Annotated in this window: 48 protein-coding genes, 1 tRNA gene and 1 riboswitch (2 of these 50 cut by a window edge); of the genes, 29 read left to right on the top strand and 20 right to left on the bottom strand. The window is 34.2% G+C overall.

Annotated elements, in window-relative coordinates; all coding sequences use genetic code 11:
• Both BZARG_RS08110 and galE read left to right on the top strand, forming a co-directional pair.
• Positions 1-411 carry the end of a DegT/DnrJ/EryC1/StrS family aminotransferase gene (locus BZARG_RS08110; RefSeq protein ID WP_040288223.1) on the top strand. 747 nt of this gene lie to the left of the window's left edge, so 411 of the gene's 1,158 nt are visible here — the last part of the coding sequence; the start codon falls outside the window, past its left edge; its stop codon occupies positions 409-411.
• On the top strand, positions 404-1,426 hold the full coding sequence (galE, locus tag BZARG_RS08105) for a UDP-glucose 4-epimerase GalE (protein WP_008637170.1): 1,023 nt from the start codon (positions 404-406) through the stop codon (positions 1,424-1,426). Before BZARG_RS08110 ends, galE begins: the two co-directional genes overlap by 8 nt.
• 486 nt (positions 1,427-1,912) lie before the next feature.
• Here the strand turns inward: galE and lspA are convergent, their stop codons facing one another.
• The 14 genes from lspA to BZARG_RS08030 form a co-directional block, all read right to left on the bottom strand.
• On the bottom strand, positions 1,913-2,413 hold the full coding sequence (gene lspA / locus BZARG_RS08095; RefSeq protein WP_008637211.1) for a signal peptidase II: 501 nt from the start codon (positions 2,411-2,413) through the stop codon (positions 1,913-1,915).
• Positions 2,413-3,306: an ACP S-malonyltransferase gene (gene fabD / locus BZARG_RS08090; RefSeq protein ID WP_008637130.1), complete on the bottom strand. Its 894-nt coding sequence runs from the start codon at positions 3,304-3,306 to the stop codon at positions 2,413-2,415. The genes lspA and fabD overlap by 1 nt, the downstream gene beginning before the upstream one ends.
• A 401-nt stretch (positions 3,307-3,707) precedes the next feature.
• Positions 3,708-5,264, bottom strand: a complete 1,557-nt coding sequence (locus tag BZARG_RS08085) for an NAD(P)/FAD-dependent oxidoreductase (RefSeq protein ID WP_008637114.1) — start codon at positions 5,262-5,264, stop codon at positions 3,708-3,710.
• Between the two features lie 154 nt (positions 5,265-5,418).
• Positions 5,419-6,471, bottom strand: a complete 1,053-nt coding sequence (locus BZARG_RS08080; protein ID WP_008637083.1) for a DUF6340 family protein — start codon at positions 6,469-6,471, stop codon at positions 5,419-5,421.
• 127 nt (positions 6,472-6,598) lie between these two features.
• A complete protein-coding gene (locus tag BZARG_RS08075) occupies positions 6,599-7,897 on the bottom strand; it encodes a chloride channel protein (RefSeq protein WP_008637109.1) in 1,299 nt (432 codons plus the stop codon).
• 7 nt (positions 7,898-7,904) lie between these two features.
• Positions 7,905-8,807 (bottom strand): dihydrofolate reductase, encoded by a 903-nt coding sequence (locus BZARG_RS15240; protein WP_008637204.1) that lies wholly within the window; start codon positions 8,805-8,807, stop codon positions 7,905-7,907.
• 51 nt (positions 8,808-8,858) lie between these two features.
• Positions 8,859-9,683 (bottom strand): thymidylate synthase, encoded by an 825-nt coding sequence (locus tag BZARG_RS08065; protein ID WP_008637168.1) that lies wholly within the window; start codon positions 9,681-9,683, stop codon positions 8,859-8,861.
• Positions 9,684-10,208: 525 nt separating this feature from the next.
• On the bottom strand, positions 10,209-11,930 hold the full coding sequence (locus BZARG_RS08060; protein ID WP_008637097.1) for a NupC/NupG family nucleoside CNT transporter: 1,722 nt from the start codon (positions 11,928-11,930) through the stop codon (positions 10,209-10,211).
• 15 nt (positions 11,931-11,945) lie between these two features.
• Positions 11,946-12,566 (bottom strand): bifunctional nuclease family protein, encoded by a 621-nt coding sequence (locus BZARG_RS08055; protein ID WP_008637096.1) that lies wholly within the window; start codon positions 12,564-12,566, stop codon positions 11,946-11,948.
• 120 nt (positions 12,567-12,686) lie between these two features.
• A complete protein-coding gene (locus BZARG_RS08050) occupies positions 12,687-13,646 on the bottom strand; it encodes an electron transfer flavoprotein subunit alpha/FixB family protein (RefSeq protein WP_008637024.1) in 960 nt (319 codons plus the stop codon).
• A 107-nt stretch (positions 13,647-13,753) separates the two neighbouring features.
• Positions 13,754-14,500, bottom strand: coding sequence for an electron transfer flavoprotein subunit beta/FixA family protein (locus BZARG_RS08045; RefSeq protein WP_008637077.1), 747 nt, complete (start codon positions 14,498-14,500; stop codon positions 13,754-13,756).
• 106 nt (positions 14,501-14,606) lie between these two features.
• Positions 14,607-17,255: a carboxypeptidase-like regulatory domain-containing protein gene (locus BZARG_RS08040; protein ID WP_008637106.1), complete on the bottom strand. Its 2,649-nt coding sequence runs from the start codon at positions 17,253-17,255 to the stop codon at positions 14,607-14,609.
• Positions 17,255-17,962, bottom strand: coding sequence for a GLPGLI family protein (locus BZARG_RS08035; protein ID WP_157998027.1), 708 nt, complete (start codon positions 17,960-17,962; stop codon positions 17,255-17,257). Before BZARG_RS08035 ends, BZARG_RS08040 begins: the two co-directional genes overlap by 1 nt.
• Positions 17,963-18,024: 62 nt before the next feature.
• A complete protein-coding gene (locus tag BZARG_RS08030; RefSeq protein ID WP_008637131.1) occupies positions 18,025-18,267 on the bottom strand; it encodes a hypothetical protein in 243 nt (80 codons plus the stop codon).
• 338 nt (positions 18,268-18,605) lie between these two features.
• Here BZARG_RS08030 and BZARG_RS08025 point away from each other — a divergent pair, with 338 nt between their 5' ends.
• The 4 genes from BZARG_RS08025 to BZARG_RS08010 all read left to right on the top strand — a co-directional run bounded on the left by BZARG_RS08025 (position 18,606) and on the right by BZARG_RS08010 (position 25,411).
• Entirely contained in the window at positions 18,606-19,583 is a 978-nt protein-coding gene (locus BZARG_RS08025) for a pyruvate dehydrogenase complex E1 component subunit beta (RefSeq protein ID WP_040288220.1), read from the top strand.
• Positions 19,584-19,649: 66 nt separating this feature from the next.
• Entirely contained in the window at positions 19,650-22,151 is a 2,502-nt protein-coding gene (locus BZARG_RS08020) for a DUF5686 and carboxypeptidase-like regulatory domain-containing protein (RefSeq protein ID WP_008637037.1), read from the top strand.
• Between the two features lie 164 nt (positions 22,152-22,315).
• Positions 22,316-22,843, top strand: coding sequence for an inorganic diphosphatase (locus BZARG_RS08015; RefSeq protein WP_008637167.1), 528 nt, complete (start codon positions 22,316-22,318; stop codon positions 22,841-22,843).
• 123 nt (positions 22,844-22,966) lie between these two features.
• Positions 22,967-25,411: a sodium-translocating pyrophosphatase gene (locus BZARG_RS08010; protein WP_008637176.1), complete on the top strand. Its 2,445-nt coding sequence runs from the start codon at positions 22,967-22,969 to the stop codon at positions 25,409-25,411.
• A 139-nt stretch (positions 25,412-25,550) separates the two neighbouring features.
• Here BZARG_RS08010 and BZARG_RS08005 read toward each other — a convergent pair whose 3' ends face one another.
• Both BZARG_RS08005 and BZARG_RS08000 read right to left on the bottom strand, forming a co-directional pair.
• Positions 25,551-26,168 (bottom strand): deoxynucleoside kinase, encoded by a 618-nt coding sequence (locus tag BZARG_RS08005; RefSeq protein WP_008637103.1) that lies wholly within the window; start codon positions 26,166-26,168, stop codon positions 25,551-25,553.
• Between the two features lie 5 nt (positions 26,169-26,173).
• Complete coding sequence (locus BZARG_RS08000; RefSeq protein WP_008637150.1) at positions 26,174-26,950, bottom strand: hypothetical protein; 777 nt, start codon at positions 26,948-26,950, stop codon at positions 26,174-26,176.
• 657 nt (positions 26,951-27,607) lie between these two features.
• Between BZARG_RS08000 and BZARG_RS07995 the strand changes: the two genes are divergently transcribed.
• Together BZARG_RS07995 and BZARG_RS07990 are read left to right on the top strand one after the other, a co-directional pair.
• Positions 27,608-29,167, top strand: a complete 1,560-nt coding sequence (locus BZARG_RS07995; RefSeq protein WP_008637173.1) for a M20/M25/M40 family metallo-hydrolase — start codon at positions 27,608-27,610, stop codon at positions 29,165-29,167.
• Positions 29,168-29,464: 297 nt separating this feature from the next.
• Positions 29,465-29,546: transfer RNA gene (locus BZARG_RS07990), tRNA-Tyr, on the top strand.
• Between the two features lie 343 nt (positions 29,547-29,889).
• Here BZARG_RS07990 and metK read toward each other — a convergent pair.
• Positions 29,890-31,179 carry a methionine adenosyltransferase gene (gene metK, locus BZARG_RS07985; protein ID WP_008637071.1) on the bottom strand — a complete coding sequence of 430 codons (1,290 nt, stop codon included), beginning with the start codon at positions 31,177-31,179 and terminating at the stop codon, positions 29,890-29,892.
• A 347-nt stretch (positions 31,180-31,526) separates the two neighbouring features.
• Positions 31,527-31,651: riboswitch (SAM riboswitch) on the top strand.
• Between the two features lie 285 nt (positions 31,652-31,936).
• Here metK and BZARG_RS07980 point away from each other — a divergent pair.
• From BZARG_RS07980 to BZARG_RS07955, 6 genes are all read left to right on the top strand, one after another.
• Entirely contained in the window at positions 31,937-33,244 is a 1,308-nt protein-coding gene (locus tag BZARG_RS07980; protein WP_008637089.1) for an O-acetylhomoserine aminocarboxypropyltransferase/cysteine synthase family protein, read from the top strand.
• Between the two features lie 11 nt (positions 33,245-33,255).
• Entirely contained in the window at positions 33,256-33,708 is a 453-nt protein-coding gene (locus BZARG_RS07975; RefSeq protein WP_008637105.1) for an OsmC family protein, read from the top strand.
• On the top strand, positions 33,709-37,107 hold the full coding sequence (gene thrA, locus BZARG_RS07970; RefSeq protein WP_040288218.1) for a bifunctional aspartate kinase/homoserine dehydrogenase I: 3,399 nt from the start codon (positions 33,709-33,711) through the stop codon (positions 37,105-37,107). It begins immediately after the preceding gene.
• Between the two features lie 151 nt (positions 37,108-37,258).
• Positions 37,259-38,518 carry a pyridoxal phosphate-dependent aminotransferase gene (locus BZARG_RS07965; RefSeq protein WP_008637054.1) on the top strand — a complete coding sequence of 420 codons (1,260 nt, stop codon included), beginning with the start codon at positions 37,259-37,261 and terminating at the stop codon, positions 38,516-38,518.
• Positions 38,519-38,562: 44 nt separating this feature from the next.
• A complete protein-coding gene (locus BZARG_RS07960) occupies positions 38,563-39,654 on the top strand; it encodes an acyloxyacyl hydrolase (RefSeq protein WP_008637177.1) in 1,092 nt (363 codons plus the stop codon).
• Positions 39,655-39,657: 3 nt separating this feature from the next.
• The gene (locus BZARG_RS07955) at positions 39,658-40,407 is read left to right on the top strand and encodes a head GIN domain-containing protein (protein WP_008637154.1); all 750 of its coding nucleotides are present in this window, start codon (positions 39,658-39,660) and stop codon (positions 40,405-40,407) included.
• Here BZARG_RS07955 and gldA read toward each other — a convergent pair.
• Positions 40,394-41,308: a gliding motility-associated ABC transporter ATP-binding subunit GldA gene (gene gldA / locus BZARG_RS07950; RefSeq protein ID WP_008637179.1), complete on the bottom strand. Its 915-nt coding sequence runs from the start codon at positions 41,306-41,308 to the stop codon at positions 40,394-40,396. The genes BZARG_RS07955 and gldA overlap by 14 nt on opposite strands.
• Positions 41,309-41,632: 324 nt before the next feature.
• On the opposite strand from gldA, the gene BZARG_RS07945 reads away from it, so the two are divergent.
• From BZARG_RS07945 to BZARG_RS07880, 14 genes are all read left to right on the top strand, one after another.
• Complete coding sequence (locus BZARG_RS07945) at positions 41,633-42,457, top strand: prephenate dehydratase (RefSeq protein WP_008637027.1); 825 nt, start codon at positions 41,633-41,635, stop codon at positions 42,455-42,457.
• Complete coding sequence (locus BZARG_RS07940) at positions 42,457-43,602, top strand: pyridoxal phosphate-dependent aminotransferase (RefSeq protein WP_008637080.1); 1,146 nt, start codon at positions 42,457-42,459, stop codon at positions 43,600-43,602. The genes BZARG_RS07945 and BZARG_RS07940 overlap by 1 nt, the downstream gene beginning before the upstream one ends.
• 52 nt (positions 43,603-43,654) lie before the next feature.
• Complete coding sequence (locus BZARG_RS07935; RefSeq protein WP_008637128.1) at positions 43,655-44,506, top strand: prephenate dehydrogenase; 852 nt, start codon at positions 43,655-43,657, stop codon at positions 44,504-44,506.
• A 90-nt stretch (positions 44,507-44,596) separates the two neighbouring features.
• The gene (locus tag BZARG_RS07930; RefSeq protein ID WP_008637108.1) at positions 44,597-45,679 is read left to right on the top strand and encodes a bifunctional 3-deoxy-7-phosphoheptulonate synthase/chorismate mutase type II; all 1,083 of its coding nucleotides are present in this window, start codon (positions 44,597-44,599) and stop codon (positions 45,677-45,679) included.
• 61 nt (positions 45,680-45,740) lie between these two features.
• Positions 45,741-46,691, top strand: coding sequence for a ribosome small subunit-dependent GTPase A (rsgA, locus tag BZARG_RS07925; RefSeq protein ID WP_008637052.1), 951 nt, complete (start codon positions 45,741-45,743; stop codon positions 46,689-46,691).
• A 52-nt stretch (positions 46,692-46,743) separates the two neighbouring features.
• Entirely contained in the window at positions 46,744-47,196 is a 453-nt protein-coding gene (gene dtd / locus BZARG_RS07920) for a D-aminoacyl-tRNA deacylase (RefSeq protein WP_008637159.1), read from the top strand.
• Complete coding sequence (locus BZARG_RS07915; protein WP_008637115.1) at positions 47,196-47,522, top strand: nucleotide pyrophosphohydrolase; 327 nt, start codon at positions 47,196-47,198, stop codon at positions 47,520-47,522. The genes dtd and BZARG_RS07915 overlap by 1 nt, the downstream gene beginning before the upstream one ends.
• A gap of 49 nt (positions 47,523-47,571) precedes the next feature.
• The gene (locus BZARG_RS07910) at positions 47,572-48,801 is read left to right on the top strand and encodes a 3-phosphoshikimate 1-carboxyvinyltransferase (RefSeq protein WP_008637069.1); all 1,230 of its coding nucleotides are present in this window, start codon (positions 47,572-47,574) and stop codon (positions 48,799-48,801) included.
• Between the two features lie 101 nt (positions 48,802-48,902).
• Positions 48,903-49,952, top strand: coding sequence for a tRNA preQ1(34) S-adenosylmethionine ribosyltransferase-isomerase QueA (queA, locus tag BZARG_RS07905; RefSeq protein ID WP_008637086.1), 1,050 nt, complete (start codon positions 48,903-48,905; stop codon positions 49,950-49,952).
• Between the two features lie 70 nt (positions 49,953-50,022).
• Entirely contained in the window at positions 50,023-51,060 is a 1,038-nt protein-coding gene (gene rlmN / locus BZARG_RS07900; protein ID WP_008637188.1) for a 23S rRNA (adenine(2503)-C(2))-methyltransferase RlmN, read from the top strand.
• Between the two features lie 130 nt (positions 51,061-51,190).
• Positions 51,191-52,168 (top strand): polyprenyl synthetase family protein, encoded by a 978-nt coding sequence (locus tag BZARG_RS07895; RefSeq protein ID WP_008637021.1) that lies wholly within the window; start codon positions 51,191-51,193, stop codon positions 52,166-52,168.
• A 64-nt stretch (positions 52,169-52,232) separates the two neighbouring features.
• Positions 52,233-52,805, top strand: coding sequence for an RNA polymerase sigma factor (locus BZARG_RS07890; RefSeq protein WP_192807234.1), 573 nt, complete (start codon positions 52,233-52,235; stop codon positions 52,803-52,805).
• Entirely contained in the window at positions 52,792-53,559 is a 768-nt protein-coding gene (locus tag BZARG_RS07885; RefSeq protein ID WP_008637174.1) for a hypothetical protein, read from the top strand. The genes BZARG_RS07890 and BZARG_RS07885 overlap by 14 nt, the downstream gene beginning before the upstream one ends.
• Before the next feature lie 28 nt (positions 53,560-53,587).
• Positions 53,588-54,667 carry a hypothetical protein gene (locus BZARG_RS07880; protein WP_008637067.1) on the top strand — a complete coding sequence of 360 codons (1,080 nt, stop codon included), beginning with the start codon at positions 53,588-53,590 and terminating at the stop codon, positions 54,665-54,667.
• Between the two features lie 212 nt (positions 54,668-54,879).
• Here the strand turns inward: BZARG_RS07880 and BZARG_RS07875 are convergent, their stop codons facing one another.
• Positions 54,880-56,712, bottom strand: coding sequence for a Xaa-Pro dipeptidyl-peptidase (locus tag BZARG_RS07875; RefSeq protein WP_008637092.1), 1,833 nt, complete (start codon positions 56,710-56,712; stop codon positions 54,880-54,882).
• Between the two features lie 70 nt (positions 56,713-56,782).
• Positions 56,783-56,944, bottom strand: coding sequence for a hypothetical protein (locus BZARG_RS15775; protein WP_008637161.1), 162 nt, complete (start codon positions 56,942-56,944; stop codon positions 56,783-56,785).
• 404 nt (positions 56,945-57,348) lie between these two features.
• Between BZARG_RS15775 and dnaG the strand changes: the two genes are divergently transcribed.
• Positions 57,349-57,671 carry the 5' end (the start) of a DNA primase gene (gene dnaG / locus BZARG_RS07870; protein WP_008637118.1) on the top strand. It continues 1,639 nt past the right edge of the window, so 323 of the gene's 1,962 nt are visible here — the first part of the coding sequence; the start codon lies at positions 57,349-57,351; the stop codon falls past the right edge of the window.

The following is a 57,671-nucleotide window of genomic DNA, read 5'->3' as shown; positions in this document are numbered from 1 at the left end:
CCGCATTTAGATGCTTATAATAAAGCGAGACAAGCAGCTGCTATGAAATATGATGCCGCTTTTAAAAATCATGAAAACATAGAAATTCCTTTTAGAAAGAGTAACGATTGTGAAGGTAATTGTGCGACTTGTGATTGTCATGTCTTTCATCAATATACATTAAAGTTAAATAATGTGGATCGTGATGGATTGGTGAAATTCTTAAACGCACATGATATTCCATGTGGTGTTTATTATCCAATTCCGTTGCATAATCAAAAAGCATATGCCGATGAACGTTATAATGAAGCTGATTTTCCCGTAACCAATGATTTAGTTAAAACAGTTATATCATTGCCAATGCATACCGAATTGGACGATGAGCAAATTGAATTTATTACATCAAAAGTTTTAGAATATATTAATGGATAAAATATTAGTTACAGGCGGTTTAGGCTTTATAGGCTCTCATACCGTTGTCGAATTACAAAACGAAGGCTTTGAAGTTGTAATAATTGATAATTTATCTAATTCATCTATTGATGTTTTGGAAGGAATTACAGCTATTTCAGTGAAATCGCCAATTTTCGAGAAATTGGATTTAAAGAATAAGCAGTCCGTTCAGAATTTCTTTTCGACCTATAAAGATATTAAAGGTGTTATACATTTTGCTGCTAGTAAAGCGGTTGGCGAAAGTGTTCAAGAACCTTTAATGTATTATGAAAACAATTTAAACACGCTTATTTATTTGTTGCAGGAACTGACAGTTAAATCTAATTCAAATTTTATATTTAGTTCGTCTTGTACGGTTTATGGTCAGGCAGATGAAATGCCCATTACGGAAAATGCACCAATAAAACCTGCGGAATCACCTTACGGAAACACCAAGCAAATTGGTGAAGAAATTATAAAAGATACGTGTAAAGTCCAACCGAATTTAAATGCAATTGCTTTACGATACTTTAATCCTATTGGCGCACATCCTACTGCGAAAATAGGTGAGTTGCCAATTGGCGTGCCTCAAAATTTAGTACCATTCATTACCCAAACTGGAGCGGGATTACGTGATGAATTATCCGTTTTTGGTGATGATTACCCAACGCCAGATGGCACGTGTATTCGGGATTATATTCATGTAGTAGATTTGGCAAAAGCACATGTTGTAGCTTTAAAACGTTTATTAAATAAGAAAAATAAAATTAATTTTGAAACCTTCAATATTGGAACTGGTGTTGGTAGTTCGGTTTTAGAAGTTATCAATTCTTTCAAACGTGTTTCAAATAAAAGTTTGAATTATCAAATTGCAGATAGGCGAGAAGGCGATGTTGTTTCAGCTTATGCAGATACTACAAAAGCAAACACAGAATTAGGATGGAAAGCACAATCTACTTTAGACGAAGCCATGCTATCGGCATGGAAATGGGAACAGCAAATTCGTGATTTGTAGTCGGTTTTGGCGTTTTCAGCATTTGAGATGTGATAATTATACCATTGTTTAATTATGGATATGGCAATGAAATAGCGTTTAAATTATTATATCCATATTAATATTCTGATTTCCAGTATTCTAATAGGCTAATTTTGTATATTATCCCTGTTATTCGTTTCTTTGTACTATATGATACGAGATAAAATGAGATTGATTCGGGTAAAACGAGAGACGAAAATCGAAAAAAGATTCACACCAAAAATGGGTGAATTATTAACGAAGGTGACTTATATTAGGAAACATGTTTTTAGTATTCCTATTAAAACAATCCACAAATACCGTGAGACTTATTACGGGAAAATTAAAGATTGTAAATCTTGCGAATTAGCAAAATAATTTAGCTATAAAAAAATTATTAAGATAATTTTTTAGATTTAAAACTTGTCGGAAACATTTAAATAAAATGAATTCGACAAGTTTTTTATGTTTTAATGTGATCGCTTTTTAAGCGATTTCTTTTTTAGTTTTGTTTCCCTTAAAGCTAGCATATAATAAAAGTCCCATTCCAAACATTACAGACATATCTGCAATATTAAAAATCCCTGTTCTAAATACGCCACCTAAATCAATGTGAAAGAAATCTGTTACAGATCCGTAAACAATTCTATCGTAAACATTGGCAGCGCCACCACCAACAATACAGCAAAATCCTATTAAAGAAAAACGGTCTAACGATTTATTTTTTATAATATAATAAACAACATATCCTAAAACGACGGTTGGCAGTATTAAGAGTAAAATGAGTCTTAAGGTTGGATGGAAGTCACTACCCATTCCTAGAAAAGCTCCAGCATTTTCAACATTATGTAAGGTGAATAAATCGCCAATAATAGGTGTCTGACTGCCAGGAACGACTTCAGCTCTAACAATAAATTTGGTGATCTGATCAATAGCTATATTAAAAACTATTAATAGAATAATCCATGTAGTACGAGGAAGTTTCATTAAGATTCCGATTCAATGGTTGCAGAAGCGGTTTGAGCTTCTCTGTTTATTTTCTTAACTAAACCTTGCAAAACTTTTCCTGGCCCAACTTCAGTAAATAAAGTAGCACCATCGGCAATCATTTGCTGTACAGACTGCGTCCATTTTACAGGAGCTGTTAATTGCGAAATCAAGTTTGCTTTTATAATAGCTTCGTCCATAACAGCGCTGGCTGTTACATTTTGATAAATTGGACAGTTTGGTTTTACAAAATTCGTAGCTTCAATGGCTGCAGCTAATTCTTCGCGTGCAGGTTCCATTAAAGGTGAATGAAAAGCACCACCAACAGGTAATACCAACGCACGTTTAGCACCTTCAGCTTTCAGTGTTTCGCAGGCTCTGTTAATAGCATCAATGTCGCCTGATATTACTAATTGCCCTGGACAATTGTAGTTTGCAGCAACGACAATACCTTCCGTTTCTGCACATATTTTTTCTACAATAGCATCTTCCAACCCTAAAACAGCAGCCATAGTACTTGGTTGCATTTCGCAAGCTTTTTGCATAGCGATAGCACGCTTTGAAACTAATTTCACACCATCTTCAAAAGATATAGCACCAGCGGCAACCAAAGCAGAAAACTCACCTAAAGAATGACCAGCAACCATGTCTGGTTTAAAGCTGTCTCCTAAAACTTTCGCTAAAATTACTGAATGTAAAAAAATAGCTGGTTGGGTAACTTTAGTTTGTTTTAAGTCTTCGGCAGAACCTTCAAACATAATATCGGTAATATTAAAACCGAGTATATTGTTGGCTATTTCGAATAACTCTTGTGCTATAGGCGATTTTTCATACAGGTCTAATCCCATACCTGGAAATTGGGCACCTTGGCCAGGAAATATATATGCGTTCATGAATTTGAATTTTTTATAATTGCTGCAAAAATAGGAAATTTATTTTTAGAGAATAGATCGCTTGGCTTTTAGATTGTAGAGCATATAATTCCGCCATTTTAATTAAGATTTTCAAATGTCACTTTAACATGTAAAGGATTTGATTAATTAGGGTTGTTTTTTCCGAAATCAAGATCAATAGGAAATAAAGGCTTTTTTAGATCGAAATTCAAGCTCAATACTTTAAGGTGTCGTCGTCAGTTTCTTTTTCTAAAAATTTAAGAAAGAATATTTGTTTCAGTTTTATCAAAAAAATCTTTCAATGCTTTATAAATTTAGTCTAATATCTTGTTTCTAACAGCAAAGTGATCGAGACTCTAATTTGAAAAATCATGAGATTTAAGAATCAATATTTAATACGGTTAACTCAATTCGCAAGCAGCTTCTGCACAACGCTCGCCATCCATAGCTGCTGAAACAATTCCGCCAGCAAAACCACCACCTTCACCACAGGGAAATAATCCTTTTATCTGCACGTGTTCTAATTTTTCAGTCCTAGGAATATGAATAGGGGATGACGTTCTAGACTCTACACCCACAATATTTGCTTCTTCCGTATAATAACCATGCATTTTTTTACCAAAAGATTTAAATCCTTGACGTAAACGACTCCCAATTAATTTTGGCAACAAGGAATGCAAAGGTGCAGAATTTAAACCCGGTTGGTAGGAAGTTGGGTTTAAACTTGATGATAATTTGCCGTCTACAAAGTCTGTTAAACGTTGTGCTGGCGCTGCTTGGCTTCTTCCGCCAGCAGTAAATGCTAATCGTTCTAAATCTTTTTGGTATTCCAAAGCCTTTAAAACACCAAAGTGTTCGTACTTCTGTAAGTCTTTTTCTACGTCAATCTCCACAACAATACCTGAATTGGCAAATAAGTTATTTCGTTTGGATGGCGACATGCCATTAACAACTACTTCGCCATTGGCTGTTGCCGCTGGTACTATAAAACCGCCGGGACACATACAGAACGAGTACACACCGCGATCGTTTACTTGTTGCACCAAACCGTATGAGGCTGCTGGTAATAAGTCGCTACGTTTTCCGCTGCAATGATATTGAATACTATCTATTATTGCTTGAGGATGTTCTACACGAACGCCCATGGCATAAGATTTTGCTTCTAGTGCCATTTCTTTCTTGTGCATTAAATAATAAATATCTCTTGCAGAATGTCCGGTTGCTAAAATTACTTTATTGGCAATCATTTCATCGCCATTTAGTAATTGAATGGCTGTAATAGCGCTGTTTTTTATAGTGAAATCTGTGACACGTGTTTCAAAATGAACTTCGCCACCATATTTTAAAATCGTTTCGCGAACATTTTGGACTACTTTCGGTAATTTATTAGTGCCAATATGAGGATGCGCATCCACTAAAATCTGATCCGTTGCTCCGTGATAAACCAAGTTTTCAAAAATACGTCGAACATCACCACGTTTTAAACTTCTTGTATAAAGTTTACCATCGCTATAAGTTCCGGCACCACCTTCGCCGAAGCAATAATTAGAATCTTCATTAACAAAATGATCACGATTGATAGCTTTTAAATCACGACGACGGTCTTGAACATTTTTACCGCGTTCTAAAACAATAGGTTTAAAACCGAGTTCAATACAGCGCAAAGCTGCATACATTCCAGCAGGGCCAAATCCAATAATATGAATGGGCTTCCCTTTAGAAACATCTTTATAGTCGAAATTATATTCTGATGTATCTGGAACTGGTTCACTAATATAAACCGCCACTTTATAATTGAAAATTATTTTAGGTTTTCGCGCATCAATAGATTTCCGAAGTACTTTAATACCAGAGATTTTATCTCTGGACATATCGAGTTTTTCGGCAGATTTTATTAAAAGAATATTAGGAATTTCTTCCTCTTTTAAACTGATGCGTAGCTGAAGATCTTTTATCATGTGGCAAAATTACAGAAAAATAGGAGATGAGTGTAAGATTGCCGATTTTAGTTTTGATTAAACACACTTAAGCAGCAAGCTTTTATACGTATCGTTGACGAAAATATAATTAATTGCTAATTACAAGATGTATTAACGGCTTTAAAAGGCTATGTTATTGGGCTTGTTTTTGTAGCTGTATGTTTCGATTTTTTCTCTTTTTTAGAATATTAAGATATCGCAGGGCGTTTTTATCTTCGTAATCGGTATAGGCTTTGGATGCCCAGGTCATTGCTGAATCTAAATCGCCATTAATTTCATTAATAATGGCCATATTATAACAGGCGTAACCGGCAATTTTGGCTTTAGGATTGTTTAGTTCTTGTTCCCATAATTGAGCCGCACCGTCCCAATCTCCGGTTTGTGCACGGCGTTTTCCGATTTCAAATTTTTTGGAACCTTTAACATAGTACTGTCTCGTTACTCGGATTTTAAAAGGATAGGTTCTGTAAGCATAATCCTGCCCCATTTTAGTACTCATTTGTAATAAGGCTTCTTTTCTTCCAATAATGGCTTCAATAGCTTTTAATGGGTTAATGCCCTTACCAACAGCCGTTATCCATCGGTCTGTTACAATTTCATCTCTTATAACTTTGTTTACGTTATCATAAACGCGGAAACCAGCTTTTATATAGGTGGAAATTGTAGCTTCGTGCTCAATCATGGGAATTGTAATACCGAAAGCATTCAGTTTTTCTACGGTTCTGGTTTTGTATGCTACTTGCGTATCTGTATCGTAAAAGGAAAGGGTAATTATGGCATTTAGATCGTTTTCCTGACACAAATTATTAATAGTTCCCCAGGGTAATGCACTTGGAAAAATGCCCATTCCTGGGTTTTCAATTTTATCGGAAGACATCATTTTTATGCTTTTATATTGCATGTCTTTTTCCAAGACATCTTTAATGCCTTGAAGGGTGTAATTGGCGCCATCGCTATCGAGATTCTTACCTTCAATGGAAAGAATTTTGTCAATATCATCTAAAGGTTTGTTTTTGGTTGAGGCTAGACTTCGGTTTAAAAGCCCAATATTTTCAATTGTAGAAGGTATATAAACAGGCGCAGGCTCTGTAACGCTCATGGTTAAATTATTCATGGATTGGCAGGAAACCATCATGATTGCTAAAAGTATAACAATGAATTTCATATTTACATAAAGCGTTTTCATAAGATGCAGGTTTGGGGATTCTGATTTGACCAATGTAATGAATTACGATGAAAAACTATTAAGAATTCTATTTCAAGCTAGAAAATGGCACTTGTTTTAATGAAGGCGCTTATTCCTTGAGTGAAGCTTATTGTTTTTTCGCTACAATATTAGAAGCTTCTGTTTTTTGCATTTGCGACGAAATAAACGGAATTCGAGGTGCTAGAAAGTAGCCAGTTAAACTCGCGAATAAAATAGGAATAAAATAGGTGAATCCGGTTAATGTAGCCAGTAGAATGGTGGTGCTCATGGGTGTTCTAGTAACACAAGCATTAATAGCAGCCATGCAACTTACAATAGCAAGTGACAAACTGATTGATGGTATAAATTGATGAATAATTAAACCTAATGTAGCACCGGTAAAAAAGAGCGGTATTATAAACCCGCCGCGCCAGCCCGAAGTTACCGTTATAGCAATAGCTACAATTTTAAAGCACAGAATTAGAACAAGCATGGTCAATGAAAAATCACTTATAATAAGTGTATTAATTTCATGGTGTCCGAAATATCTGGTTATGGGCAAAAAGTATGCAATAAGGCCCAATGCCACACCACCAATTAGTGTATGTATATAAATGGGCGTGCTTATTTTTCCAAATATATTTTTGAAAAACTTTGTACAATAAATAAATAACCATCCAAAAACAGTAGCAATAATAGCAAAGAATATAGCATAAGCAAAATCGAATTTACTTAACATATGATAAGCTGGTAAATCCCAAGTGGGGCCAATTCCTAAATGAATAATCAGAGCAAAAACCATATAGCTAAAACTACTGGCTACAAAGGCAGGAATGATAGCTTTGTAATATTCCACGGCATGTTCGTGATGTAGAATTTCTAGTGAAAACAAACTTCCGCCTAGAGGTGCGCCAAATAAGGCCGTAAATCCGGATGCCATTCCAGCAATACTCATGGAACGTAAATCTTCACCTTTTAATCGGAATAATTTTCCAAGCCAGGTTCCGGTAGACCCCGTTACTTGTACCAAAGGTGCTTCTGGACCTAAACTACCGCCTGAAGCAATACAAAATAAGGACGATAACACCATGGATGGATTATTCTTGGGGTCTAGCTTGCCTTTATTGAAACGGATGTTGTTTACAATTAAGTGAATTTCTCCAGGGTCGCCAATAAAGTGAATAACTAAACCGGCTAGAAGTCCACAAATAGCCATGGTTGGTATAACTAACCAGTCATCAAAAAAGGCTAATTGATGTGTGAAAAATTCTAGAATAATCCAATAGACACTTGCAATTAATCCGCCAAATAGACCTAAAACAGCCCAAAGAATAAACTTGCGACTAAATACAAAAGGATTAAATTGAATAGGTTGGTCAAGTATATTAAGATACGTTATGAGTTTTCGTTTCTTTTTTAGCTTCACAATAAAATTAATGTCTAATGTAGGTTATAAATGAAAAATCGTAAGCATGGTTTTCATCTTTTTGATGTTGTGTTTTGGTAACTTCTTTCCAATTAGCCATATCTATTTCTGGAAAAAAAGTATCGGCTTCAAATTCGGCATGAACACGTGTAATTTCTAATTTATCAGCAAAATCCATGGCTTGTTTATAAATTTCGCCACCACCAATAATAAACGGTTGTTTGTCGGTTCTAGAAGCATCCAAAGCATCTGCCAAATTATTAACTACAATAACACCCTCAGGTACTTGATAGTTGTCTTGACGCGTTATAACAACATGTTTGCGATTTGGTAATGGTTTTTTAAAAGTCTCAAAAGTTTTACGCCCCATAATAATATGGTGGCCGTTGGTTAAGTTTTTGAAACGTTTTAAGTCATCGCTTAAATGCCAAATAAGTTGATTGTCTTTTCCAATGGAATTGTTCTCGCCAGCAGCAACTATAATCGTAATATCAGATTTTCTAGAAGGCGCTCTCAAGCTCTTTCTTTCTGGTAATGGAATGTCTTGTTCTACTTGATCTTTTAGTTCGGCAATACGTTTCTTTTGTTTAGCGACTATTTGATTTAATTGTTTTTCTTCCCATTTTTTACTTAATAGTTTAGAGGTGATAAAAACGCTAAATAAATGATAAATAAATATGAACAACCAAATGGCAATAGCGAATACAAACCAATCAATATCAAAAGGTCTGAAAGTTTGACCTATGCCTAAAACCGTATTTGCTAGTATTAAAAACACAGCTCCAATAAGGAATATTACGAAATGAGCATATAGCCGTTTCTTTTGTTTGATTCGTTTTTGAGCCGTTTTTATAAGTTCTAATTGCTCTTTATCAATTTCTGTTGTACTTTCTTTTTTCTTTCCGAACATAATTATGAGTGCTTCTTATAAAGATACAGTTTTATTTTAATTAATGAGATTTTAAATAGCCACAACGCCTTTGATATGCGGATGTGGATTATAATCTTCCAGCGTGAAATCTTCAAATTTGAAATCGAAAATATTTGTTATTTCTGGATTAATAATCATTTTTGGTAGTGGTCTGATATCACGTGATAACTGAAGTTCCAATTGTTCAACATGGTTATTGTAAATATGTGCATCTCCAAAGGTGTGGATAAATTCACCTGCTTCATAGCCACAAACTTGGGCCATCATCATAGTAAATAAAGCATAGGATCCTATATTGAATGGTACGCCCAAGAAAATATCTGCGCTACGTTGGTACAATTGACAAGATAACTTCCCGTTGGATACATAAAATTGAAAAAATGCGTGACACGGAGGAAGAGCCGCTTTACCATTGGCAACATTTTCATCAAACGATTTAGATGTATCTGGCAAAACCGATGGATTCCAAGCAGAAACTAACATGCGTCGGCTATTAGGGTTCGATTTTAAAGTCTCTACAATATCCTTAATCTGATCTATTTCATCACTGTTCCAATTTCGCCATTGATGACCATAAACTGGACCTAAATTGCCATTAGCATCCGCCCATTCATTCCAGATACGAACACCATTATCTGTGAGATACTTTATGTTAGTATCTCCTTTAATAAACCATAAAAGTTCGTGAATAATGGATTTTAAATGTACTTTTTTGGTCGTAACCATGGGGAAACCTTCACTTAAATCAAAACGCATTTGGTAGCCAAATACACTTTTTGTTCCAGTTCCTGTGCGGTCTCCTTTTTCGTTGCCGTTTTCTAATACGTGTTTTACTAGGTCGTGATATTGTTTCATAATTCTATTCCTGCGCAGGCAGGAATCTCTTTTTAATTACACCAAATATTATAAACTATATGCAATATTAAATCGCGTATAATAGAAAGCAAAAGTAAAAAAAAAGAATGCAATGGAATAGGTTTAAATCTGAAATGATATTAAAAGTGGATAACGGTGTTTATATGGTTAAATATAAAAATGCCTGAAACACTTGTTTGTTAAAGGCTTTTTTAATTCTATGGTGTATCCTTATTTATAATTAGATTCCTGCCTGCGCAGGAATTGGGTTAACCAATAATCATTTCTTATATCTACGCCAGCAGGACTCTCTTTTTAATTACACATATTATAATGGAAGTATAATAGAAAAATAAAAAAAGAGTTCAATGGAATAGATTAAACTCTATATTGATATTAAAAGTTGTTAACGGGATTTAAATGGTTGAATGTGAAATTGCCTGAAACACTTGTTTGTTAAAGGCTTTTTTAATTCTATGGTGTATCCTTATTTATAATGAGATTCCTGCCTGCGCAGGAATTGAGTTAACCAATAATCATCCCTGCAATAGTCGCTGAAATTAAAGAAGCAATTGTTCCACCAATTAAGGCTTTCATACCAAATTCAGACAGTGTTTTTCGTTGCCCTGGTGCTAAAGATCCTATGCCGCCAATTTGAATACCGATAGATGCAAAATTCGCAAAACCACAAAGCATATAGGTTGCCATAATAATGGATTTGTTATAGTTAAGATGGACCTCGTTAGAAATATCTTTTAAATCTGCCAACTGTATATACCCAACAAATTCGCTGGCTGCTAATTTAATTCCTAATAATTGTCCCATCATCATAATGTCTTCCGTAGCAACGCCAATAAGCCACATGAGTGGTGCAAAAATGGTTCCTAAAATAGCTTCTAAAGATAATGCTGGATATGGTGTGTTATCGGCCATCCAAGTATTAATGGTTGAAAAATCGCCAACCCAACCCAATATTCCGTTAATCATGGCAATAAATGCTACAAAAACCAATAACATGGCTCCAACATTAACAGCTAAACGTAAGCCTTCTGTAGTTCCATTGGCAATAGCATCTAAAAGGTTTGAACCAATTTTTTCGGATGATACCGAAACATCTTTATCAATTTCTTCCGTTTGAGGATATAATATTTTTGAAATTACAATAGCTCCAGGCGCAGCCATAACCGAGGCGGCTAATAAGTGTTTTGCGTATATTAATCGCAAAGCAGGATCGTCGCCACCTAGAAAACCAATATATGCAGCTAATACGGCTCCCGCAACAGTAGCCATACCACCAATCATTACCAAGAGTATTTCGGACTTGGTCATTTTCTCTAAATAAGCCTTAATTAGAAGTGGCGCTTCCGTTTGGCCTAAAAAGATATTCCCTGCGACACTTAAACTTTCAGCACCAGAAATTTGAAGAAGTTTACTCAATAACATGGCCATTAATTTTACGGCACGTTGAATAAGTCCTAAATAAAATAAAACAGACGTTAAAGCTGAAAAGAAAATAATAGTTGGTAGTACTTGAAAGGCAAAAATAAACCCGAAGGTATCCATGTCTACGACAAGACCTTCAAATAAAAATTTACTTCCTGCACGTGTAAAGTCTAGAATACTTATAAATAAACCGCCAACCCATTCAAAAGTAGATTGAATAAATGGTACTTTTAAAACACCAACAGCAATAATTAATTGAAAAGTTATGCCAATTCCAACGGTTCTCCAATTTATGGCTCGTCTATTATTACTAAATAGAAAAGCTATAAAAATCAATGAAACCATTCCTAGAACGCCACGCCAAAGACTGTTAAAAGAAAAACCTTGGCTTGGTTTAATAGCGTTTTCATCAATTATTTGCGCAACAAGTCCTGTGTTTTCAAGCGATTTTGCAGCCTTAAAGCTGAAAATCTTCTCTTTTTCAGTAAAAACTAATGTCGAGTCGGTAAGCTCGGTTATTTTATATCGTTTTAAGGTCTCGGTAGGTTTAGAGTAGAAGAATACTAATAAATTATTCTGATACATATAATCACCAGCTGCACTTATTGTATCATTATCTTTCAATGAAAAATTGAATTCCCCGTTTTTTAAATCTAAAATATCTGTGTAAGGTTCAACTGTAATAGCACTTTCACCAACATTATTTTTAACAGATTCAAACTCCCATTTTTTAGAAATATCTTGAGCAAAGAGCCCATTTATAGAGAATAAAATAGCTGTAAACGCTAAAAATAGCTTTTTCATAAGGTGATGAATAGGTTATCGTTTAGATATTTCGTCTCTAATTTTGGCGGCCTTTTCGTAGTCTTCATTGGCAACAGCTTCATTAAGCATGACGTTTAGTTCGTCAATCGATTTTACTTTGAAATTATCCGACGATTTAGGACTTCCAGTTTCTAGCTCTTCGGCAATTAAATCGTCTACCAAAATACTATCTGATTCGGAGTCGTCTTCATCTTCAGGATTAATTTTCAAGTAAATTCCTGCTTTATCTAAAATGTTTTTATAAGTAAAAATGGGTGCTTGAAAGCGTAATGCTAAAGCAATAGCATCGCTGGTTCTAGCGTCAATTATTTCTTCAACGTTATCGCGTTCACAAATAATACTGGAATAAAACACACCATCCACCAATTTATGAATGATAACTTGTTTGATGACAATATCAAACCTATCTGCAAAATTTTTAAATAAGTCGTGAGTAAGTGGTCTAGGGGGACTAATTTCTTTTTCCAAAGCAATAGCAATGGATTGAGCTTCAAAAGCACCAATTACAATAGGCAATTTCCTATCGCCATCTACTTCATTTAAAATCAATGCGTAGGCGCCATTTTGCGTTTGGCTGTAAGAAATTCCTTTTATATTTAGTCGTACTAAACTCATAGTTTATTAAAAAACAAAGAACTGTTTAAATTAGGACTTTACCAAACTGAACGAAACAGTTTTAGTAATTTTCACCAACTTAAACAGCTCTTTTATAAATACAATTTAAAATATATATATTTATTGTTGTGCTTTAAATTCCTTTAATTTTTCAATTAGTTTAGGAACTACCTCAAAAGCGTCACCTACAATTCCGTAATCAGCAGCTTTAAAGAAAGGAGCTTCTGGATCTGTATTGATTACCACTTTGACTTTAGATGCGTTAATACCAGCTAAATGCTGAATAGCTCCAGAAATTCCAATAGCTATATATAAATTAGAAGCAACAGGTTTTCCTGTTTGTCCAACGTGTTCACCATGTGGTCTCCAACCTAAATCACTTACTGGTTTAGAGCAAGCAGTAGCTGCACCTAGAACTTCGGCTAACTCTTCAATCATTCCCCAGTTTTCTGGACCTTTTAATCCACGACCACCAGAAACAACTATATCTGCATCGGCAATAGTTACTTGCCCCGTTATTTTATCAACCGAATCAACGTGAACAGTTAATTCTGGAACGTTTGGCGAAAAGTCTTCAGCAGTTGCGCTAGCAGAACTTTCTTTAACACCAAAAGCATTTTTAGAGACACCTACCAATTTTACATCAGTATCAATGGTTGTCATGTTAAAGGCTTTATTTGTAAACGCCGTACGTTTTACAGTAAATGGTGAAACACTTGATGGTGCTTCAACCACATTGGATGCATAACCAGCATCTAAATTAATAGCTAATAAAGGTGCTAAATATTTACTGTCTGCACTAGAACTGACAATAACTACTTTGGTTCCTTCTTTTTCAGCAGCTTGAGAAATAGCACTTGCATAAGCATTGGCGTTAAATTTCTCTAAATCGCTATTATTAACTTTTAATACTTTATCGACACCATGATTTCCAAGTACGCTTGTGTCATCAGCGTTAAAGGTAATAGCCGTTACGGTAGTACCCATTTCGTCTGCTACAGCTCTTGCATAAGATGCAACTTCTAAAGCAACTTTTTTAAATTTTCCTTGTTCGGATTCTGTATATACTAAAACTGACATAATTTTATTTTTTCCTATCCCAACCCTTTCCAAAGGAAAGCGCTACGAAACGTTAATAATCATTTGTTTTATCCTGTATTTGCCTCCATTGAAGAGGTGAAAAAGGATTAAATAACTTTAGCTTCGTTGTGAAGTAAGTTTACTAATTCTTCTACGTTATCTGGATCGATTAATTTAACCGCGCCTTTTGCAGCAGGTTTCTCGAATTTAACAGAAGCCGTTTCCGTTCCAGCATCAATTGGTTCTTTAACTTCTAATGGTTTTTTTCGAGCCATCATAATACCACGCATGTTAGGGATACGTAAATCACTTTCTTCAACTAATCCTTTTTGACCACCAATTACTAATGGTAAACTAGTTGAAACAGTTTCTTTTCCACCGTCTATTTCACGCATAGCTGTTGCTTTTGTGCCATCTACTTCTAAACTAATACAGTTTGTTACAAAGTTTGCATCAATTAAACCAGCTAACATGCCTGGAACCATTCCGCCATTATAATCAATGGATTCACGTCCAGCAATAACTAAATCGTAACCACCTTCTTTAACGACATTCGCTAATTGCTTGGCTACTTGATAACCATCTTTAGCTTCCGTATTTACGCGAATAGCGTTATCTGCGCCAATAGCTAATGCTTTACGCAAGGTAGGTTCTGTTTCTGGGCCACCAACATTTACAACTGTAACATCGGCACCTTGCTTTTCTTTAAACCACATGGCGCGTGTTAATCCAAACTCATCATTCGGGTTAATTACAAATTGCACACCGGATGAGTCAAATTTGGTGTCGCCATCAGTGAAATTAATCTTGGAAGTCGTATCAGGTACATGACTAATACATACTAATATTTTCATATCTCTATTTTTATATTAAAAAGTATACTATTTTCAGATTACGAAGTTAATTATTTTATTTCGAATATTTGCTATGCATGCATAGTAAATATTCGATTCCAAGTGTTTAAAATTTTAGTTTAGAGCCTAAAAGAATATAACCATCAAGAATAGAAGTGGTTTTTTCTTCAATAAAACTTGGAGAGCTATTATTTTCAATAATTGATTTGTTATTTAAGTTAAGAATATTGTTTCCTGTTAAATAAAATTCCCATTTAGATTTTTCTTTTGTAAATCTTAATCTTGGACTAATATTAAAGATGTTTCTTTCAGTACTCTGGTTTTTATAGACCGTGTAGTTAGAATTGATATACCAAAAAAGATTCTTTTTAATTTTACCATTCAAATTTAAATAGGGTTGTGATACTATCAGAAAGGATTTATTTGTTTGATCTTTAAAATTGTCTTTAGAATATTTATAGCCAATATTGAAATGAATAATCGATTTTTTGAATTGACTTGCAACTTTGATAATACTCGATATGTTTTCACTTCTAAAATTATATGCAATATTATCTTGAAAATATTCTTTACTATTATTGTTGTAAGATATGCTTCCAGAAAAAGAGTAAGGTATTTTTTTAAATTTTTTATCAATAAAAATAAATGAGTTGAAGAAATTATCTTGATGGATTATTTTGTTCCTTGAAATGGATACATTTTCTTGATTTATAATATTGTCTCCAATGGATTTTTCTTTTATGTTATATGAAGCATTGAAAATATATGAAAATTTTGTTTTCGGCTTGAAAATAAAATGACTTGCACCGATTTGGTGATAGGGTAATAAATCACTTGAGAATACATTTTCATTTCTAATTAAATTTCTATAATCTTTAATTAGAAATCCATTTGTTAAATAATCAATTGTTGCTATAGCGCTAGAATAGTTATAAGAAAGCTGTGCAATATTATTACTACTAAAAACAGTTTTTAGTGACGTGTTATAACCTAAATAATTTTTTTTATTAGAAAAATTATTTAAATTTTTGATTATGTAATTGTAGTTTGTACCAACGGTATAATTTGTTTTCTTTGTCAATTTAATAGTTAAATCAACACCGTTTTTTGCTAAAAAACTATTTAATGATAAATCATTGAAATAATCTTGAAGATTGTTTGTGTTAGATGTGAAATTATTATTTGAAAAATTCGTGGTGTTATATACGTTAATAGAAACCTTATTAAGGTATAGGGTGTAGTTAACGTTATAATTAGTTTCACGAAGCACTTTGTTTACAGATTGATTAGCAACATAATCATTAGTATTAAAATCAATATTTAAAAACGCATTATTAGAACGAATAACATGTTCATTATTATTCTGTAAATAATTAAATGATAGACTAGTACTAAATATATTTGAATTAATATTTTTGTTATAAATTATTTCTGAATTGAAACGCGTTTTTTTAGGTTTACTGTGTTCTCTTATATTATTTGATGCGCTTGAAATCTCTTTTTCTTTGCTCGAGTTATCTATGTTTAAATGATTGTTAAAGGTAATTACGGCATCCTTATTCGGTTTAAAAATAGACTTCAATTGAAAAACACCAAAATAATTTGTTTCTTTAATAGCGTTGTTTTCATTAATTTGAAATTGATTTGAACTATAATTTACTTCTCTTTCATTGAATTCATGTTGTTTGCTGTTGTTGAAAATACCATAAAAATCTATTTTAGTTTTTTTAGAAATATTTGCAATGCTACTTACTGTAATAAAATTATTTCGTAGTGATTTCACTTTATTATTTTCATTTAAAAACCTTGGTAAATCATTGAGTTTAGAGAAAGTAACTTTGCTTTCTCCTCTAGAATTATTTCTAGCATCAGTGTCTGTTAAAGCATAGTAATCCTGAACACTCATAGTAGATTCCCCTAAATTATTAGCGCTTGGTATTAATGAGAATTTTATTTTTTTATTGAAATTAAACAGAGCGGCTTTAATTTTGTATTTATTACTAATGCCTAAATGAGTCTCTATATTACCCGTAAATTTATTTTTAAATTCGTCCTTAATATTAATGTTTAATGCTGTAATACCCGTTTTGTCATTTTGACTTATAGACTCAAAATCCTTGTAATTGCGTATTAGTTCTGCATCTTGTACCATTTCAGAATTTATATTTTCTGTTGCTAACTGGTGTTGCGTTTTGTATAAATTTTCGCCATCTATAAGCAGTCTGTCAATTACTTTTCCGTTAGCCGTAATTTTTCCATCTTCATTAATACCTAAACCCGGCAGCTTTGTTATTATATCCTTTAGGTTTTCTTCCGTTCCATTTAAAAACTTATCAATTTTATATTGCGTAACATCACCTTTTTGAACAATGCCATTATTTTCCGCTTTAATTATTACCTCCTCTAATTCTGTGTTGTTTTCTGTTAAAGTAAGGACGTTAAGTTGTAAATCTGATTCTTTTATTTCAACACTTATTGAGACAGTTTTATAACCTAAATAACTAATTTTAAGAATATAAACACCTGTTTTAGCCATTAGCTTAAAATAGCCTTTATTATTGCTAATAGTGTATGTGATAATTTCAATATTATTGTTTTTTATCAGTATAATATTTGCACCAGTAATAATTGTATTATTAGTATCTTTTATATATCCTTCTAAATTGTTTTGACAAAAAACAAAACTTGGTAGAAATAAAAAAAAGCAGAAAAACTGCTTTTTTATTAAGTTGCTATTTAGTGATGTATCAATCATTAATTTCTGTTCATTGCTTTTAATTGATATTGATTAATACTCAAGAAAGGGACTTCGTTTTTAGGTTCAATAATTTCAGTATCCTCTTTTAAGAATTTTAATTTTTCAAACTTGATAATATTATTTTCATCTATTTCAATCTGTAAAATTAAACCAGGTAAACCATTAAAAGCCATTGGTCCATCGTTAATTGGAATATCATCAGAATACCAAGCTGTAATATGTTGCTTCCTGCCAAATAAAACTCTCTCTGTTGTTGCTTTTTTACATGCATATCCTGCTACTGTTAGTGTATCTGTGGCTAAAACCCATTCATAATTAGGGATTTCATCTTTTATGCTTGTGTTTTCAGTTACCAAATAGCGATTTTTTCTTGAGTTTTCAAGTCTATATATGTTAGTTTCAAAATTTTTAAAATATATTATTTTATTCGATTTTATTAAGGCTTTGGTAGTTTCTTGAGTTAATTCTTTATGATCTTCGTATTGAACAAGTATAGTATCGATTATTGTTTCTTCTTTGGAGATAAGTTCTTGTTTCGATATTTTATTAGAATAAATATAACTGTGATACATAGGCTTTTTAGCCATTTCAGATAATTCTGTATTATCACCAATCGCATGTTTTGGATTAACCGTAATGATACCTTTTACAGTTTGAGAATAAGTGATTGTTGATATAAATAATATTACTAAAAATTTATTCATTTTTTTTAAATTAAAAAACCACTTCAACATAATTAATAGGCTGAAGTAGTTTTGATTATACTTTATAAAGAAACTTCAGTACACGCAACGTAAACAATTGTGTGATAGGTTTTATCCATAAAGCTATAAACGGTTTCACTATAATAGGCTACACACCATAATAATTTGTCCTCATCGACAGTTTTATTTACGGTTTCTGCAACATTAGGCTCTAAATTTAAGGGCTTAATAATGTCGTTTGTGTTTGCAAAACTCATAAAAGTAAAACAAACAATGGCAATAACATTTAAAATGAATTTTTTCATAATATATTGATTTATACGTTAGTGCTGGCTAAATAAAAAAAAAGGAAATGACATATGCAAGGGGATTCTGATAAAATAAATAGTCAAATAATTTACCTTTGAATAAATTTGAAGGCTTTTTAGCGATTTTATAGTAAGTTTCTTGCGCGGGGCTTAGCGCAGCAAAAGGAGAGAAAGATGCGTGGCATGTTGAAATAACTAAAGCTGAAATAGAAAGTTTAAGTTGCACAGATTAAAAGTAAACAGGTATTGTTTATTAAAAAAATTTTAGCCCGTCAAATAATTCTCTTTTATTACTAATTATAGTATTTTTGTGGATTCGTAATTAAGATAAGGAAATGAAGACAATACAATTTAGAGAAGCTATATGCGAAGCCATGAGCGAAGAAATGCGTCGTGACGAAAGCGTTTATTTAATGGGTGAAGAAGTTGCTGAATACAATGGTGCATATAAGGCATCTAAAGGCATGCTTGATGAATTCGGAGCAAAACGTGTTATTGATACACCGATTTCCGAACTTGGTTTTGCCGGAATAGCTATTGGATCTACTATGACAGGAAATAGACCAATTGTGGAATACATGACGTTTAACTTCTCATTAGTAGGAATTGATCAGATTATAAATAATGCAGCAAAAATCAGACAAATGTCTGGTGGGCAATTCCCTTGTCCAATTGTTTTCCGTGGCCCAACAGCTTCTGCTGGTCAGTTAGGTGCAACCCATTCGCAAGCTTTTGAGAATTGGTTTGCCAACACACCAGGTTTAAAAGTTGTCGTGCCATCTAACCCGTATGATGCTAAAGGTCTATTAAAATCTGCTATCCGTGATAACGATCCTGTTATTTTTATGGAAAGTGAGCAAATGTATGGCGATAAAGGTGAAGTGCCAGAGGGCGAATACACGATTCCTTTAGGCGTTGCCGAAATTAAACGAGAAGGAACAGATGTAACAATCGTTTCTTTTGGGAAAATTATAAAAGAAGCTTATAAAGCGGCTGAAGAATTGGCAAAAGAGGGTATTTCTTGTGAAATTATCGATTTACGTACTGTTAGACCAATGGATCGCGATGCTATTGTAAAATCCGTTAAAAAAACCAATCGACTAATCATATTAGAAGAAGCTTGGCCTTTTGGAAATGTCGCTACAGAAATCACCTATTTAGTACAATCTGAAGCATTCGATTATTTAGATGCGCCAATAATAAAAATAAACACAGCAGATACACCTGCACCTTATTCACCAGTTCTTTTTAAAGAATGGTTGCCTGATTATACAGAAGTTATTAAGGCTGTGAAAAAAGTGCTGTATAAATAATTACGTAAATTTTACGTTTATTAAACTTCATTGGCTACATTGTTAATGAAGTTTTTTTTTGACCTTATGAAATTTAAACTACTACTTATATTCTTCTTTTTTGCAACTATTTTTGTTTGTGCCCAAACAAAGGTAAGCGGTTACGTTTTCGATGAAAATAAAGAACCTGTTGCATACGCCAATATTATTTTCAAAGGTTCTTTTGAAGGTACAATAACCGATGAAAATGGTCGCTTCTACTTGGAGTCAAAAACAACTTGGCCAACACTAATAGTGTCTTTTGTTGGTTATAAAAGCGTTGAATATCCTCTGGATAAAAAAGTTAATTATGATTTAAATTTTACTATTGAAGAAGAAACAGCGGCATTAAATGAAATATTTATTGTTACTGGAAAACAATCGAAGAAAGCCGAAGAAAACCCTGCAATAGCCATTCTTCAGAAAATTTGGGAACGTAAACGTAAAAACGGTCTACGCCAGTTTAAGCAATATGCTTACGATCGATATGAAAAAGTAGAATTCGATTTAAATACTATAGATAGTTCACTTGTAAAAAGTAATCTATTTAAAGGAATGGAGTTTGTTTTTGAGCAAGTCGATACGTCACGAGTTACTGGAAAAACGTATTTGCCTATTTTTTTAAACGAAGAAGCTGCCAAAGTGTATGGAGACAATATTCTAAATAAGGAAAAGATAGAATTGAAGGGTAATAAAAACTCGGGTTTTAGTAATAACCAAAGTATTATAGCCTTTATTAAAGACTTGTACTCTGAGTATGATGTTTACGATAATTATCTAAAATTTTTCGACAAGAGTTTTGTGAGCCCCATTTCTAAAACGGGTGTAAATACGTATAATTACGTACTATCGGATAGCGCATTTATAGATAATAAATGGTGCTACAATATTATTTATTACCCAAGACGTAAAAACGAATTGACTTTTAAAGGTGATTTTTGGGTGAATGATTCCACATTCGCTATTAAGGAAATTAATATGCAAGCCTCCAAAAGCGCGAATATAAACTGGGTGAAAGAAATTTATATTGAACAGGAATTTGATGTTTTAAATGATTCCGTTTTTCTTATTAAACGCGACTATTTTATGTCCGATTTCACTTTTAATAAGAAGGAAAAGTCTCGCGGTGTCTATGGTAAACGAACCACACTTTATGATAATTATGAATTCAATAAAGTAAAAGAGGATAAGTTTTATAAGGATGAGGTTTTCGATTATAATTTAGATGCCTATAATCGTGAAGACGAATTTTGGGATCAAAACCGATTGGAAGCTTTAAACAATGACGAGAAAGGCATTTACAAAATGTTAGATACCTTAAAAACCGTTAAAAAATTTAAACGTTTATATAATATTGGTAGTATTTTAGGATCTGGATATATTGAATTCCAGGACTTAAAAATGGATTATGGACCTATTTTTTCAACTGTAGGTTATAATGATGTCGAAGGCTTGCGAATACGCGGGGGAGCACGTACTTATTTTGGACCCAATGATTTATGGCGTTTGCAAGGGTTTATGGCTTATGGGTTTAAAGATGATAAAGTAAAGTATGGTTTTTCAGCTAAGTACTTAATTAATAGGAGTAATCGATTAATTGTCTCGGCAGGACATAGACGCGATGTTGAACAAATAGGCGCTAGTTTAACTACATCTACCGATGTTCTAGGGCGCAGCTTGGCATCTAACGCGGTTTTTAGTACAGCAACTAATGATAAGTTGACCAATATTAAATTAACAGCCATGGCTGTGGAATTTGAGCCCATTAAAAACGTGCTGTTCCGTATTGGCGGTGATTATAGAACACTGTCTTCCGCCTCACCAACCTTTAGTTTGGATTATTTAAATCCAGAAGCGCCAGGTGGTGTATCATCGGATATTCAGCAATTTGAAAGCACGATAGCTGTTTCGTATTTCCCTGGTCGGAAAATGATAGGTTATGGTGTGGAACGTCAGAATGCGAATGATACTTATGCATCCATTTTTGCGCAATACACTATGGGTGATAAAATGTTTTTTAACAGCGATTTTAATTATACAAAACTTCAGTTATCTTATGTTCAACCATGGCAATTAGGTGGTTTAGGACGTCTATATTCTACTGTTGAAGTCGGTAAAACGTTTGGTACTGTGCCGCTAGGATTGTTGAGTATTGTACCTGGAAACCAATCGTACTTCTCGATTTACAAATCCTTTTCACAATTAAATTACTATGAGTTTGTAACCGATACGTATGCGTCTTTACATTTAGAACATAATTTTAATGGACGATTATTTTCGAGAATTCCATTTTTACGAAAATTAAATTGGCGTGAAATTGTGGGTGTTCGAGGTGTTTGGGGCGATTTATCTGCAAATAATATAGCGTTAAGCGCACCTTCTAATATTCCATTAATAGCGCCAACCGATGAGATTTATTATGAATATAGTGTTGGAGTTGGTAATATTTTTAAAGTCTTTAGAATCGATTTTAATTTCCGTGGAAACTATTTAGATAATCCCGATTCACGAAATTTTGGCGTAACCGGAAGTTTTGGGTTTAATTTTTAAAATTCACTTTTGTGTGATTAGTGAGGCTACTTTTTGCTTAAAAAAATTAGTTGCCCAAGCCCAAAGACTTATGTATCTTTGCATCCCCGATTTTTTTTTCGGTAATACAGATATAAACAATGATATCACTTCATTTAAAGTGAATCTAAACTATAAATTTTATTATGAGTCCAAAAGGAAAAGAAACTTTCGATGTGTTAATCGAAATACCAAAAGGTAGTAGAAACAAGTATGAATACGATTTTGAATTAAAAAAAATACGTTTCGACCGTATGTTGTTTTCATCAATGATGTATCCAGGTGATTATGGATTTATTCCAGAAACATTGGCTTTAGATCATGACCCATTAGATGTTTTAGTATTAGGTGCAGAACCAACATTTCCTATGTGTGTTATGGAAGTTAGGCCAATTGGTGTTTTCCATATGACAGATGAAAAGGGCCCAGATGAAAAATTAATCTGTGTACCAGTATCCGATCCTATTTGGAATACTTATAGAGATCTTAAAGATTTAAATCCGCATCGTATTAAAGAAATCGAGCACTTCTTCCAAGTGTATAAAGATTTAGAAATGAAAAAAGTTGACGTTGGTGGTTGGGGAGATGCTAAAGAAGCATATGAAATCCTTGATAAATGTATCGATCGTTATGAAGCAAGTGAGCATAAAACTAATGGTAACTTTACTATTTAGTACCAAGATTTACATTAAATTAAAACCCTTCTATTATTAAATAGAAGGGTTTTTTAGTTTTAAGAGATTTCACTACTTTAGCGCAACTAATTAACTAATTATTTAACAAAAAATCAATAATATATGGGATCAATAATGATTTATATGCCAGTTGTAGCGGCAATTTTAGGATTAATATATATGGTGGTTAAGAAGTCTTGGGTTATGAAGCAAGATGCTGGAGATGGGAAGATGAAAGAAATTGCAAATCATATATATGAAGGTGCTCTAGCTTTTTTAAATGCAGAGTACAGGTTGCTCGCCATATTTGTTTTGATAGTAAGTGTTGCATTGGCAGGCGTTTCATTTATAGTTCCAACAACGCACTGGCTAATTGTAATTGCTTTTATTTTTGGAGCCTTTTTCTCTGCTTTTGCTGGAAATATAGGTATGAAAATCGCTACGAAAACAAATGTAAGAACCACACAAGCTGCAAAAACTAGTTTGCCAAATGCCTTAAAAGTATCTTTTGGCGGGGGAACAGTAATGGGACTTGGCGTGGCTGGATTAGCTGTACTTGGATTAACCCTGTTCTTTATTATTTTATTTGAGGTGTTTATGGGAGGTGTTTGGACAAGCACAATGGATATGACTATTGTTCTCGAAACATTAGCAGGTTTTTCTCTTGGAGCAGAGTCTATTGCGTTATTTGCCCGTGTTGGTGGAGGTATTTATACCAAAGCCGCCGATGTTGGAGCCGATTTAGTAGGTAAAGTAGAAGCAGGAATTCCTGAAGATGATCCAAGAAACCCAGCAACAATTGCTGATAATGTTGGTGATAACGTTGGAGATGTAGCTGGAATGGGTGCCGATTTATTTGGATCTTATGTGGCAACGGTTTTAGCCGCTATGGTTTTAGGTAACTATGTTATTAGGGATATGGGTGGTAGTTTGGATGATGCTTTTGGTGGTATTGGTCCAATTTTATTGCCAATGGCTATTGCTGGAGTAGGAATTGTTATTTCTATTATAGGAACCATGTTTGTAAAAATTAAAAGTAACGAGGCAAAAGAAGCTCAAGTTATGGGCGCTTTAAATGTTGGTAACTGGATTTCTATTGCTCTAGTGGCTATATCTTGTTTCGCTTTAGTAACCTGGATGTTGCCAGAAACGATGATAATGAATTTCTTTGGTGAAGGTTTATTAGAAATATCATCTATGCGTGTGTTTTATGCTACGCTAGTAGGTTTATTTGTTGGTGCTGTTATCTCATCCATTACAGAGTATTACACAGGATTAGGTAAAAAGCCAATTTTAAAAATTGTTCAGCAGTCTTCAACTGGAGCTGGAACAAATATTATTGCAGGTTTAGCAACCGGTATGATTTCTACATTTCCATCGGTGTTATTATTTGCGGGTGCTATTTGGGCGTCTTATGCTTTTGCTGGTTTTTATGGTGTTGCTTTAGCTGCTTCTGCTATGATGGCTACAACAGCCATGCAATTAGCTATTGATGCTTTCGGACCTATTGCTGATAATGCAGGGGGAATTGCCGAAATGAGCGAACAAGATCCTATTGTAAGAGAACGTACGGATATTTTAGATGCTGTAGGAAATACAACGGCAGCAACAGGAAAAGGATTTGCTATTGCTTCTGCAGCATTAACGTCTTTAGCTTTATTTGCGGCTTATGTTACATTTACCGGAATTGATGGAATTAATATTTTTAAAGCACCAGTTTTGGCTATGTTATTTGTTGGTGGTATGGTGCCAGTAGTCTTCTCTGCACTTGCTATGAACGCGGTTGGTAAAGCAGCCATGGAAATGGTACAAGAAGTACGTCGTCAGTTTAGAGAAATTCCTGGGATTATGGAAGGCACTGGAAAACCTGAATATGATAAGTGCGTGGCTATTTCTACAGAAGCATCTTTAAGAGAAATGATGTTGCCAGGTTTATTAACTATTGGATTTCCTTTAGCAATTGCTTTTATTCCAATGATTTTTGGAATGGATAATATGGCTATTGCTGAAATGTTAGGTGGTTATATGGCTGGTGTTACGGTTTCTGGCGTGCTTTGGGCTATTTTCCAAAACAATGCTGGTGGTGCTTGGGATAACGCTAAAAAATCTTTTGAAGCTGGAATTATGATTGATGGTGAAATGACCTTTAAAGGGTCGGAAGCGCATAAAGCTGCTGTAACTGGTGATACCGTCGGTGATCCGTTTAAAGACACGTCTGGACCATCTATGAATATCTTAATTAAATTAACCTGCTTAATAGGTTTAGTTATTGCACCAATATTAGGTGGACATGCTTTGGAAGAGGAAGGTTTAACTTTAAAAAATTCAGTAGAAAGAGTAGATGAGCTTACTGCTAAAGAAGTATATATCGATTTTATTATTAAATCTAATGAGTTAGCAAAAGCCGTTATTAGTATTACTAATATAGAAGGTGAAGATTATGCTATAAAAGAAAGCGTAATTACTGGAACCAAAACTGAAGTTGATGCAAGAATTGCTAAATTGAAAAAAGAATCTTCGCAATTTAAGATGGATGTAACGGATGAAAGACCGATTGCGGACAGATAGACGTTACAAAATGATATAGTATAAGAAAACCACGCTAATTTGCGTGGTTTTTTGGTTTTATACTTGTTTCTGAAAGCGAAACGTTTTAATGCTTGAAAGAGGTCAAATCGTTTAATTATAGGAGCTCTAATAACTTCTGTTATTCAAAAAGTCCATGAATTTGAGCTTCAATTCTATTTATAATAGTTCCTAAATCTTCTGGATTGGCAACGAAATCCATATTGTCAACATCAATTATAAGTAATTTGCCTTTGTCATACCCATGAATCCATGCTTCATAGCGTTCGTTTAAGCGACTTAAATAATCAATACTGATACTGTTTTCGTATTCGCGCCCTCTTTTATGAATTTGACTTACTAAATTAGGAATAGAACTGCGCAAGTAGATTAATAAGTCGGGACCTTGTACAAAAGACTCCATTAAATCGAATAAGGAGCGATAGTTATCATAATCCCTATTCGCCATTAAGCCCATGGCATGCAAGTTAGGGGCAAAAATATGTGCATCTTCATAAATGGTTCGGTCTTGAATAACATCCTTTCCGCTGGCTCTAATTTGGCTGATTTGTCGGAAGCGACTATTTAAAAAATAAACCTGTAAATTAAAGCTCCAACGCTCCATCTGATTATAAAAATCATCTAAATATGGATTGTCTACCACGTCTTCCAGTTGCGGTTCCCATTTATAATGTTTGGCTAATAATTTGGTAAGGGTAGTTTTCCCTGCGCCTATATTTCCGGCTACTGCAACATGCATACGTTCTAGTTTTTTAATTGGAATTCATGTAGAATTTTCGAATCGTAAATATACACCGTTTCGCCCGTTACTAAAAACTGATTTATTAACAAAGTTGGTAATGCAATTGGGGCGATTTCTTGGGTTTTATCATTTAAAAAATACAAGCCATTTTCTTTCTGAAGAATAATGTCATCATTGCGTTCCTTGAGTTTAGTAAAGCCGTCATTCTTGATTTTATAAAGTAGGCTTCCAAAATAACTGTATTTATATATAAATTTCTCGGTAAGTAACCAAACATAATTATAGTTACTGGTTAAAGATAACGTGTTTGATACGACAGGTATGGTGGTTGCGCGAACAGTTTTAGCTTTATAGTCATATAATTCTAATTGCTGATTGTCCAAATTGAAAATCCAAATAGTCGAATCGTTTCCTAATGAAGCATAGCTGACATTTTTATAAGGTTGCAGGCTGTTAAAGTCAATCCTTATAATTTCAGATAAACGATTATCCAAAATTATGGCTGTGTTGAAGTCTTTATAAAAAAGAATGATTTTTAGCGGATTATAAATATTGACAGATGTTAATTCACCTAATTGCAAATTGTTATAATTGATTACTTTGTCCTCTGTTTTTTTATAAAGCACATTATTTGTTACATAATAGCTGGTGCCAAAAGTATCAATACCTACAATAGTTTCAACTTTTAGCGTGAGTTTAGCTTTCTTAAAAGTGGGAATGCTATCCTGCGCAAAAGCCGATAGAGATAAAAGTATCATCAAAAATGTAAGTGTTTTCATAAAGTTTGAAAAGTACAAAATTCAAACTAAATGGGGCGTTTTATATTTTTATAAACTTCAATGCTAAAGTTTTAACATTTGAAGTTTTGAATTTTTTTTTAAAAAGTCCAACGGGTCTTAAGTCATGCTATTTGTATCAAAAGCATATAAAAAACCCTCTAACATGAATCATTTCTGCAAGCTCTTTATAGTAATCTGTTTAGCATTATTCTCTTCAGCGTATAATTATGTGCAACAAGATTTTCACGGTAATGCCTAGTGCCAATTCAAAATAATTTAAGAATACAACTTGTTAAGAGCTAAAAATTAATAGTTTGCATTTTTAGGAGGCATCTTTATTAGTCAGAAAAGATTTCGATGCCAAATGGGAATTTGAAATGAAAGCGACTAACTTACTAAATACAAAGTCCCAAAGTCAAACAAATGTTGCTGGATTATCGGGCAGTACAAGCGAATATTATATTCAACCACGATTTGTAACACTGCAAATTATTTACAATCTCCAGTGAATTATTTTTTTGTTGTTTTAAAAAGCGATGTTATTTTAATAACGTCACTTTTAAGTTAAAAAACGCCTAAATGTATGCACTTTAACAGATACTCTTAATGAAATTGTGTATTTTGTAAGGTCAAATTTAATTTAATAAACCTGTAATTATGAAAAACATTATTAGACATGGATTAGCTATATTGGCTATGATTTCCGTTGGATTTGTACATGCTCAAAACACCGATGTCGTTGTAGAAAGTATTGTAAAGGAAGCAACCGAGAATTCGCAATTAGAACGTTTAGCCCATGAAATGCTAGATGGTATTGGTCCGCGATTAGTAGGAACACCGCAAATGAAACAAGCCAATGATTGGGCTATTGCTCAATATGCTGATTGGGGTATTTCGGCTAAAAATGAGCAATGGGGCGAATGGCGTGCATGGGAACGTGGTATTACACATATCGATATGGTTCATCCTCGCGTTCAATCGTTAGCTGGAATGCAATTAGCTTGGAGTCCAAGCACAAAATCTAAAGGAATTACTGCTGAAGTTGTTACGTTACCAACAGTAAAAAATGCTGCGGAATTTGAAGCATGGTTAAAAACTATAAAAGGCAAATTAGTAATGACTTCTATATACCAACCTACAGGTCGTCCAGATTATAACTGGGAAGAATTCGCAACTGAAGAATCATTTGATAAAATGAAGAAAAATCGCGATGAGCTTACTAAAAATTTTTACGAAAATATAAGAAATACAGGATATACGTCACGTACTATTGATGCCGCTTTAGAAAAAGCTGGTGCAGCAGGAATTGTGTCTTCTTACTGGTCTAAAGGATTTGGAGCAAATAAAATTTTCAGCGCTAGAACTAAAAATATTCCAACAGTTGATATTGAGTTAGAAGATTACACAATGCTTTACCGTTTGGTAGAATATGGTAGTAAACCACAACTTAAAATTGTTGCAGAATCTAAAGATTTAGGTGTCACTCCAACTTACAACACGATTGCAAAAGTAAAAGGAACGGAAAAACCGGATGAATATGTTATCATGTCTGCACATTTCGATTCTTGGGATGGTGGAACAGGTGCTACCGATAACGGAACAGGTACTTTAGTAATGATGGAAGCAATGCGTATTCTTAAAAAAGTATATCCAAATCCAAAACGTAGTATTATTGTTGGGCATTGGGGAAGTGAAGAGCAAGGATTAAATGGTTCTAGAGCTTTCGTTGAAGATAATCCAGAAATTATTAAAAACACACAAGCAGTATTTAATCAAGACAATGGAACTGGTCGAGTTGTAGATCTTTCAGGTGCCGGGTTTTTACATGCTTATGAGTATTTATCTCGTTGGTTAAATGCAGTTCCTAATGATGTGTCTAAACACATTAAAACAGATTTCCCAGGTTCTCCAAGTGGCGGTGGATCGGATAATGCATCGTTTGTAGCAGCTGGTGTGCCATCATTTAATTTAAGTTCATTAAACTGGTCTTATTGGAATTATACATGGCATACAAATAGAGATACTTATGATAAAATTGTTTTTGATGATGTAAGAAGCAACGCTATCTTAACAGCTGTTTTAGTATATATGGCTTGTGAAGATCCAGAAAGAGCATCTTCAGATAAAATTATTTTACCAGTTAATTCTAGAACAGGTAAGCAAAGTACTTGGCCTGAGCACCGTTCACCAGAACGTAAAGGAGGTATTGATAAGTAAGATATAAGTAGTTTGAAAATGCTATGATGTAAAAGCCTTACAATTAAAATTGTAAGGCTTTTCTATTTAAAAACATTTCATAATTATAATCGGAATACAGTTTTGGCTACAATCATAAAATTATTTTTATTGATTAAATAATTCCACATTTAGATTGATTTTTATAGAAAGAATAGGAGTGAGAACTCATTGTTAGATGTTAAGTGGCTCATTATGTGTTCTTTAATCTTTTAAAATAAATAAGTAAGTTTTTTGGCAAGAAAAGATAAAAACTATAATATATTTGCAATCAATTTTGGGGAGATACTCAAGCGGCCAACGAGGGCAGACTGTAAATCTGCTGACTACGTCTTCGCAGGTTCGAATCCTGCTCTCCCCACTTTAACTCGAAAAATCCACACGCAAGTGTGGGTTTTTTTGTTTGCATATTTTATGATTGAGTCCCACTCAAAATCATAAAATATGAAAACAAAAAAAATAAACTGCATAGCAGTTTGATTTTTCATTTTCACGAAGTGTCCTGCAGGATCAACGGAGTTAATCCTATTAGTTTTCTTTAAAATTTTCTTTCTCTTAAAACCAAAAATAAGCAGTTTGATTTTTCGTTTTAACGAAGTGTGGAAAGGGATATCTAATCCTGTTTTTTTCGATAAAATTGGGATATCAAAAAAGCTCCATAAAATTAATTATAGAGCTTTTTATATTTTATAAATTACTGGAAATTACAACCCAAAAGCTGCTTTCACTTTATCCACGTAATCTAATTTTTCCCATGTAAACAGTTCAACATTCATAGTAATTGGTTTGCCGTAAAATTGTTCAAACGTTTTGCTTACTACTTCGTTTTTACGTCCCATATGGCCATAAGCGGCTGTTTCGCTATACATTGGTTGGCGTAGGTTTAAACGTTTTTCTATAGCAAATGGTTTCATCTCAAAGATCTCTTTCACTTTAATGGCTATTTCACCATCCGTCATATTAAACGGGCAGGTTCCATAGGTATCAACATAAATAGAGGTTGGCTCTGCAACACCAATAGCATAACTTACTTGAACCAAAATTTCGCTACAAACACCTGCTGCAACCAAGTTTTTAGCAATATGGCGTGTGGCATAAGCACCACTTCTATCCACTTTACTTGGATCTTTTCCAGAAAAAGCACCACCACCATGGGCGCCTTTTCCACCGTAAGTATCTACAATAATCTTACGACCTGTTAAACCAGTATCACCATGCGGTCCACCAATAACAAACTTGCCTGTTGGATTAATATGATATTTAATATTATCTGTAAATAATATTTGAATATGCTCTGGTAATTTAGCAATCACGCGTGGAATTAAAACTTCTTTAATATCCTTGTTGATTTTCGCAACCATTTCTTCCTCGGCTGCATTTTTATCTTCTTTGGATTGTGATTTGGGTAAAACAAATTCATCATGCTGCGTAGAAACCACAATCGCTTCAATACGTTGTGGTACATTATCATCACTATACTCAATAGTTACCTGACTTTTTGAGTCGGGACGTAAATAGGTAATGTCTTTGTTTTCTCGGCGTATTTCTGCTAATTCTAATAATAATCTGTGCGATAAATCTAATGCCAATGGCATATAGTTTTCAGTTTCGTTAGTAGCATAACCAAACATCATACCTTGATCACCAGCACCTTGTTCTTCTCTGTTTTCACGATCTACACCGCGATTAATATCTTCAGATTGTTCATGAATAGCAGAAAATACACCACAAGAACTGCCATCGAACATATAGGCGCCTTTCGTGTAGCCAATTTTGTTAATGGTATCACGGGCAATTTTCTGAACGTCTAAATAGGTTTTAGATTTCACTTCACCGGCTAAAACAACTTGACCAGTTGTTACAAGGGTTTCACAAGCGACTTTTGATTCCCTATCAAAAGCTAAAAAATTATCAATTAATGCGTCACTTATTTGATCGGCAATTTTATCTGGATGTCCTTCAGAAACACTTTCTGAAGTAAATAAATATGGCATAGTATCACGTATTTATGTATTGTACATTGTGAAAAACTGTATGATTGCAAAAGCCTGCTAGAGTAGTACAAAAAACTGCTTTAGCATTTATTTCCATACCAAATGAAGTCTCGTTTTTAGAGAAAAATAGTGGTTTGAAGAGGTTGCAATCAGACAAATTTTTCCTCTTAATTATTACTGTACAAAAGTATGAAAATTAACTGGAACAAAAATTATTTATACTTTTTTTCACATTTAATTTGGTTATTACAAATTTGTGTTGCAATATTTGTGCTCACAAAGTTCAAAGACTTACTGTAAAGGAATATTTTTAAAATGCAAAATTTTGCTTTTAAAAAATTCCAAAAATGTTATCAAGAAAGGTGGAGGGATAGACCCGCTGAAGCCTTAGCAACCCTTAGTTCTATACTATGAAGGTGCTAAATTCTACTTAATTTTCGATTCATTAATCGAAATATTGGATAGATAACTCAAACGAAATTACTCATCTGTGATTTCAAATTTTCTTTTTAACATTTTTCTATTTGGTATGCTTCAAACGAAGCCTATTTGACTTTTGGTTTAATCGTGCTGTTTGTGGAGTGGGAATCACGAAGCGGAAACAGAATTATTTTTTGATTAGGCGCAGAGAGAGAAATCAAGCATAGCATCGCTACGGTTTATTTTTATCTCAAAGCATACGTAAAAAAGAAACTTTTTACGCTATGATTATCGCTTTACAAATAGCACTCATTATTTAACTCAAAAAACTAGAAAAATGAGTATTCAAAATTTCGCAACAAAAGCGTTGCATGCAGGTCACGATGTGACAAAAAACGGCGGATCACGTGCTGTACCAATCTACCAAACAACGTCTTATGTTTACAACAATTCAGAACATGCGGCCAACCTCTTTTCTTTGAAAGAATTAGGGTTTATCTACACGAGATTAAACAATCCAACAAATCAAATTTTACAAGACCGATTAGCTGCTGTTGAAGGCGGAATTGGAGCGGTTGTTTTTGCTTCAGGAATGTCGGCAATTTCCACAGGACTGTTAACACTTTTAAAAGCAGGCGATCATATTGTAGCATCCAGCAGTTTATACGGTGGAACTTATAATTTGTTGAATGTCACCTTGCCAAGACTAGGTATTACAACCACATTTGTGGATGCTTTAAATCCTGATAATTTTGCCGACGCCGTTCAGGAAAATACGAGAGCTTTTTTTGTGGAATCTTTAGGGAACCCGAAGTTAGATGTATTGGATTTAGAGGCCATTGCTACACATTCAAAAGCAGCAAGAGTTCCTTTTATTGTTGATAATACCGTAGCAACTCCAGCCTTATTAAACCCTATTAAACATGGTGCAAACATTGTTATTCACTCTTTAACAAAATATATTGGCGGACAAGGAACTTCTTTAGGTGGTGCTATTATTGATGCCGGAACTTTTGATTGGTCTAGTGGGAAGTTTCCTGAATTTACAAAACCTTCAGCAGGGTATCATGGTTTGGTTTATCATGAAGCTTTAGGCGCAGCTTCTTACACTTTTAAATTAATTTTAGAAGGGTTGCGTGATTATGGCGGCGCCATTAGTCCAACAAATGCGTTTAATATTATTCAAGGTTTAGAAACGTTGGAAATACGCATTAAAAAGCACAGTGAAAACGCCTTGGAAATAGCCAAATGGTTGGAAGAACAACCTGAAGTTAGGTGGGTAAATTATCCAGGATTAGAAAGCAATGAATACTACGAATTAGCCAAAAAATACTTGCCAAAAGGACAAAGTGGTTTGGTGACTTTCGGCGTAGAGGGTGGTTTTGAAGCAGCTAAAACAATAGTCGACAACACCAAAATATTTTCTTTACTCGCTAATATTGGCGATACAAAGTCGCTGATTATTCATCCAGCAAGTACCACACATCAACAACTAGATGAGGCATCGCAAGCAAGTGCTGGTGTTTCTCAAGATTTAATTAGACTGTCTGTTGGAATTGAAAATCTAGATGATTTAAAAGCCGATTTAAAAGCAACATTCAGATTAGTTAATGAAGCTGTTTTACAAAATGAATCTAACTTATAAATAAAAAAATTATGAGCGATTTAATATTTAGTGTACTAGGAGAGAGTTCTTCAGCAGCAAAATTTATTGCAAAAACAAGACAGTTTAAGTTGGTTATCGATGAGCCCGAAGATTTAGGCGGAACTGATGAAAATGCAAATCCCGTAGAATATTTGTTAGCAGGTTTGGCTGGGTGTGTAAACGTTGTTGGCCATTTGGTTGCTAAAGAATTGGGGTTTTCAATTAAGAAGTTAAAGATAGAAGTTACTGGGAATATCAATCCTAGTAAGTTATTTGGTATTTCTAATGATGAAAGAGCAGGTTTTAAGGGAATTGAATTAAAATTGAATCCAGAAACAGATGCTTCAATCGAAACATTGGTAGAATGGTTGAAAATTGTTCAAGAAAGATGTCCTGTTAAAGACAACTTGACCAATATAACGCCTGTAAAAGTGAGTGTAGAAAAACAATATGTCATTCAATAAATGTCGCAATTAAAATACATTCCTATTTCATATTTCACCACAGTAAGCGGTAAGACAATTTCTCTAAAATTGTCTTACCAACTGTTTGGGAAATCGTTAGGTACTGCGCCAATTGTACTGGTTAACCATGCGTTGACGGGGAATAGCGATGTGTCGGGAGCGGAAGGTTGGTGGAAAGATCTCATTGGAACAGAAAAGGTTATCGATACGAAACTATATACGGTTTTAGCTTTTAATATTCCAGGAAACGGTTATGATGATTTTATAATCGAAGACTACAAAAGCTTTATTGCTAAAGATATGGCAAAGCTGTTTCTATTAGGATTACAAAAACTTCAAATTGAGAGTTTATTCGCTGTAATTGGCGGCTCTTTAGGTGGTGGAATTGCTTGGGAAATGTTAGCGATAAAACCCGATTTGGCAACACATTTTATTCCGGTGGCAAGCGATTGGAAAGCGACGGATTGGCTGATTGCCAACTGTCAAATCCAAGAACAGTTTTTAGTCAACTCCTGCAATCCAGTTCACGATGCCCGAATGCATGCCATGATGTGTTATAGAACACCAGCTTCTTTTAAAGCACGGTTTCAAAGAACTAAAAATAGTGATTTACAGATTTTTAATGTGGAAAGTTGGTTGCTGCATCACGGTAAAAAATTACAAGAACGCTATCAGTTGGCGTCCTATAAATTAATGAATCAATTACTGAAAACAATTGATGTTACCAATGGAGGCGAACACAGTTTGGATATTTTAGATCGCATTCAAGCCAACATTCATATAATAGGTGTGGATTCAGATTTGTTTTTTACAGCTGAAGAAAATAGGGAAACTCAAAAACAACTGGCCTTGATACATCCAAATGTGACTTATAATGAAATCCAATCCATTCACGGGCACGATGCGTTTTTGATAGAATTTGAACAATTAGAAAAAATTATTTCAGGAATTTTTAAACCTGATACAAAAGAAAAGAATATGAAAATATTAAAATTTGGAGGGAAGTCTTTAGCAAACGGAAACGGATTAAAGAGGGTGCTCTCAATTATAGAAACTAAAGTAAAAGCAAAACAACATATTGCAGTGGTCGTTTCTGCCAGAGGAAATGCGACGAACGAATTAGAAGCTATTCTTGAAAAAGCAGCGACTAATCAAGCTTATAAAGATGAGTTGGAAGCTTTTAAAGCCTATCAAATTGAGCCTCTAAAATCTGTGGACTTCACTGAAGAGTTTTCAAAATTAGATACCCTTTTAGAAGGAGTGAATTTACTTGAAGATTATAGCGAAAAGATAAAAGATGCCGTTTTAGCCCAAGGCGAATTACTAGCAACAAAAATAGTCACGCAATTATTAACGGATCGCGGTATAAAAGCACATGCTACAGATGCGCGTTTATTAATAAAAACCGATGCAAATTTTGGCGATGCACAACCTATTTTGGCAGTTTCAGAGAAAAATGTAAAAGCCCATTTTGATAAATATAATGGCAATACCGTACATATTGTTTCAGGCTTTATTGCATCAAATTTAAAAAATCAAACCACCACATTAGGTCGCAACGGTAGTAATTATACCGCTTCTCTATTGGCTAATTATTTAGATGCTGAAGAACTGGAAAGTTATACGCATGTGAATGGTATTTATACAGCAAATCCAGATTTAGTGGCTGATGCCAAGAAAATAGATCAGCTGTCTTTTGCGGAAGCAAATGAGTTAGCCAATTTTGGAACGACTATTTTACATGCGAAAACCATTGTTCCGCTTATTGAAAAAAATATCAATCTACGAATTTTAAATACGTTTAACCCTGAAGATAAAGGCACAATAATCACTTCTAAAGCAAACGTTGAAGGCATTAAATCGCTTTCAGTTTTAGATAATGTGTCGCTTATAAATTTTGAAGGTCGTGGTCTTTTAGGAAAAGCAGGCGTGGATGCCAGAATATTTAAAACGTTGAGTATTCATCATATTAGCGTGAGTATTATTGCGCAAGGCTCGTCCGAGCGTGGTATTGGTTTCATAGTTGCGGCTAATCGCGCAAAAGAGGCTGTTGCCGCATTAGAACAGGAATTTGAAAACGACTTTTATACCAAAGACGTGCATAAAATTTCAATTATAGATGATGTTTCAGTTATTTCTATTATTGGGTTGGATTTAAGTAAATTCCATCAGCCGTATAATGCGCTTATAAAAAACCAAATTGTTCCTTTATTATTCAATAACACGATTTCAGGGAAAAATGTGAGTTTGGTAGTGAGGAAAAATCAGTTGCATAAAGCGTTAAACGTAATTCACGGTCAAGTGTTTGGAGTCGCTAGAAAAATAAATATAGCTGTCTTTGGAAAAGGCCTGGTTGGAGGAACGCTAATCGATCAGATTTTAGAAAATACAGAGTCTATTTTAAAACGTAGAAACATTCAGCTACGTGTTTTTGCCATTGCAAACTCGAAACAAGTTCTTTTAAATGCGTCTGGAATAGATGAAAGTTGGAAACAGGATTTAGAAACGGAAGGTGTTAAAAGCACCAAAGTTGAAACAGTTATCGAATATGCTGAAAAACATCATTTAGAAAACCTTATTGCAGTCGATAATACGGCAAATGGCGACTTTATTGAAAATTATATTCCTTTGGTCGAAGCTGGTTTCGATTTGGTGTCTTCAAATAAAATAGCCAATACCGTTTCTTATGATTTTTATAAAACCTTAAGAGAAAAATTAGCTGAAAATAAAAAGGAATATTTATATGAAACGAATGTTGGTGCTGGATTACCGTTAATAGATACTATTAAATTATTACATGAATCAGGTGAAAACATTACACGTATACGCGGTGTTTTTTCAGGATCTTTAAGTTATTTATTTAATGCGTTCTCTGCGGAAAACAGACCGTTTTCAGAAATTTTACAAGAAGCAATTGATAGTGGTTTTACAGAGCCAGATCCTCGAGAAGATTTATGCGGCAACGATGTGGCTCGGAAATTATTAATTCTGGCACGTGAGTTAGATTTAGAAAATGAATTTGAAGACATTCATATAGAGAATTTAATTCCTGAAGCGTTTAGAGATAATTCTACATCTCAATTCCTAGAAAATCTTGAAGCGCTCAACAATACCTTTCAAAGTAAGAAAGATGCACAAAAACCAGATCACGTATTGAGATATATTGGCGATTTGTCGGGTGATTTATTTCAAAGTAAGGGGCAATTAGACGTGCAATTAGTTTCTGTGCCTAAAAATTCATCTTTAGGCTCTTTAAAAGGGTCGGATGCTATTTTCGAAATATTCACAGAGTCTTATGGAGAAAGACCTTTGGTGATTCAAGGTGCTGGCGCCGGAAAAAATGTGACTGCCAGAGGGGTTTTTGGAGATATTTTAAGATTGACAAAAAACGGTAACTAAAAATTTCGAAAGAATGAGTTCAGATTTTAATTCTATTTAGAAGGAAAAAAGACAACAATAAAATGAGGGTTTCGTAAGTGCTTTAAAAAATAAGGTTCTTTAGGATTAATTTGACTTATAAACCTTATTTTTGGCAAAACACGTTATATTTATGAAAATATCAAAATTAGCAGAAGGTTTAAAAATTTCTGAAATTATAAAAATAGCAGGTGAAGCCAATGTATTAAAGGAGCAAGGTGAAGTTGTTTATAACCAAACTATCGGTGACTTTGATTCCAGTGTTTTCCCTATTCCGGAAGCTTTGAAAGTTGAGATTATTTCAGCTTATAATGATAGTCATACCAATTATCCGCAGTCTAACGGTATGGAAGTGTTACGTGTAGCAGTTTCAGATTATTTAACAAAAAACTTGAAACTAAATTATTCTAAAGATGAAATATTGATTTCTGGTGGAGCGCGACCTTTAATTTATGCGGTGTATCAAACTATTTTAGATCTTGAAGACTCTATTTTATATCCAGTTCCTTCGTGGAATAACGATTCTTATACCTATTTAGCGCGAAACAAAGCTGTGGTTGTGGAAACAAAGGTTGAAAATAATTTTATGCCAACGGCATCAGATATTAAGCCACATATTCAAGATGTGAATTTAATAGCGTTATGTTCGCCATTAAATCCTACTGGAACGACGTTTACAAAACAAGCGCTTACGGAAATTTCTCTATTAGTAGTTGAAGAAAATAAACGTCGCGCGTCTTTAAATGTAAAACCATTATATGTTTTATACGATCAGATCTATTGGCAATTAACGTATGGCGATACCGTTCATTATAATCCAGTAGAATTAGTACCTGAAATGCGTGACTATACCATTTTTGTCGATGGAATTTCTAAAGCGTTTGCAGCAACTGGTGTGCGTGTTGGTTGGGCTTTTGGTCCAGCACATATTATTAATAAAATGAAAGCCATGTTGAGTCATATTGGAGCTTGGGCGCCAAAAGCAGAACAAATGGCAACAGCTTCTTTTTTAAATCAGTCGGATGAGGTTCAGACATACTTAACACATATTAGAAAGGAGTTAAACGAACGTTTAGTGTCCTTTTATAGCGGCTTTAATGCACTTCAAGCCAAAGGGTTTCCAGTTCGAGCTATCGAGCCAGAAGCAGCCCTGTATTTAACCGTTCAGTTTGATTTAGTAGGAAAAACAACCAAAGAAGGAGTGAAATTAGAAACAATTCAAGAGGTAACGGCTTATATTCTTCATGAAGCCAAATTAGCCATTGTGCCTTTCTATGCTTTCGGAACATCAATTGATTCTAACTGGTTTAGATTATCGGTTGGAACATCCAAGAAAGAAGATATCGAAACCATTTTTGGACTTTTAGAAAATGCTCTTCAGAAATTAAAATAACATCCTTTTAAGAAATTACATACATTTGCGCCACAAATTTTAGAATGAAGTACCTTTTTACGTTTCTGTTTTGCTTTGGTTTTACGGCACTATTTGCTCAAGATAAACCTACGAATTCCTATTTTGACCTAAATTATTTTAAGGGAAATATAGCTGTTCATAATAATGATATTTTGCATCTTATTAAAGGCCATCCAGAAGGTTTTATTTTGAGCTGGAACAAAAAAACATTTGGAAATAAAGACTGGGAACAACGTTATGGATATCCAGATTATGGCGTATCCTTTGCATATCAGAATTTAAAAAATGATGTATTGGGAACGAACTATTCGCTTTACGCACATTACAATTTCTATTTTTTAAAGCGAAATTTAATGTTGCGGATTGGCCAAGGTTTGGGGTATGCGACAAATCCATATGATAAAGTAGAAAATCCAAAAAATAATGCTTTTGGAACGTCACTTTTAAGCGGTACCTATTTAATGTTGAATTACAAACGTGAACGTATTTTTGATCGTTTTGGAATTATGGCAGGTTTAAGTCTGCTTCATTACTCCAATGCCAATGTAAAAGCTCCAAACACCAGTGTAAATACCATTGCTTTTAATGTTGGTGTTACCTATAATTTGGATGACGTAGCATCGGAGTATATCTATACGCTTACCAAAGAAAAATTCTCGGAACCTATTAGATTTAATCTAGCATTTAGATCGGGAATTAATGAAAGTGATGTGGTAGGAAGTGGCCAATTTCCATTTTATATCGTATCCGCTTATGCCGATAAACGCCTAGGACATAAGAGTGCCATTCAGTTAGGTGCCGATGTGTTCTTTTCCAAATTTCTAGAAGAATTAATTTATTATAGAGGCGTTTCTTTCCCAGAAGAAAATGTTTCAGGTAATGAAGATTGGAAGCGTGTTGGGATGTTTGTTGGACACGAGCTTTTTATTAATAAAACTTCAGTTGTTACCCAAGTGGGATATTACGTGTATTATCCATACGACTTTGAAGGACGAACCTACCTTCGTATTGGGATGAAGCGCTATTTTAGCAATAAAGTATTTGGTGCATTAACTTTGAAATCACATGGTGCAAAAGCCGAAGCTGTTGAGTTTGGTATTGGTATCAGATTATAATTTATGATGAAAAAACTAACATATCTTCTTGTATTTATTACTGTTTTATCTTGCAGTAATGAAGATGCTAACGATTGTTTTCAAAATGCTGGAAAAACAATTCAACAGGAAGTTTCCGTGCCTAATTTTGAAACTATTCTGGTTAATCGCGACGTGGAATTGATTGTTAAAGAAGCTCCCAATTATTCCGTGATTATTGAAACAGGAAAAAATTTGATGAATGATGTTCAGGCTATCGTGGTTGGTAATCAATTGCAATTAACCGATAATAATACCTGTAATTTGGTGCGAGATTATGGTACGACTAAAATTTATGTTTCAGCGCCTAATATTACAGAAATTAGAAGCTCTACCCAGTTTGATGTGTCGTCTGATGGTGTTTTAAATTATCCAACTTTAAGACTTATTTCTGAAAATTTTAATACAACTGAAGCGCTCACGATTGGTGATTTTAGAATGGATATTAATGTGACCAATTTTTCGTTGACATCCAATAACTTATCATCTTTCTATATTTCTGGATCTGCTGTAAATGCCACTATTGGATTTTATTCGGGAATTGGTCGGTTTGAAGGTCGCGATTTTAGTGTGCAAAAAGTAACCGTTTACCATCGCGGGAATAACGATATGATTGTTAATCCGCAATTAGAACTCAAAGGTGATTTGTACGGAATAGGTAATCTTATATCTGTTAACACACCGCCAATCGTTGAGGTAGGACAACACTATCGCGGTTATCTTATTCTTGAATAGTTTTAGTTTCGGCTGTTAATTCATGAAATAAACTTTCTAGACTGGCGTTTTTCTGATTTAGCTGAAGAATCTTCAATTCATTATCATGAGCAAAATCAAATACATGCGATCGCATATCTTCGGAAGTGACAAAAGTGATTTCATAAATGAAATCATGTATATTTTTTACTCCTTTTACATGTGGTAATTTTTCAAGAAAAACTGTTTCAACACGGTAATCAAACTCTACAATTACCACCTGTTCTTTATCATTACGTAATTCTTGCAAAGTTTTATTAGCAACGATTTCACCTTTATTAATAATAATAACACGGTCGCACATGGCTTCAACTTCCTGCATAATATGTGTGGATAAAAACACCGTTTTTTCCTTACCTATACTTTTTATTAAATTACGAATATCTACTAACTGATTCGGATCTAATCCTGTTGTTGGCTCATCTAAAATCAATACATCTGGATTATGAAGTAAGGCGTTTGCTAAACCAACACGCTGTCTATAACCTTTAGATAGCTGACCTATCTTTTTATGCGCTTCGGGTGCTAATCCGGTTAGTACAATAACTTCAGCAATCCGTTTGGAATCTACATTATATATCGATGCATTAAAATTTAAATACTCTCTAACATATTGATCCAGGTATAACGGATTGTGTTCTGGTAAATACCCAACGCTCTGCTGCACGTTTTGTTTATCGGTACTTACACTAAAACCATTTACCTTAGCTTCACCTTCAGAAGCGTCAATATAAGTGGTTAATATTTTCATCATTGTAGATTTTCCGGCGCCATTTGGACCAAGAAAACCAACTATTTCAGGTTTATTTACCTTAAAAGAAATGTTGTTTAACGCTTTTTGAGAGCCGTATAATTTGGTGATGTTTTTAACTTCAATAGACATAAAGCAAATTCGTTTTTTCAAAAATAACATATAATAGTGAGCCGAAGGTATAAGGAAAACTTATATTCTTAAAATAATTGTAATTTATTTTGTTTTTTCAAATTATTAACTACTTTAGCCTTTCAAATTATGAACACAAATACAAATAGCACATATTATAGCTGGTATTATTTCTTTTATAGCAAAGAGACGAGACCTGGTATGTGTAATTTTTGATAGATAAAATTAAACTATATATATAAAGTCTCGATGAAAATCGGGACTTTTTTTGTTTGTAATAGTTTGGTTTGAAACGTAATTAAAACGACAAAAGAAGAAGGAAACATGGATAATGCTATAGCTATACAAGGAATAAAAGGGTCATTTCATCATATTGCGGCACAGCAGTATTTTGGAAATGCTGTTGCGCTAATCGAATGTTTATCATTTGATTCTGTTGTAAGTCAACTCTTAAATAAGCACGTTGATGCCGTGGTTATAGCGCTTGAAAACTCAATAGCAGGTTCCATTATTCCGAATTATGCTCTAATTGACAACAATGATTTATACATTATTGGCGAACGTTATTTAGACATTCAACATCACTTAATGGCCATGCCTGGACAAGGGATTCAGGATATTCAGGAGGTATATTCCCATCCTATGGCATTGTTACAGTGTAAAGCTTTTTTTAAAAAACATCCACATATCAAACTCATTGAAGATAAGGATACAGCGGAAGTGGCACAGCGCATTCAAAATGGGCAATTAAAAGGCGTTGCAGCAATTGCGAGTCAATTAGCTGCCGATTTGTTTGAGCTAGAAATTCTGGCTAACAGCATTCAAACCATCAAGCATAATGAAACACGTTTTGTAATTGTTCAACGTGAAAAACCTGATTTTACCGAGGCTAAAATTGATAAAGCTTCTCTGAAGTTTGAATTAGATCATAAGCGCGGCAGTTTAGCAGCGATTTTAAATGTAATGAGTGATTGCCAGCTGAATTTAACCAAAATACAATCGCTTCCAAAAATAGAGACCCCGTGGAAGTATGCTTTTTTTGTTGATGTGACTTTTGATAACTATAGTAACTTTAAAAAAGCACGCTCTATATTAGAAATTATGGCCGAAGATTTTAAAATTTTAGGCCAATACAAACACACGAAATAATGATTGAGTTAGCTAATCGTTTACAGACAGTTGAGGAATACTACTTTTCGAAAAAATTACGGGAAGTGGCTTTACTTATGTCAAACGGCAAGCCTATTATTAATTTAGGCATTGGAAGTCCGGACTTAAATCCGCCACAAAAAGTTATAGAAGCTTTAACCGAAAGCTTTGCACACCCGAAATCCAATCAATATCAGAGTTATCAGGGTTTGCCAGAGTTTCGTGAAGCTATCGTGGCTTTTTATAGGGATCAATATGGCGTTTTTATGAGCCCTTCCACAGAAGTGCTACCATTGACGGGGAGTAAAGAAGGTATTATGCATATTTCCATGGCGTTTTTAAATCCAGGCGATCAAGCATTAATCCCTAATCCGGGATATCCAACTTATACCTCTGTTACCAAATTAGTGGGAGCAGAGCCTATTTTTTACGATTTAACAGAAGCGTCAAATTGGTTAATAGATTTTGAAGCTTTAGAGGAGCAAGATTTATCGAAAGTGAAAATTATGTGGGTTAATTATCCGCATATGCCTACAGGTACCAATGGAAATGATGCGTTTTTCACAAAACTAATTGCTTTTGCAAAACGTTATAATATTCTAATAATAAATGATAATCCATACAGTTTCGTTTTAAATAGAGATCCTAAAAGTATGTTACAAATTCCGGGCGCAAAAGACGTTTGCTTGGAACTAAATTCTTTAAGCAAAACTTTTAATATGTCTGGTTGGCGTGTGGGCATGGTACTTGGGAAATCAGAGTATATTAATGCTATTTTAAAAGTGAAAAGCAATATGGATTCAGGGATGTTATTCGGGATTCAGAAAGCAGCTATCCAAGCTATGAGCTGCTCTAAATTATGGTATGAAAGCTTGAATCAAACTTATGAAGAGCGGAGAAAACGTATTTGGGAATTAGCCGATGCATTGAATTGCACGTATGATAAAAATACAAGTGGCATGTTTGTCTGGGCAAAATTACCGCCTTTCGTGAAATCTGAAGAATTCATTGATTTATTATTAAAGGAAAATAACATTTTTATAGCGCCAGGAACCATATTTGGATCTAATGGGGAAGGTTATGTGCGATTTTCTCTATGTGCAACAACAGAAATTATTGAAGAAGCGATTGCCAGAGTGCAATAGATTCTAAATAAACCTCCTAAATAAAGGAAAGGTTTAAAAAGTTAATTTATAAATGAAAAATATATATATCATAGGTGTTGGATTAATTGGTGGAAGTATTGCTAAAGATATCAGGCATTTAAATCCAGAGATCACAATTTACGGTATTGATTCCAATCCCGAACATTTGGATGAAGCATTGGTGCTTCAAATTATTGATGCTAAAGCTGAATTTGGCGATTTAAAAAATGCTGATGCCGTTATTTTAGCCGTTCCAGTAGATGCAGCAGTAACCATATTGCCAGAGGTTCTAGACTTAATCCATGACGATACCTTGGTTATGGAATCAGGGTCAACAAAAGTTGCTATTTGTAAAGCAGTTGAAAAACATAATAAACGTCGAAATTTTTTAGCGACGCATCCCATTGCAGGAACCGAGTTTTCGGGGCCAAAAGCTGCTGTGGAAGGGTTATTTAGAGGGAAAACAAATATTATTTGTGAAGTAGAAAAAACTGCTTTTAAATTGCAAGAACGCGCATTAGCCATTTTTCAAGTTATGGGCATGCGTATTCGTTATATGAATCCGAAAGACCACGATAAGCATATTGCCTATGTGTCGCATTTATCACATATCAGTTCTTTTATGCTCGGAAAAACGGTTATTGATAAAGAATGTAATGAACGCGATATCTTTGATATGGCAGGCAGTGGATTTGCATCAACCGTACGATTAGCGAAAAGTTCGCCCGATATGTGGACACCCATTTTTAAGCAAAATAAAGTCAATGTGTTGGAGACTTTGGAAGAGTATATTCAGAATTTAAACCGGTTTAAAAACTATATGGAAGCGGATAATTTTGAGGCTATTCATAAAGAAATGAGTAATACCAATCACATTAAGGAAATATTAAACGGAATACATTAAATTTAAGAACCAAAACTGATATTCTAAATTCCAACATAGTAAACCTATAAAAACGGATTTTAGAATTTGAGTTTTGAAATTATAATAATTATGGAAAACAAAAAAGAATTAGGAAATTGGTTAAATAACTTTGGATTAGACCACCCTTTAGTTATTGCGGGGCCTTGCAGTGCTGAAACAGAAGAGCAAGTTTTAAGAATTGCTCATGAGTTAAAAGATACAGATGCTACCGTTTTAAGAGCGGGTATTTGGAAGCCACGAACACGACCGGGAAATTTTGAAGGTGTTGGTGCATTAGGCTTAAAGTGGTTGCAGAAAGCAAAAGAAGAAACAGGTATGTTAATTGCCACTGAAGTTGCCAACGCGAACCACGTAGAATTAGCATTGAAACACGATGTAGATGTGTTATGGATTGGCGCTAGAACTACCGTAAGTCCGTTTATTGTTCAAGAAATCGCAGATGCGCTGAAAGGTACAGGTAAAACTGTTTTAGTAAAAAACCCTGTAAATCCCGATTTAGCTTTATGGTTAGGTGCTGTGGAACGTCTCTATACCGCCGATATTAAAAATCTAGGTGTAATTCATCGCGGGTTTTCTACTTATGAGAAAACACGTTATAGAAATAATCCGGAATGGCAATTACCAATCGACTTGCAAAATCGTTTTCCAGATTTACCATTAATTCTCGATCCATCGCATATTGCCGGGCGCCGCGATATTATTTTTGATTTATGCCAAACGGCCCTGGATTTAAACTATGATGGTTTGATGATTGAAACCCATTATGATCCTGATAATGCTTGGAGTGATGCAGCACAGCAAATTACACCGAGCACGCTTATAAAGTTTATGGACGATTTAAAAATCAGGAAAGAAACAGGTGAGGCCACGGAATTTAAAAACAAAATCAACACTTTACGAACGCAAATTGACGTAATTGATCATCAGTTAATTGATATGTTAGGAAAGCGTATGAAAATAGCAGACGATATCGGATTACTTAAAAAATCTCATAACGTGGCGGTTTTACAAACCAAACGTTGGAATGAAATTTTAGGTAAAATGATTTTACAAGGTGAAGAAAAGAATTTAAGTGAGGAGTTTATTCTTCGTGTATTCAAAGCCGTGCATCAAGAGTCGATAAACCATCAGGATAAAATAATCAATTCGTAATTAGCCGTGTTTTCTTATCGATTAATTCATCGGTATAAATTAATATCGCATCTTTGTAATAATGACAGGAATAGTATATAAATCTACAGGAAGTTGGTACACCGTGAAAACGGATTTAGGTGCTGTTTATCCATGCCGTATTAAAGGTAAATTTCGGATGAAAGGTATAAGGAGCACCAATCCCATTGCCGTTGGCGATCGGGTGGATTTTGATCTGGATCATGATAATAACGAAAAGCCAGTGGGTGTTATTAAAAACATCCACGATCGTAAAAATTATATTGTTCGGAAATCTGTTAATTTATCCAAACAAACACATGTTATTGCGGCTAATATTGATCAGGTTTTTTTATTAATCACCATTGATAATCCGCCGACATTTACGAGTTTTATTGATCGGTTTTTGGTCACTGCCGAAGCTTATTCAATTAAAACCATTTTACTTTTTAATAAAGTAGATACCTATGATGACGACACTTTAAACGAAGTGCGATATCTAGCTCATATTTATCGAAAAATCGGTTATGAATGTATCGGGATTTCCGCAACAACTGGAAAAAACATCGATAAGGTTAAAGCAATAATGACAGGGAAGGTTAGCATGTTTGCTGGGCATTCTGGCGTAGGGAAATCGACGTTAGTAAATGCTATTGAACCGACACTGGATTTGAAAACTAAAGCTATTTCGGAACAGCACATGCAAGGGCAACATACTACAACCTTTGCTGAAATGTTTGATTTGAGCTTTGATGCCAAGATTATCGACACGCCAGGAATTAAAGGTTTTGGTGTGGTAGATATGGAAAAAGAAGAAATTGGTGATTATTTCCCAGAGTTTTTCGCACTAAAAGAGCATTGCAAATTTAATAATTGCATCCACGTGGAAGAGCCTGAATGTGCCGTAAAAACAGCACTGGATGCGGATGAAATTGCTATTTCGCGCTACCGAAGTTATTTGCAAATTTTAGAAGGTGATGAAGATCATTATCGTACCGAAGAATGGATGAAATAATTTTCAACTCCTTGTAAAAGTCGAATTACTCCAAAATTAAAATCTAGTTAATATGAAAGCAGTTATTCAGCGTGTTTCGCAAGCAAGCGTGACTATTAATGGAAAAAAAGTAGCGGCTATAAAATCAGGTTTATTGGTTTTATTAGGTATTGTTAGTGATGATGCAACAGATGATATTTCTTGGCTTTCCAATAAAATGGTGAATATGCGTATTTTTCCAGATGCCGAAGGCGTTATGAATAATTCTATATCCGATAATCATGGAGACATTATTGTGGTGAGTCAGTTTACTTTGCACGCAAATACTAAAAAAGGGAATAGACCGAGTTATATAAAAGCAGCAAAACCCGATGTGGCTATTCCGCTTTACCAGAGTTTTATCAAGCAGCTGGAATCCGATTTAGGAAAGCCAATTCAAACAGGTGAATTCGGTGCTGATATGGAAGTCGCACTAATTAACGACGGCCCTGTTACTATAATTATTGACACTAAAAATAAAGACTAATGAATATTGAAAACGCACAAGTAGCCGTTGATGAATGGATAAAAGAACACGGTGTCCGATATTTTAACGAGCTGACTAATATGGCGCAGTTAACGGAAGAAGTTGGCGAAGTCGCTCGAATTATAGCAAGACGTTATGGCGAACAAAGCGAAAAAGAAAGCGATAAAAATAAAGATTTAGGTGAAGAATTAGCAGACGTTGTTTTTGTAGTTTTATGTTTAGCAAACCAAACAGGAATTGATTTACAAGCAGCTTTTGATAAAAAATTGGATATTAAAACCAAGCGTGACCATGATCGTCATCAAAATAATCCAAAGTTGAAATAGTACTTATTTCAATGCTCATATATTCGAGATAAACACATTTACTGAAATTATGAACCTCAAACTCGAAAAATCAATCTTTCAAAAACAGGAAACGGTTATAAAAATTACCGGTTCAAAAAGCGAATCTAATAGATTGTTATTGTTACAGGCTTTATATCCGGAAATTAAGATTCACAATCTTTCCAATTCGGATGATACGGTTTTTATGGAAAAAGCCTTGTCAACAAATTCAGACTCTATAGATGTGCATCATGCGGGAACGGCCATGCGATTCTTAACGGCCTATTTCGCCGTGCAGGAAAACCGAACAGTTTCTATTACGGGTTCGCAACGGATGAAGGAACGTCCTATTAAAATTTTGGTGGATGCATTAAATCAATTAGGCGCCAATATCAGCTATTTAGAAAATGATGGATTCCCACCTTTGCAGATTAAAGGTCGGGTATTAACTAGCAGTCAGGTTAAAATTGAAGCAGGTGTTAGTAGTCAATATATTTCAGCATTATTACTTATTGGTTCAAAATTAGAAAATGGACTAAATTTGACTTTAGAAGGCGAAATCACTTCTATTCCATACATAAAAATGACACTTCAATTACTAAACCAAATTGGTGTGGAAACGGTTTTCGAAAATAACGTTATTCAAATTAAACCTTTTGAAGAATTAAAAGAAACGGAATTAACCGTTGAAAGCGATTGGTCTTCTGCTTCCTATTTTTACAGTTTAATAGCTTTAAGCGCTATTGGAACAGAAGTGAAACTGACATTTTATAAGGAGAATAGTTTACAGGGCGATTCCGTATTAGCAGAAATTTATAAAATATTTGGGGTTTCAACGAGCTTCCATGAAAATAGCATTTCACTAAAAAAAATAGTAGATATTGATTCATCTTATCGTGTAAAATTGAATTTGGTTAACGCACCAGATATTGCACAAACTATTGCGGTTACGTGTTTTGCTTTGGACGTTTCGTGCCATTTGTCTGGTTTGCATACGCTTAAAATTAAAGAAACAGACAGATTGGTGGCTTTAAAAACCGAATTAGAAAAATTAGGAGCACATGTTAGTATCTCTTCAGAAAGTTTAGAATTGAAAGCAACATCAATTATAAAAAAAGATATTTCTATTGATACCTACAACGATCATAGGATGGCTATGGCTTTTGCGCCGTTATCTCTAAAAACAGATATCGTTATCAACGATTGGGAAGTCGTTTCCAAATCTTATCCAACATTTTGGAATGATCTAAAAAGCATCGGAATCAACCAATTTGAATAATAAATGGCTAAATACTTGACAACGCCTACTTTCAGGTCGTATATTTGCAACCTTGCATTTAGTATTTATTAACCCTTAAAACCTATACAGCTATCAAAAAAATGAAATTATCGCATTTTCACTTCGAGTTACCCGAAGAGTTATTAGCGGAATATCCTTCTGAAAACAGGGATGAGTCACGTTTAATGGTATTAAACAGAAAAGAGCAAACAATCGAGCATAAAATGTTTAAGGACATTATCGATTATTTTGATGAGGATGATGTCATGATTTTAAACGACACTAAAGTTTTTCCTGCTCGCTTATATGGTAATAAGGAAAAAACGGGTGCACGTATTGAGGTGTTTTTATTGCGTGAGTTAAATGAAGAACAACGTCTTTGGGATGTATTGGTAGATCCAGCTAGAAAAATTAGAATTGGGAATAAATTGTATTTCGGTGAAGGCGAATCTTTAGTTGCTGAAGTTATAGATAACACAACATCTAGAGGTAGAACATTACGTTTTTTATATGATGGATCGTATAGAGATTTTAGAGTGAAATTAACAGAGCTTGGAGAAACACCACTTCCTAAATATATCAAACGCGAAGTAGAGCCGGAAGATCAAGAGCGTTACCAAACTATTTTTGCTAAAAATGAAGGAGCTGTTGCTGCGCCAACTGCTGGTTTACACTTCTCTAAACATTTATTAAAGCGTCTAGAAATTAAAGGTGTTAAATTCGCTGATGTAACTTTACATGTAGGTTTAGGGACGTTTAATCCTGTTGAGGTGGAAGATTTATCGAAGCATAAGATGGATAGTGAGGAGATCATTATTAAAAAACCGACAACAGATATTATTAATAATGCTATTAAAAATAAAAGACGTATCTGTGCGGTAGGTACAACGGCTATGCGTTCTGTGGAAAGTGCTGTTTCGTCTAGCGGAACATTAAATGAATTTGATGGCTGGTCCAATAAATTTATTTTCCCTCCATACGATTTTAGTATTGCTAACTGTATGATTACCAATTTTCACACACCAAAATCAACGCTTTTAATGATGGCTTCAGCTTTTGCTGGTCATGAATTTATTAAGAAAGCTTACGACGAGGCTGTTAAAGAAAAGTATAAGTTTTATAGCTATGGTGATGCCATGTTAATTATATAATAAACATATTTAAAAGCCTTGTTTATTCAAGGCTTTTTTGTTTTATTTTTTTACGTTTACAGATATTTATATGAGTGATAAAAAAGACATACGAGCATTAACTAAAGACCAATTACGCGATTTTTTTGAAAAAGAAGGTGATAAAGCTTTTCGCGGTAATCAGGTTTACGAGTGGCTTTGGAGTAAATCGGCGCATACATTTGCCGATATGACAAACTTATCCAAAGAGACACGAACCATGCTTGAAGATAATTTTGTTATCAACCATATAAAAGTGGACGATATGCAAAAAAGTAGTGATGGTACGATTAAAAATGCGGTAAAACTACATGATGGATTAATTGTGGAATCGGTTTTAATTCCAACAAAATCGCGTACAACGGCTTGTGTATCTAGTCAAGTTGGCTGTAGTTTAGATTGCTCTTTTTGCGCAACATCGCGTTTAAAGCGCATGCGTAATTTAAATCCTGATGAAATTTATGATCAGGTAGTGGCTATTGATAATGAAAGTCGCTTATATCATAACAGACCTTTAAGTAACATTGTATTTATGGGAATGGGTGAGCCCCTTATGAATTACAATAATGTACTAAAAGCGATTGATAAAATTACCTCGCCAGAAGGTTTGGGGATGTCGCCTAAACGTATCGTAGTTTCTACATCTGGTGTGCCTAAAATGATTAAAAAAATGGCAGACGAAGAGGTGAAGTTTAAATTAGCCGTTTCCCTACATTCTGCTATTGATGAGATTCGAACTTCAATTATGCCATTTAATGCCACGTTTCCGTTAAAAGATTTACGGGAAGCTTTAGAGTATTGGTATGCCAAAACAAAAAATAGAATCACTTATGAGTATATTGTTTGGAAAGGTATCAATGATAAGAAAAAAGATGTAGAAGCTTTAATAGAATTTTGCAAGTTTGCACCAAGTAAAGTGAACTTAATTGAATACAACCCAATAGACGATGGTATGTTTCAGCAAGCTCATGATGAAGCGATAGACATGTATGTAAATATGCTTGAAAAGAACAATATTACAGTAACGGTAAGACGTTCTCGAGGGAAAGATATTGATGCTGCTTGTGGTCAATTGGCGAATAAATCTTAAAGCGTAGTAAATATCTCCCTGAAATTAGGTGTTTATAAGTTATTTATAACGTCTAATCTACCGACAATCAAAATAGTTTTTCACGCACATTTTTAGTAATTTAGCTTTTCTGAAATAGCGAGATTTACTTTTGAAAATAGTAGAACAAATAAAACAACCCATAGATTATGAAATGGAACTTTTTGAACAAAAGTTTCAATTGGCCATGTCTTCAAAAGTGGCACTTCTTAATCGTATTACCCATTATTTAGTTAACCGGAAAGGGAAGCAAATGCGACCTATGTTCGTGTTTTTAGTCGCTAAAATGGTGTCTAATGGCGAAGTCAGCGAACGTACTTATCGTGGAGCTTCTGTAATAGAACTCATTCATACAGCAACATTAGTGCATGACGATGTCGTTGACGACAGTAACAGGCGTCGTGGTTTTTTCTCCATAAATGCTTTGTGGAAAAATAAAATCGCCGTTCTTATCGGTGATTATTTATTATCTAAAGGCTTGTTATTATCAATTGATAATAATGATTTCGATTTATTAAAAATCATTTCCATTGCCGTTCGCGAAATGAGTGAAGGCGAATTACTTCAAATAGAAAAAGCACGAAAGCTCGATATTACCGAAGCGATTTATTATGAAATTATCCGTCAGAAAACGGCGACGCTTATTGCGGCTTGTTGCAGTTTAGGTGCTGCATCAGTAAAACCAGGATCAGACCATGTGGAACGCATGCGGAAGTTTGGTGAGCTGATTGGGATGGCTTTTCAAATTAAAGATGACTTGTTCGACTATGGAACCGAAAAAATAGGCAAACCCACAGGAATAGATATTAAAGAGCAAAAAATGACCTTGCCTTTAATTTATGTTTTAAACCATGCCAATAAAAAGGATAAACGCTGGTTAATTAATTCTATTAAAAATCATAATAAGGATAAAAAGCGTGTCCGTGAGGTTATTAATTTTGTTAAGGAACAAGGTGGATTAGATTATGCCATAACCAAAATGAAAACCTTTCAAGCAGAAGCTTTAGAAATTCTAAATACGTATCCAAAATCTGATTTCCGCGATTCACTAGAACTTATGGTGAATTATGTCATCCAGCGAAAAAAATAATATTTCTTTTAAACTTCAGGCAACCTTTCTTAAACAATTTGCGTCTTTATAAATAGAAGCTCTAATGAAAGCAATTTTGAAGGTTATCCAACTACACAAAAATAATATAAACCTTATTAATAAGGCAGCTAAAAACAATCGGGAAGCACAACGCGTGCTCTTTGATACGCATGCGCCTAAAATGTTAAGTGTTTGTCGGTATTATGTAAGAGATTTCCAAAAAGCCGAAGAGGTTATGCTCAACGGATTCTTAAAAGCTTTCACACATTTGAAACAATTTCAGGATACGGGTAGTTTTGAAGGTTGGTTACGGAAAATTATGGTTAGGGAAGCTATTTCATATTTGCGACAATCTAAAAATATTGAGTTTCCTATGGAAACTGTGGCGCATCAAGAAGGTTATAACGAAACTTATAGCAATATAGAAGTAGATGAAATACAACAACTAATTGATGCGCTACCGGAAGGTTATAAAATGGTGTTCGTTATGTATGCTATTGAAGGTTACAAACATCAGGAAATTGCAGAGATGCTTAATATAACCGAAGGTACTTCGAAATCGCAGTTGTTTAAAGCTAGAAAAATGCTTCAACAAAAACTACACGTTTTAAATAAAACACATTATGGAAGCGAATAAATTTGAAAATAACATAAAGAAAGTCTTGGAAGAACGTCAGATTCAACCTTCTTCGGAAGCATGGAATCAGTTGTCTAGTAGGTTGGATTCACAAGATAAAAAATCCACCAATAAGTACATTTTATTTATAGGAATTGCGGCGAGTGTTATTGGTGTGCTATTTTTAATGAATACGTTTAATCCATTTGAAAGTATCCAAAATCCCACAACACCTGCTATTGTAAATACTCCTTCTGCTCCTTCGGAAAAGATAATGACTAATGAAAAGAATTCGAAAATGTCTAAAAATTCCGAAGCTATAGTTGCGACGACTGAAAAAGTGAAGGAAAACTCAATTGAAAATAAAATTAATAATGCGCCAAATAAAAAGGCGATAACGAATCCTAAAAAAGGATCAGAAATACGATTGGCTTTGGTAGATGCAAACAAGGTGAATACAGAAGCTCAAGATAGTTATATGGAAACAAATTCTTTTATTACTGGTGTCTCTGAACAAACACTTTTGAAAAATAATATTGAAAAAGCTATTGTTGAAGCATCGTTGAATGCTGAAGTGGATGCTTTATTAAAACAAGCTAAACATAATGTTTCTATAGAAAAATCTTCAGAAGCAAATAATCATATTGCACATGCAAATAGTTTATTGCAAGATGTAGAATTAGATTTAGACAAATCTTTTCGTGATAAAGTTTTCGAAACATTAAAAACAAACTTTACTATAGTAAAAACGGCAGTTGCCGATCGTAATAATTAATATTTCATCAATCAAAAATCAAACAGTTATGCAAAACATTACCAAATACCTAGTAGGCTTTATGTTGGCCTTTATCGTTCAGTTTAATTATGCACAGGACGTGAACAATAGCGAGCAAATTTCTGATCTTCAGGAACGCAAAATAGATGTTCAGACGGAAGAGAAAAGTGAGTTAAAAAAAGGGGTAGAAGCCATTAATGTTCGTTTAGATAATAAGGAAGTCACACAAAAGGAAGCTTCTGAATTGAAAACAATTGTGGCTAAAAAACATGCTTTAAATATTGAAAATCGATTGGCAATTATTGATAATAAGATTGCCTTATTAGAACGAAATGAAACGCTAAATAAGGATTTACAGACATCCGGGAATAAAATTTTTATAAGCATTGGAAAAGGTAAGGATTCCGATAAATATGATTCTGGCTCGATATATATTGGTCCAGAAGACAGAAAAAAACCTGTTATTTATGACAGGCGAACTTCGAGTGATTTCGTGTTTGCTATTGGTTTTAACAATGCGATTACACAAGGCGAATCTTTAAACGATTCACCTTACAAATTGGGCGGTTCTGGATTTGTAGAATTAGGATGGGCATGGAAAACACGGGTTTTTGAAAACACTAATGCCGTGCGTTTTAAATATGGGGTTTCTTTGCAGTGGAATAAATTAAATATTAAAGATAATTTATATTTTGCCGAAGAAAACGATGTAGTGAGTTTAGAAGCGTATCCGCTGAATTTGAAAAAATCGAAATTCAGAACAACTAATTTAGTAATCCCTATTCATTTTGAGTTTGGTCCATCTAAAAAAATAGAAGGTGATAATTACTTTAGATATTCTACATATAGAAAATTTAAGATTGGGGTTGGTGGATATGGTGGTGTAGTTTTGCAATCACTACAGAAATTGAAGTATACTGAAAATGGTAATAGTCAGAAAGATAAGTTTAAGGATTATAATACTAATAATTTTGTCTATGGCTTAAGTAGTTATATTTCTTGGGGTAATGTGGGGGTTTATGCTAAATATGATTTATCTACCATGTTTAAAAATCAAGCTATAGATCGAAACAACATTTCGTTAGGATTGCGTTTTGATATGGATTAATTGTAAGTGTAATTTGAATTAGTAATAAAAAAGGCTTCAAATTATTTGAAGCCTTTTTTTAATGATTTTATTTGTTGTTAAACTCGAGGGACTCTAAAAAGTTATCTTCAGAGAATAATGTCAGGTTGAGGGTAGTCGATATGTTTTAAATATCAAAACTTTATAATTTTCATGTGCGCTGAAACTGACATTATATATTACTTTATCTATGTTTAATTGGTCGCTTTTATCAAGGCTTTTTCACCACCAACAATGGGTAATTGTATTATTGTTTTATCTAAATCAATCGTTAATTCTGTTCCTGGTTTTGGTAGAATTGTAAATTCACTATCACTAGAGAAAATCATTAAACCTATTTGTTGACCTTTAGGAATAATCTGATCGTCCGGTTGTAAATTGAAATTTACCGTATAAAATTCACCAGGTTTTAAAGGAGCGCTTTCACGAATAGATTTATGGTTTTGAGGATCTGCCCAACCACGAGTAATAATATTATCAGTTATTTTTGCGCCTTTTTCAGTATTCCATGGCAAGGACACCAACCAAACAGATAGGTTAGCTGCAGGTTTGCTGCTAGCTAAAGTGATTGATACTTTTGGTGTACCAGAAATATGTAAATCTTCCGTTAATATTGGCGATGTATATAACAAGCGGTTATTTGAATTTGCTGCTTGCGCTAAATCTTTACCAGCAATCCTTGCATCATCCACTAACGTTTCTTTTCCTTGTTTTTTTGTTTTTATAGCCTTTAAACTTCCCGCACTTTTTCCGCCTTTTCCTATATTAAGAGTAACGTTTTGTGCTTTTGGATTAGGATAATCAGCGTAAGCTGTTGGCTTTTGTCGGTCGTCATTTTCACGAACAATCCACGCTTTTGCATCATTTTCTACACCGTTATCCACGCCGTGTAAATAATGTGTAAACCAGCGATTCATCATAGACATTGGTGGTGGTCCACCATGACCAAATTGGTGATAATAAATTTGAACTGGCAAGCCTTTTTCTTTAGCTGCTTCATAAATTCGGTAACTATGTTCTGGCATTACATTCCAATCGTTAAATCCATGCGACATTAAAAGAGCAGCTTTCATTGGCTCCATTTGATTTAAATAATCACGTCCAGCCCAAAAATCGTTATAGTCACCAGTTAAGCGGTCCATGCCATTTTTCATTTCCGTATCGCGAACGGTTTTATTGTTAAAAGGTCTTTTGGCCTCGTCTCCACTATGAATAAAATCATATAACACATCAATATCTTCGCCTAAATAGCCACCTGGTGAGCGTACTAAACCATTAGAACGGTAGTAGTGATAATAGGATGTATTTGGTGCTATTGGAATAATAGCTTCCAAGCCTTCAACACCGGTTGTTGCTGCAGCTAATGGAATAGTTCCGTTGTAAGATGTTCCTGTCATCCCCACTTTTCCTGTACTCCAAAATGCGTTAACAGTTTTATCACCATCTGGTGTTGTAAACCCTTTAGCACGACCATTTAGCCAATCGATAACGGCTTTTGGTGCTAGCGATTCATTTTCACCGCCAACAGTCGGGGCACCTTGAGATAAACCTGTTCCTGGAGAAGAGGAATGTACAACTATATAACCACGCGGTACCCAAGTACTGATTTGCGAATTAGAAATAATTGGGCGTTCACCTCTACGGATTACTTCTACATGGGTTCTTGGTTTTTCAACTTCACCGAGTTCGTGATTGACATCCCAAAAAAGACCTTCGGCATCACCAGCAACACCGGCGAAATAAGGACTAGATTCGTATACAACAGGTAATTTTAATCCTTCAGTATCCGTTTGTTTTGGGCGGGTAACAGCTACATGCATTCTATCTAAATTACCATCGCCATCGGTGTCAAAAGTGGTTTCAACCCATAAATCATGGCGAATCCAATCTTCAGCATCATTAAAGGCTTCAACTATTTGCGCTTCGCCATTTTCAAAAACGGGAACGGCTTTTTCTTGTGCGCTTACTATAGAAATACTCAAAAGAAAGAGTAAGCTATATGCGGACCATTTTATTTGTTGTGTCATTGTGTAATGTGCTTAAATTATTAAAATATAGAGTAACGAATTTAATGGTTTCAAAGTCAATACCAAAAATTTATTCGACTTTGGCTTTTCTAAAAACATCCTTGTAGACGATATCATCATCAATCATGCCTTTTATTACATAGGCACCGCGAAATAAAACAATATCAATAGCCCCAATATGTCCATAATAGACATGAATATTTTCGAGAATATGAATTACATGATTTTTCACTAAAGTTGGTAGTTAAAATCGAAATACCAATAAAAGTAATTGTATACCTGTTTTTGTCATGCTGGCTAAATAATCTGCGAGCATCTGCTTAATCAGCTAGAAATAATTATAAGCGCTGGGGAGAATTATCCCACAGATTTCGCGGATTTACGAAGAATAGAATCAAACATTTGTTATTGCAATGAAATAATTATCTAATAATAAGATAATTTATAGCGTCATGATGTTTTACGGATTATCAAAAAAGTAAAATCTTTATATTAGGAATAGTGTCAACTTTCATGAGATTTAAGATATTTAAAATAGGAATTACGTGATTATTCTTTTAGAAGGATTTAACATATTTCAGCTTTAAACCTATATTTGCACTACGTTTGTATACTAACCCAAAAACCCTGTTTTTTTTGATATCAAAATCCACTATAGATCAAGTATTTGAAACTTCCCGTGTTGAGGAAGTTATTGGCGACTTTGTTCAGTTAAAAAAATCAGGAAGTAATTATAAAGGATTAAGTCCTTTTAGCGATGAACGTTCGCCGAGTTTTATGGTGTCGCCAGTAAAACAAATTTGGAAAGATTTTTCAAGTGGAAAAGGAGGGAATGCTGTGGCTTTTTTAATGGAACACGAACATTTTACCTACCCAGAGGCTATAAAGTATTTGGCCAGAAAATATAATATTGAAATTGAAGAAACCGAACAGTCTAACGAAGAGAAAGAGCAGGCTGA

Origin of the sequence: Bizionia argentinensis JUB59, from assembly GCF_000224335.1 — a bacterium.
GTDB classification, from domain to species: Bacteria; Bacteroidota; Bacteroidia; order Flavobacteriales; family Flavobacteriaceae; genus Algorimicrobium; species Algorimicrobium argentinense.
The sequence above is the reverse complement of the archived record's forward strand: the minus strand, read 5'-3'. Positions and strand labels throughout refer to the sequence as shown.

Coding starts and splice junctions, on each gene's coding strand:
- BZARG_RS07910 (WP_008637069.1), top strand. CDS start 47,572: ATGAACCTCAAACTCGAAAAATCAATCTTTCAAAAACAGGAAACGGTT.
- BZARG_RS08010 (WP_008637176.1), top strand. CDS start 22,967: ATGGGATCAATAATGATTTATATGCCAGTTGTAGCGGCAATTTTAGGA.
- BZARG_RS08050 (WP_008637024.1), bottom strand. CDS start 13,646: ATGTCAGTTTTAGTATATACAGAATCCGAACAAGGAAAATTTAAAAAA.
- BZARG_RS15240 (WP_008637204.1), bottom strand. CDS start 8,807: ATGTTCGGAAAGAAAAAAGAAAGTACAACAGAAATTGATAAAGAGCAA.
- BZARG_RS08030 (WP_008637131.1), bottom strand. CDS start 18,267: ATGAAAAAATTCATTTTAAATGTTATTGCCATTGTTTGTTTTACTTTT.
- BZARG_RS08060 (WP_008637097.1), bottom strand. CDS start 11,930: ATGAAAAAGCTATTTTTAGCGTTTACAGCTATTTTATTCTCTATAAAT.
- BZARG_RS08035 (WP_157998027.1), bottom strand. CDS start 17,962: ATGAATAAATTTTTAGTAATATTATTTATATCAACAATCACTTATTCT.
- BZARG_RS07955 (WP_008637154.1), top strand. CDS start 39,658: ATGATGAAAAAACTAACATATCTTCTTGTATTTATTACTGTTTTATCT.
- BZARG_RS08055 (WP_008637096.1), bottom strand. CDS start 12,566: ATGAGTTTAGTACGACTAAATATAAAAGGAATTTCTTACAGCCAAACG.
- BZARG_RS08085 (WP_008637114.1), bottom strand. CDS start 5,264: ATGATAAAAGATCTTCAGCTACGCATCAGTTTAAAAGAGGAAGAAATT.
- BZARG_RS07980 (WP_008637089.1), top strand. CDS start 31,937: ATGAGTATTCAAAATTTCGCAACAAAAGCGTTGCATGCAGGTCACGAT.
- BZARG_RS07995 (WP_008637173.1), top strand. CDS start 27,608: ATGAAAAACATTATTAGACATGGATTAGCTATATTGGCTATGATTTCC.
- gldA (WP_008637179.1), bottom strand. CDS start 41,308: ATGTCTATTGAAGTTAAAAACATCACCAAATTATACGGCTCTCAAAAA.
- BZARG_RS07940 (WP_008637080.1), top strand. CDS start 42,457: ATGATTGAGTTAGCTAATCGTTTACAGACAGTTGAGGAATACTACTTT.
- BZARG_RS07960 (WP_008637177.1), top strand. CDS start 38,563: ATGAAGTACCTTTTTACGTTTCTGTTTTGCTTTGGTTTTACGGCACTA.
- BZARG_RS08080 (WP_008637083.1), bottom strand. CDS start 6,471: ATGAAAACGCTTTATGTAAATATGAAATTCATTGTTATACTTTTAGCA.
- thrA (WP_040288218.1), top strand. CDS start 33,709: ATGTCGCAATTAAAATACATTCCTATTTCATATTTCACCACAGTAAGC.
- BZARG_RS07875 (WP_008637092.1), bottom strand. CDS start 56,712: ATGACACAACAAATAAAATGGTCCGCATATAGCTTACTCTTTCTTTTG.
- lspA (WP_008637211.1), bottom strand. CDS start 2,413: ATGAAACTTCCTCGTACTACATGGATTATTCTATTAATAGTTTTTAAT.
- BZARG_RS07915 (WP_008637115.1), top strand. CDS start 47,196: ATGAATATTGAAAACGCACAAGTAGCCGTTGATGAATGGATAAAAGAA.
- BZARG_RS08005 (WP_008637103.1), bottom strand. CDS start 26,168: ATGCATGTTGCAGTAGCCGGAAATATAGGCGCAGGGAAAACTACCCTT.
- metK (WP_008637071.1), bottom strand. CDS start 31,179: ATGCCATATTTATTTACTTCAGAAAGTGTTTCTGAAGGACATCCAGAT.
- queA (WP_008637086.1), top strand. CDS start 48,903: ATGAAATTATCGCATTTTCACTTCGAGTTACCCGAAGAGTTATTAGCG.
- rlmN (WP_008637188.1), top strand. CDS start 50,023: ATGAGTGATAAAAAAGACATACGAGCATTAACTAAAGACCAATTACGC.
- fabD (WP_008637130.1), bottom strand. CDS start 3,306: ATGAACGCATATATATTTCCTGGCCAAGGTGCCCAATTTCCAGGTATG.
- BZARG_RS07890 (WP_192807234.1), top strand. CDS start 52,233: ATGAAAGCAATTTTGAAGGTTATCCAACTACACAAAAATAATATAAAC.
- BZARG_RS08020 (WP_008637037.1), top strand. CDS start 19,650: ATGAAATTTAAACTACTACTTATATTCTTCTTTTTTGCAACTATTTTT.
- galE (WP_008637170.1), top strand. CDS start 404: ATGGATAAAATATTAGTTACAGGCGGTTTAGGCTTTATAGGCTCTCAT.
- dtd (WP_008637159.1), top strand. CDS start 46,744: ATGAAAGCAGTTATTCAGCGTGTTTCGCAAGCAAGCGTGACTATTAAT.
- BZARG_RS07935 (WP_008637128.1), top strand. CDS start 43,655: ATGAAAAATATATATATCATAGGTGTTGGATTAATTGGTGGAAGTATT.
- BZARG_RS08045 (WP_008637077.1), bottom strand. CDS start 14,500: ATGAAAATATTAGTATGTATTAGTCATGTACCTGATACGACTTCCAAG.
- BZARG_RS07945 (WP_008637027.1), top strand. CDS start 41,633: ATGGATAATGCTATAGCTATACAAGGAATAAAAGGGTCATTTCATCAT.
- BZARG_RS07975 (WP_008637105.1), top strand. CDS start 33,256: ATGAGCGATTTAATATTTAGTGTACTAGGAGAGAGTTCTTCAGCAGCA.
- BZARG_RS07880 (WP_008637067.1), top strand. CDS start 53,588: ATGCAAAACATTACCAAATACCTAGTAGGCTTTATGTTGGCCTTTATC.
- BZARG_RS08040 (WP_008637106.1), bottom strand. CDS start 17,255: ATGATTGATACATCACTAAATAGCAACTTAATAAAAAAGCAGTTTTTC.
- BZARG_RS08000 (WP_008637150.1), bottom strand. CDS start 26,950: ATGAAAACACTTACATTTTTGATGATACTTTTATCTCTATCGGCTTTT.
- BZARG_RS07965 (WP_008637054.1), top strand. CDS start 37,259: ATGAAAATATCAAAATTAGCAGAAGGTTTAAAAATTTCTGAAATTATA.
- BZARG_RS08025 (WP_040288220.1), top strand. CDS start 18,606: ATGAAGACAATACAATTTAGAGAAGCTATATGCGAAGCCATGAGCGAA.
- BZARG_RS08065 (WP_008637168.1), bottom strand. CDS start 9,683: ATGAAACAATATCACGACCTAGTAAAACACGTATTAGAAAACGGCAAC.
- rsgA (WP_008637052.1), top strand. CDS start 45,741: ATGACAGGAATAGTATATAAATCTACAGGAAGTTGGTACACCGTGAAA.
- BZARG_RS08015 (WP_008637167.1), top strand. CDS start 22,316: ATGAGTCCAAAAGGAAAAGAAACTTTCGATGTGTTAATCGAAATACCA.
- BZARG_RS07885 (WP_008637174.1), top strand. CDS start 52,792: ATGGAAGCGAATAAATTTGAAAATAACATAAAGAAAGTCTTGGAAGAA.
- BZARG_RS07930 (WP_008637108.1), top strand. CDS start 44,597: ATGGAAAACAAAAAAGAATTAGGAAATTGGTTAAATAACTTTGGATTA.